This is a genomic window from Arthrobacter yangruifuii (genome assembly GCF_009192775.1).
Lineage (GTDB): Bacteria > Actinomycetota > Actinomycetes > Actinomycetales > Micrococcaceae > Arthrobacter_B > Arthrobacter_B yangruifuii.
The window spans coordinates 673,804-730,482 of sequence record NZ_VTFX01000001.1; the positions used below are offsets into that span (position 1 = coordinate 673,804).

53 protein-coding genes and 1 tRNA gene (2 of these 54 cut by a window edge) are annotated in these 56,679 nt (G+C 67.6%); 30 read left to right on the forward strand and 24 right to left on the reverse strand.

The features are described from left to right. Both GD627_RS03305 and GD627_RS03310 read left to right on the forward strand, forming a co-directional pair. Positions 1–670, forward strand: the 3' portion of a protein-coding gene (locus tag GD627_RS03305; RefSeq protein ID WP_152271749.1) for an ABC transporter ATP-binding protein. The gene continues 911 nt to the left of window position 1, outside the view; the window shows 670 of its 1,581 coding nt (coding positions 912–1,581); the start codon falls outside the window, past its left edge; its stop codon occupies positions 668–670. Beyond that, the gene (locus tag GD627_RS03310; RefSeq protein WP_152271332.1) at positions 667–1,470 is read left to right on the forward strand and encodes an energy-coupling factor transporter transmembrane component T family protein; all 804 of its coding nucleotides are present in this window, start codon (positions 667–669) and stop codon (positions 1,468–1,470) included. Before GD627_RS03305 ends, GD627_RS03310 begins: the two co-directional genes overlap by 4 nt. Positions 1,471–1,520: 50 nt before the next feature. Here the strand turns inward: GD627_RS03310 and GD627_RS03315 are convergent, their stop codons facing one another. Beyond that, positions 1,521–2,408, reverse strand: a complete 888-nt coding sequence (locus tag GD627_RS03315; RefSeq protein WP_152271333.1) for an aminodeoxychorismate lyase — start codon at positions 2,406–2,408, stop codon at positions 1,521–1,523. Positions 2,409–2,477: 69 nt separating this feature from the next. Here GD627_RS03315 and cls point away from each other — a divergent pair, with 69 nt between their 5' ends. Continuing rightward, positions 2,478–3,968, forward strand: a complete 1,491-nt coding sequence (gene cls / locus GD627_RS03320) for a cardiolipin synthase (protein WP_152271334.1) — start codon at positions 2,478–2,480, stop codon at positions 3,966–3,968. Between the two features lie 33 nt (positions 3,969–4,001). On the opposite strand, the gene GD627_RS03325 is transcribed toward cls, so the two are convergent. Both GD627_RS03325 and GD627_RS03330 read right to left on the reverse strand, forming a co-directional pair. Continuing rightward, on the reverse strand, positions 4,002–4,589 hold the full coding sequence (locus GD627_RS03325; protein WP_152271335.1) for a nucleoside/nucleotide kinase family protein: 588 nt from the start codon (positions 4,587–4,589) through the stop codon (positions 4,002–4,004). A gap of 62 nt (positions 4,590–4,651) precedes the next feature. Then, positions 4,652–5,455 (reverse strand): methyltransferase domain-containing protein, encoded by an 804-nt coding sequence (locus GD627_RS03330; protein ID WP_152271336.1) that lies wholly within the window; start codon positions 5,453–5,455, stop codon positions 4,652–4,654. A 243-nt stretch (positions 5,456–5,698) separates the two neighbouring features. Between GD627_RS03330 and dnaK the strand changes: the two genes are divergently transcribed. From dnaK to GD627_RS03355, 5 genes are all read left to right on the forward strand, one after another. Further along, the gene (dnaK, locus tag GD627_RS03335; RefSeq protein ID WP_152271337.1) at positions 5,699–7,582 is read left to right on the forward strand and encodes a molecular chaperone DnaK; all 1,884 of its coding nucleotides are present in this window, start codon (positions 5,699–5,701) and stop codon (positions 7,580–7,582) included. 2 nt (positions 7,583–7,584) lie between these two features. Then, a complete protein-coding gene (locus GD627_RS03340) occupies positions 7,585–8,229 on the forward strand; it encodes a nucleotide exchange factor GrpE (protein ID WP_246165288.1) in 645 nt (214 codons plus the stop codon). A 136-nt stretch (positions 8,230–8,365) separates the two neighbouring features. Continuing rightward, the gene (locus GD627_RS03345; protein ID WP_146360652.1) at positions 8,366–9,367 is read left to right on the forward strand and encodes a DnaJ C-terminal domain-containing protein; all 1,002 of its coding nucleotides are present in this window, start codon (positions 8,366–8,368) and stop codon (positions 9,365–9,367) included. An 87-nt stretch (positions 9,368–9,454) separates the two neighbouring features. Next, positions 9,455–9,967 carry a heat shock protein transcriptional repressor HspR gene (locus GD627_RS16735; RefSeq protein WP_194265948.1) on the forward strand — a complete coding sequence of 171 codons (513 nt, stop codon included), beginning with the start codon at positions 9,455–9,457 and terminating at the stop codon, positions 9,965–9,967. Between the two features lie 38 nt (positions 9,968–10,005). Beyond that, positions 10,006–10,782, forward strand: a complete 777-nt coding sequence (locus tag GD627_RS03355) for an MOSC domain-containing protein (protein ID WP_152271339.1) — start codon at positions 10,006–10,008, stop codon at positions 10,780–10,782. Positions 10,783–10,854: 72 nt separating this feature from the next. On the opposite strand, the gene GD627_RS03360 is transcribed toward GD627_RS03355, so the two are convergent. From GD627_RS03360 to trmB, 3 genes are all read right to left on the reverse strand, one after another. Continuing rightward, positions 10,855–11,448, reverse strand: a complete 594-nt coding sequence (locus tag GD627_RS03360; protein ID WP_152271340.1) for a class I SAM-dependent methyltransferase — start codon at positions 11,446–11,448, stop codon at positions 10,855–10,857. Positions 11,449–11,459: 11 nt separating this feature from the next. Further along, entirely contained in the window at positions 11,460–12,446 is a 987-nt protein-coding gene (locus GD627_RS03365; RefSeq protein WP_152271341.1) for an NYN domain-containing protein, read from the reverse strand. Positions 12,447–12,748: 302 nt separating this feature from the next. Further along, the gene (gene trmB / locus GD627_RS03375) at positions 12,749–13,627 is read right to left on the reverse strand and encodes a tRNA (guanosine(46)-N7)-methyltransferase TrmB (protein WP_425481877.1); all 879 of its coding nucleotides are present in this window, start codon (positions 13,625–13,627) and stop codon (positions 12,749–12,751) included. Positions 13,628–13,924: 297 nt separating this feature from the next. On the opposite strand from trmB, the gene GD627_RS03380 reads away from it, so the two are divergent. After that, a complete protein-coding gene (locus tag GD627_RS03380) occupies positions 13,925–15,550 on the forward strand; it encodes a DEAD/DEAH box helicase (RefSeq protein ID WP_152271342.1) in 1,626 nt (541 codons plus the stop codon). A gap of 79 nt (positions 15,551–15,629) precedes the next feature. On the opposite strand, the gene GD627_RS03385 is transcribed toward GD627_RS03380, so the two are convergent. Then, on the reverse strand, positions 15,630–16,091 hold the full coding sequence (locus GD627_RS03385) for a pyridoxamine 5'-phosphate oxidase family protein (protein ID WP_152271343.1): 462 nt from the start codon (positions 16,089–16,091) through the stop codon (positions 15,630–15,632). Positions 16,092–16,180: 89 nt separating this feature from the next. Between GD627_RS03385 and GD627_RS03390 the strand changes: the two genes are divergently transcribed. Beyond that, positions 16,181–16,645, forward strand: coding sequence for a YccF domain-containing protein (locus GD627_RS03390; RefSeq protein ID WP_152271344.1), 465 nt, complete (start codon positions 16,181–16,183; stop codon positions 16,643–16,645). Positions 16,646–16,661: 16 nt separating this feature from the next. Here the strand turns inward: GD627_RS03390 and GD627_RS03395 are convergent, their stop codons facing one another. After that, positions 16,662–18,611: a penicillin-binding transpeptidase domain-containing protein gene (locus GD627_RS03395; protein WP_152271345.1), complete on the reverse strand. Its 1,950-nt coding sequence runs from the start codon at positions 18,609–18,611 to the stop codon at positions 16,662–16,664. 253 nt (positions 18,612–18,864) lie between these two features. Here GD627_RS03395 and GD627_RS03400 point away from each other — a divergent pair, with 253 nt between their 5' ends. After that, complete coding sequence (locus tag GD627_RS03400) at positions 18,865–19,461, forward strand: SRPBCC domain-containing protein (protein WP_152271346.1); 597 nt, start codon at positions 18,865–18,867, stop codon at positions 19,459–19,461. A 109-nt stretch (positions 19,462–19,570) separates the two neighbouring features. Further along, complete coding sequence (gene clpB / locus GD627_RS03405) at positions 19,571–22,195, forward strand: ATP-dependent chaperone ClpB (RefSeq protein ID WP_152271347.1); 2,625 nt, start codon at positions 19,571–19,573, stop codon at positions 22,193–22,195. 57 nt (positions 22,196–22,252) lie between these two features. Here clpB and GD627_RS03410 read toward each other — a convergent pair whose 3' ends face one another. Continuing rightward, positions 22,253–23,617: a septum formation family protein gene (locus GD627_RS03410; protein ID WP_152271348.1), complete on the reverse strand. Its 1,365-nt coding sequence runs from the start codon at positions 23,615–23,617 to the stop codon at positions 22,253–22,255. Positions 23,618–23,894: 277 nt separating this feature from the next. Here GD627_RS03410 and GD627_RS03415 point away from each other — a divergent pair, with 277 nt between their 5' ends. Beyond that, positions 23,895–24,128 (forward strand): DUF3073 domain-containing protein, encoded by a 234-nt coding sequence (locus GD627_RS03415; RefSeq protein WP_146361664.1) that lies wholly within the window; start codon positions 23,895–23,897, stop codon positions 24,126–24,128. A gap of 160 nt (positions 24,129–24,288) precedes the next feature. Here the strand turns inward: GD627_RS03415 and purM are convergent, their stop codons facing one another. From purM to GD627_RS03440, 5 genes are all read right to left on the reverse strand, one after another. Next, entirely contained in the window at positions 24,289–25,404 is a 1,116-nt protein-coding gene (gene purM, locus GD627_RS03420) for a phosphoribosylformylglycinamidine cyclo-ligase (protein ID WP_152271349.1), read from the reverse strand. Then, on the reverse strand, positions 25,401–26,960 hold the full coding sequence (purF, locus tag GD627_RS03425) for an amidophosphoribosyltransferase (RefSeq protein WP_152271350.1): 1,560 nt from the start codon (positions 26,958–26,960) through the stop codon (positions 25,401–25,403). Before purF ends, purM begins: the two co-directional genes overlap by 4 nt. Positions 26,961–27,010: 50 nt before the next feature. Next, a complete protein-coding gene (locus GD627_RS03430) occupies positions 27,011–27,331 on the reverse strand; it encodes a hypothetical protein (RefSeq protein ID WP_152271351.1) in 321 nt (106 codons plus the stop codon). A gap of 73 nt (positions 27,332–27,404) precedes the next feature. Next, positions 27,405–27,770, reverse strand: a complete 366-nt coding sequence (locus tag GD627_RS03435) for a sterol carrier family protein (RefSeq protein WP_152271352.1) — start codon at positions 27,768–27,770, stop codon at positions 27,405–27,407. 4 nt (positions 27,771–27,774) lie between these two features. After that, on the reverse strand, positions 27,775–28,779 hold the full coding sequence (locus tag GD627_RS03440) for an asparaginase (RefSeq protein ID WP_146360683.1): 1,005 nt from the start codon (positions 28,777–28,779) through the stop codon (positions 27,775–27,777). Between the two features lie 296 nt (positions 28,780–29,075). Between GD627_RS03440 and purD the strand changes: the two genes are divergently transcribed. Both purD and GD627_RS03450 read left to right on the forward strand, forming a co-directional pair. Further along, complete coding sequence (gene purD, locus GD627_RS03445) at positions 29,076–30,401, forward strand: phosphoribosylamine--glycine ligase (protein ID WP_152271353.1); 1,326 nt, start codon at positions 29,076–29,078, stop codon at positions 30,399–30,401. After that, on the forward strand, positions 30,398–31,309 hold the full coding sequence (locus tag GD627_RS03450; RefSeq protein WP_152271354.1) for a phosphoribosylaminoimidazolesuccinocarboxamide synthase: 912 nt from the start codon (positions 30,398–30,400) through the stop codon (positions 31,307–31,309). The genes purD and GD627_RS03450 overlap by 4 nt, the downstream gene beginning before the upstream one ends. Before the next feature lie 65 nt (positions 31,310–31,374). Here GD627_RS03450 and GD627_RS03455 read toward each other — a convergent pair. From GD627_RS03455 to GD627_RS03465, 3 genes are all read right to left on the reverse strand, one after another. Next, positions 31,375–31,451: transfer RNA gene (locus GD627_RS03455), tRNA-Pro, on the reverse strand. Positions 31,452–31,595: 144 nt separating this feature from the next. Further along, positions 31,596–32,540, reverse strand: coding sequence for a metallophosphoesterase (locus tag GD627_RS03460; RefSeq protein WP_152271355.1), 945 nt, complete (start codon positions 32,538–32,540; stop codon positions 31,596–31,598). Then, complete coding sequence (locus tag GD627_RS03465) at positions 32,540–34,867, reverse strand: transglycosylase domain-containing protein (protein ID WP_152271356.1); 2,328 nt, start codon at positions 34,865–34,867, stop codon at positions 32,540–32,542. The genes GD627_RS03460 and GD627_RS03465 overlap by 1 nt, the downstream gene beginning before the upstream one ends. Here GD627_RS03465 and sp36 point away from each other — a divergent pair. The 3 genes from sp36 to GD627_RS03480 are packed head-to-tail and all read left to right on the forward strand — an operon-like array spanning position 34,858 to position 36,444. Next, entirely contained in the window at positions 34,858–35,061 is a 204-nt protein-coding gene (gene sp36, locus GD627_RS03470; protein WP_425481878.1) for a Sp36 family protein, read from the forward strand. The genes GD627_RS03465 and sp36 overlap by 10 nt on opposite strands. After that, the gene (locus tag GD627_RS03475) at positions 35,058–35,540 is read left to right on the forward strand and encodes a RidA family protein (RefSeq protein WP_146360696.1); all 483 of its coding nucleotides are present in this window, start codon (positions 35,058–35,060) and stop codon (positions 35,538–35,540) included. Before sp36 ends, GD627_RS03475 begins: the two co-directional genes overlap by 4 nt. Then, positions 35,533–36,444 (forward strand): NUDIX hydrolase, encoded by a 912-nt coding sequence (locus GD627_RS03480; protein WP_152271752.1) that lies wholly within the window; start codon positions 35,533–35,535, stop codon positions 36,442–36,444. Before GD627_RS03475 ends, GD627_RS03480 begins: the two co-directional genes overlap by 8 nt. A 104-nt stretch (positions 36,445–36,548) precedes the next feature. On the opposite strand, the gene GD627_RS03485 is transcribed toward GD627_RS03480, so the two are convergent. Beyond that, complete coding sequence (locus tag GD627_RS03485; RefSeq protein ID WP_146360700.1) at positions 36,549–37,226, reverse strand: Crp/Fnr family transcriptional regulator; 678 nt, start codon at positions 37,224–37,226, stop codon at positions 36,549–36,551. Between the two features lie 220 nt (positions 37,227–37,446). On the opposite strand from GD627_RS03485, the gene GD627_RS03490 reads away from it, so the two are divergent. Continuing rightward, the gene (locus GD627_RS03490) at positions 37,447–38,628 is read left to right on the forward strand and encodes a MarP family serine protease (protein WP_146360702.1); all 1,182 of its coding nucleotides are present in this window, start codon (positions 37,447–37,449) and stop codon (positions 38,626–38,628) included. Between the two features lie 81 nt (positions 38,629–38,709). Here GD627_RS03490 and aroQ read toward each other — a convergent pair whose 3' ends face one another. The 3 genes from aroQ to GD627_RS03505 form a co-directional block, all read right to left on the reverse strand. Beyond that, positions 38,710–39,171 (reverse strand): type II 3-dehydroquinate dehydratase, encoded by a 462-nt coding sequence (gene aroQ / locus GD627_RS03495; protein WP_152271357.1) that lies wholly within the window; start codon positions 39,169–39,171, stop codon positions 38,710–38,712. 20 nt (positions 39,172–39,191) lie between these two features. After that, positions 39,192–40,529, reverse strand: coding sequence for an MFS transporter (locus GD627_RS03500; RefSeq protein WP_246165290.1), 1,338 nt, complete (start codon positions 40,527–40,529; stop codon positions 39,192–39,194). Between the two features lie 85 nt (positions 40,530–40,614). Further along, the gene (locus GD627_RS03505) at positions 40,615–41,175 is read right to left on the reverse strand and encodes a TetR/AcrR family transcriptional regulator (RefSeq protein WP_152271358.1); all 561 of its coding nucleotides are present in this window, start codon (positions 41,173–41,175) and stop codon (positions 40,615–40,617) included. 109 nt (positions 41,176–41,284) lie between these two features. Here GD627_RS03505 and GD627_RS03510 point away from each other — a divergent pair, with 109 nt between their 5' ends. Next, a complete protein-coding gene (locus GD627_RS03510) occupies positions 41,285–41,707 on the forward strand; it encodes an organic hydroperoxide resistance protein (protein ID WP_146360708.1) in 423 nt (140 codons plus the stop codon). Between the two features lie 77 nt (positions 41,708–41,784). Here GD627_RS03510 and acs read toward each other — a convergent pair whose 3' ends face one another. Next, the gene (acs, locus tag GD627_RS03515; RefSeq protein WP_194265949.1) at positions 41,785–43,773 is read right to left on the reverse strand and encodes an acetate--CoA ligase; all 1,989 of its coding nucleotides are present in this window, start codon (positions 43,771–43,773) and stop codon (positions 41,785–41,787) included. 303 nt (positions 43,774–44,076) lie between these two features. Here acs and GD627_RS03520 point away from each other — a divergent pair, with 303 nt between their 5' ends. The 3 genes from GD627_RS03520 to GD627_RS03530 all read left to right on the forward strand — a co-directional run bounded on the left by GD627_RS03520 (position 44,077) and on the right by GD627_RS03530 (position 46,963). Next, a complete protein-coding gene (locus GD627_RS03520) occupies positions 44,077–45,393 on the forward strand; it encodes a hypothetical protein (RefSeq protein ID WP_152271359.1) in 1,317 nt (438 codons plus the stop codon). Between the two features lie 161 nt (positions 45,394–45,554). Beyond that, positions 45,555–46,283: an endonuclease III gene (nth, locus tag GD627_RS03525; RefSeq protein WP_246165348.1), complete on the forward strand. Its 729-nt coding sequence runs from the start codon at positions 45,555–45,557 to the stop codon at positions 46,281–46,283. Beyond that, complete coding sequence (locus tag GD627_RS03530; RefSeq protein ID WP_152271361.1) at positions 46,280–46,963, forward strand: NUDIX hydrolase; 684 nt, start codon at positions 46,280–46,282, stop codon at positions 46,961–46,963. The genes nth and GD627_RS03530 overlap by 4 nt, the downstream gene beginning before the upstream one ends. Before the next feature lie 6 nt (positions 46,964–46,969). Here the strand turns inward: GD627_RS03530 and GD627_RS03535 are convergent, their stop codons facing one another. Further along, complete coding sequence (locus GD627_RS03535) at positions 46,970–48,679, reverse strand: bifunctional 3'-5' exonuclease/DNA polymerase (protein ID WP_152271362.1); 1,710 nt, start codon at positions 48,677–48,679, stop codon at positions 46,970–46,972. Positions 48,680–48,815: 136 nt separating this feature from the next. Here GD627_RS03535 and GD627_RS03540 point away from each other — a divergent pair, with 136 nt between their 5' ends. Continuing rightward, on the forward strand, positions 48,816–49,076 hold the full coding sequence (locus GD627_RS03540; RefSeq protein WP_146360718.1) for a hypothetical protein: 261 nt from the start codon (positions 48,816–48,818) through the stop codon (positions 49,074–49,076). Here the strand turns inward: GD627_RS03540 and GD627_RS16740 are convergent. After that, the gene (locus GD627_RS16740) at positions 49,039–51,570 is read right to left on the reverse strand and encodes an alpha/beta fold hydrolase (RefSeq protein ID WP_152271363.1); all 2,532 of its coding nucleotides are present in this window, start codon (positions 51,568–51,570) and stop codon (positions 49,039–49,041) included. The genes GD627_RS03540 and GD627_RS16740 overlap by 38 nt on opposite strands. 194 nt (positions 51,571–51,764) lie before the next feature. Between GD627_RS16740 and ssd the strand changes: the two genes are divergently transcribed. The 6 genes from ssd to GD627_RS03575 form a co-directional block, all read left to right on the forward strand. Continuing rightward, positions 51,765–52,940, forward strand: a complete 1,176-nt coding sequence (gene ssd / locus GD627_RS03550) for a septum site-determining protein Ssd (RefSeq protein WP_152271364.1) — start codon at positions 51,765–51,767, stop codon at positions 52,938–52,940. After that, entirely contained in the window at positions 52,937–54,154 is a 1,218-nt protein-coding gene (locus tag GD627_RS03555; RefSeq protein ID WP_152271365.1) for a TadA family conjugal transfer-associated ATPase, read from the forward strand. Before ssd ends, GD627_RS03555 begins: the two co-directional genes overlap by 4 nt. 48 nt (positions 54,155–54,202) lie before the next feature. Next, a complete protein-coding gene (locus tag GD627_RS03560) occupies positions 54,203–55,003 on the forward strand; it encodes a hypothetical protein (protein WP_152271366.1) in 801 nt (266 codons plus the stop codon). After that, entirely contained in the window at positions 55,000–55,617 is a 618-nt protein-coding gene (locus GD627_RS03565) for a type II secretion system F family protein (protein ID WP_152271367.1), read from the forward strand. The genes GD627_RS03560 and GD627_RS03565 overlap by 4 nt, the downstream gene beginning before the upstream one ends. Before the next feature lie 731 nt (positions 55,618–56,348). After that, the gene (locus tag GD627_RS16745; RefSeq protein ID WP_246165292.1) at positions 56,349–56,495 is read left to right on the forward strand and encodes a DUF4244 domain-containing protein; all 147 of its coding nucleotides are present in this window, start codon (positions 56,349–56,351) and stop codon (positions 56,493–56,495) included. Continuing rightward, positions 56,492–56,679 carry the beginning of a TadE family type IV pilus minor pilin gene (locus tag GD627_RS03575; RefSeq protein ID WP_152271368.1) on the forward strand. Its footprint extends 232 nt past the window's final position, so 188 of the gene's 420 nt are visible here — the first part of the coding sequence; its start codon is at positions 56,492–56,494; the stop codon falls past the right edge of the window. Before GD627_RS16745 ends, GD627_RS03575 begins: the two co-directional genes overlap by 4 nt.

The window sequence follows — 56,679 nt, forward strand, 5'->3', positions numbered from 1 at the left end:
CGGCGCGGACCTGACCCTGGACGCCGGAACCGCCGTCGGCATCACGGGACCCAACGGTGCCGGCAAATCCACCCTGGCCCTGACCCTGGGCGGACTGCTCCGGCCGCGGAACGGCACCCTGGCCGCGGCCCCTGCGCTGGCCGGAACCGCCCGCCCGGAACCCGGCCGCTGGACCTCGGCGCAGCTCGTGGGGCGCATCGGTACCGTCTTCCAGGAACCCGAACACCAATTCCTGACCAATACCGTACGGGACGAACTCGCGTTCGGCCCCCGGCGGCTGGGGCGGCACACCGAGGGGCAGGTGCTGGCCCGGGTGCAGCTCCTGGCTGAGCGGCTCCGGCTGGACGGCCTGCTCGAGGCCAACCCCTTCACCCTCTCCGGCGGGGAGAAACGGCGGCTGTCCGTGGCCACCATGCTCGCCACGGAACCGGCCATCCTGCTGCTGGATGAACCGACCTTCGGGCAGGACGCCCGGACCTGGGCGGAACTTGTGGCACTGCTGCGGGAGCAGCTGGACGAGGGACGCTGCATGGTGTCCGTAACGCACGATGCGGAGTTTATTGAAGCGCTCGGCTCCCGGAACCTCAGGGCGGCGGATGGAGTGCTGGCTGCCGGTGTTCCCTCCGGGGTCCTGGATACGGGTACAGATGAAGCCCGGAGGCAGCAGTGAGCGCCGCCGATGCCGGGGCGCCGGCCCGTCCCGCCGGAACCTTCCTCGCCCGTGCCAACCCGCTGTCCAAACTCACATCGGCGGTGCTCCTGACCCTGGCGGTGCTGATCACCGTGGACTGGGTGAGCGCCGTCGTCGTCCTCACCGCCGAACTGGCCCTGCTGCCGCTGCTGCACATCAAGGTGTCCACACTGGTGCGCCGGATCTGGCCGCTGCTGGCCGCGGCGCTGATTGGCGCGTGGGGCACCGCGCTGCTGGCCGAGAAGACGGGGACGGTGCTGTGGGAAGCCGGTCCGCTGCTGTTTACCTCCGGGTCCGTGGCCGCCGGCATCGCCATCGGGCTGCGCGGCCTGGCGATCGCGCTGCCCGGAATCTACCTGTTGACCAGCACCGACCCCACGGACCTGGCGGATGCCCTGGCGCAGAAGCTGCGGCTGCCGCACCGGTTTGTCCTGGGGGCGCTGGCGGGCATGCGGCTGGTGGGCCTGCTGGTGGAGGAATGGCGCACCATCGGGTTGGCGCGGCATGCCCGCGGTGCAGGTCCCGACGCCGGGGGAGCGGCCCGCCTGAAGGGTTTCGCCGGGCAGTCCCTGGCGCTGCTGGTGCAGGCCATCCGCCGGGCCACCCGCCTCGCAACGGCTATGGAAGCACGCGGCTTCGGGGCGGCGGACCGGACCTGGGCCCGAACCTCGACGTTCAGCAGCGTTGACGGCTTCGTGTTCGCCGCGGGGGTGGCCGTGTCCGCGGCGGCCGTCACGGCAGCCGTGGCGGCCGGAACGTTCAACTTCATCCTGGCCTAGGAATCCTGGCCTAGGGTCCCTGCCCGGCGGGTCCGGCCGGGCCGGGACGGTCAGAGGGCCGTGTCCGCCAGCCCGGCCAGTTCGGCGTTCAGGTCAGCCGAGAATGCCAGCTCCCGGCCGTCGATGGAGCGCACCGGCACCAGCAGCCGGATACTGGAGGCCAGCCAGACGCCGTCGGCAGCGAACAGGTCCTCGGGCACCAGCGGCCCGTATCCCAGCTCCCAGCCGGCGGCCTCGGCGGCCCGGAACAGGGCATCCTGCGTGGTTCCGGCGAGGATGCCGCTTTTGCGTTCCGGGGTGACCAGGGTGCGGACGCCGCCGCGTTCGCGGGCGAGCACCACGGTCGACGTGGGTCCCTCCAGCACCTTGCCGTCCGATGAGGTGAAAATCGCGTCGTCTGCCCCGTTCTGCCGCGCATAACGCAGGGCCGCCATGTTCACGGCGTAGGACAGCGTCTTGGCGCCCAGCAGCAGCCAGGGCGCGCGGGCGGCAGCCAGGCTGTCATAACCGCGGTCCAGGAGCAGGACCTTGATGCCCTTGGTGCGCTGATCTGCGGCATCGGCGGCCGCGGTCACCTGCACCCACGCGGTGGGTGCTGCGGCCCCCTCGACGCCGCGGGTCACCACGAGTTTTACTGCGGCCCGGCCGCCGGGGACGGCGCCGTGGTCCCCGGCGTCCGCGTGCAGGCGGAGCGCGGTGGCGATGGCGCGTTCCCAGGAGGCACGCGGGGGAATGTCCAGTTCAAGCTGCTGCGCCGAGGACGCCAGCCGGTCCAGATGGGCATGGGGCTTGCGCGGCACCGAGTCCACGGCCAGCAGGGATTCGAAGATGCCGTCTCCGCGGGTCACGCCCAGGTCATTGATCATCAGCTGGGGCACACCGGCGTCGGCCGGCCGCCCGTCGGGAAAGGCGGTATCCAGGAAAACCAGAACAGTCATGGCTTCAGACTAGCCTCGACGGGCACGGCATCGGCGGCGGGACAGATAGGCTGTCTGAAGGGCGGCGCGATGAGGAGTGCGGGTGTGTGGTGGTCTCTGACCGGTTTTGACTTTACCGGGTGGGTAGCGGCGGTGCTGACCGTCGTGGACTACGCGATCCGGATCATCGCCCTGGGCGTGGTGCCCGGCAACCGCCGTCCCACGACGGCCATGGCCTGGCTGTTGTGTATTTTCTTCCTGCCGATTCCGGGGATCATCCTCTTTTCACTCTTCGGCAACCACCGGTTGTCCGAGCACCGGGTGAGCCGGCAGGCGGAAATCAGCCGTCTTGTCCGCGAAAACACCAATGAGCTGGAAGCCGAAGACACCAACTACGGCGGTCCGGAGTGGGTGCTTAACGCGGCGGAACTCAACCGGCGGCTTGGGTCCTTCCCCACACTGGACGGCAACAAGGTGGAGCTGCAGCGGGACTACGCCGAGTCCATTGCCGAAATGACCGAGGCGGTGAGAACCGCCAAGCGTTATGTGCACGTGGAGTTCTACATCATCGGATATGACGCCGTCACCCGGGATTTCTTCCGCGCCCTGACCAACGCCGCCGAGCGCGGCGTCACCGTCCGGCTGCTGTTTGACCACATCGGCACCATCCGGATTCCCGGTTACCGCAAGCTCCTGCGGGAACTGCGCGGCAGCCATATCCAGTGGCGGCGGATGCTGCCCGTTGAGCCGTTCCGCGGGCACTGGCGCCGTCCGGACCTGCGCAATCACCGCAAAATCCTGGTAGTGGACGGCGCAGTGGCTTTCACCGGCTCCCAGAACCTCGTGGAACCGGCCTACAACAAGCGCCGCAACCACCGCTCCGGCCGCAAATGGGTCGAGCTGATGGCCCGGGTGGAGGGCCCGGTGGTGGATGAACTCAGCGTGGTATTTGCCACCGACTGGAACGCCGAGACGGACGAGAACCTGGAACGGGAACTGAGCCTGTATGACTGGTCCTATGATCCCGGCAACGTCACCTGCCAAGTGGTGCCCAGCGGACCCGGATTCAGCACCGAAAACAACCTGCGGCTCTTCGCCTCCCTCATCTACTCCGCCAGTGACCGCATCTCCATCACCAGCCCGTACTTCGTTCCCGATGACACGCTGCTGTACGCGGTGACGACGGCGGCGCAGCGCGGCGTGGCAGTGGAACTGTTCGTCTCGGAAAAGGGAGACCAGTTCCTCGTGGACCATGCGCAGCGCTCCTACTATGAGGCGCTGCTGCGAGCCGGGGTCCGGATCTACCAATACCCCAAACCGCTGGTGCTGCATGCCAAACACTTCACCATCGACAACGAGGTGGCGGTGCTGGGTTCGAGCAACATGGATATGCGTTCCTTCTCGCTGAACCTGGAGGTGTCGGTGATGATGTTCGACGGCACCATCGTGGAGCAGATGCGCCGCGTCGAGGACACCTACCGTTCCCTGTCGAAGGAACTGATCCTGGACAACTGGGTGGGCCGGCCGGTCTGGCAGCGGTACATCGACAATGTGGCCCGGCTGACGGCCACGCTGCAGTAGGCTCTGTACCCGGTTCCGGACGCCCCGCCGCCGCTATTGCCGCTGCTGCGTTTCCCGCCGCAGCCGGGCCAGGACCGCGTCCAGCGCCGCCTGGGCGTCGCCCCCCGGGCCCACGAGCCGGACGGTGAGGTCCGCCGCGGCAGCGGCGTCGTCGTCGGCCGCCCACCGGCGTTCCTGCGCCGCCCACCGCTCCCAGTGCGGCGCGTAGGTGCCGCCGTCGCGGTCCAGTGCGCAGCGGCGCCGGACGTTTTCCTCGCCCGCCACCCATACCGTGGCGTCCAGCAGCGGCCGCGCGGCCCGGTGGGTGGCACCGACGCCTTCGAAGACCACGACGTCGGCGGGGTCGGTGGTGTGCAGGGAACCGCTGCGGCCGGCGGTCCAGTCCCAGGCCCGCCACCGCGCCGGGCGTCCTGCGGCCAGGGGGCGCAGGACCCGCTCGCGGTAGCAGGTCATTCCGGATTCCAGCCCGTCCCAGCCGGGATAGACGTCCTCCAAGTGGAACAGCCGCACAGTGCCATAGCGGGACATTGCCGCGGCAATTCCTGAAGCCAGGGTGGTTTTCCCTGCACCGGAGAAGCCGTCCACTGCAATCAGCAGGGGCGCCCCGGGCTCAGCAGCCATCGCCGCGGTTGCCTGGGCGCAGGGTGCTGGAGCGGAACATTCTTCCACCCTAGCGAAGATTCTCAGACCCTCAGGAGCAGCTCCGCACAGGGGATCAGGAACCAGCCGTCCGGGGCTGCGGACCACTCCTGCCATCCCGCGGCAAGCCGCTCCAGCTCCTGCCGGTCCGCCAGCCCGCGGTCCAGCGACTGTTCGGCGAAGGCGGAATGCAGGATGCGCTCGGACCAGGACCCGGCGAACGCTCTCCGCTCTTCCGGTGTGGCGTAGAGCCAGTTGGAGGAGGAGGGCACGACGTCGGTGAATCCGGCCTCGAGCGCCCAGCCGAGCAGGTGCCTGCCGGCATCCGGCTCGGCGGAGTTGCCGCGGGCAATCTCCTGGTAGATCCGCATCCATTGAGCCAGCTCCGGGGTGGGCGGATGCCAGATCATGCCGGAGAAATCCGCGTCACGCACCGCCACCAGTCCGCCCGGCCTGGCAACGCGGCGCATTTCCCGCAGCGCCGCCACCGGATCCATCAGGTGCTGGAGCACCTGGTGGGCGTGCACCACGTCGAAGGTTTCGTCCGGAAAGTCGAGGTCATAGACGTTGCCGGCAACAAAGGAGGCATTGTCCAGTCCCCGCGCGGCAGCCCCGGACCGGGCGGAGACAAGGACATCTTCGGAGGAGTCCAGGCCCGTCACGGAACCCGGGGCAACGAGCGCCGCGAAACCCGCGGTAATGCTGCCGGGGCCGCAGCCGACGTCGAGCACGCTGGTTCCCGGCGTCAATTCCGGCAGCAGGTATGCGGCACAGTCCTGCGCGGTGCGCACGGCATGGGCGTCCACCACGCTGCGGTGATGGCCGTGGGAATAGGTTTCGGAAGCCATGGCAGGACCCTACCTTCCGCCGGCGCGGGGGAGAACGGGAGACGGATGCGGCGTGTTGGCAAGTGGTTCGGCCAAAGTTGAGCCATGGACGCTCAAGTTTGTTGACAAAGAAATGACGGCGGGTAAAGTTGAGTGCAGAACGCTCAATTGCTCCGCGTGGTCATCCGCAAAGGGCCGGCCCAGGGCCGGCTCCGGCGGGGAATCCACGGGATGCGGGTTTTTCCAAGGAAAGAGGAAGCAAATATGTCACGTGCAGTAGGTATTGACCTCGGTACCACCAACTCGGTCGTCTCGGTCCTGGAAGGCGGCGAGCCCACGGTTATCGCCAACGCTGAAGGCGGCCGCACCACTCCTTCGGTCGTGGCTTTCGCCAAGTCCGGCGAAGTCCTGGTTGGCGAAATCGCCAAGCGCCAGGCCGTCAACAACATTGACCGGACCATCTCCTCCGTCAAGCGCCACATGGGCACCGACTGGAATGTCGACATTGACGGCAAGAAGTACACCGCGCAGGAGATTTCCGCCCGCATCCTGATGAAGCTGAAGAACGACGCCGAGGCCTACCTCGGTGAGAAGGTCACGGACGCCGTGGTCACCGTTCCGGCCTACTTCAACGACGCCGAGCGCCAGGCCACGAAGGAAGCCGGCGAAATCGCCGGCCTGAACGTGCTGCGCATCGTCAACGAGCCCACCGCGGCCGCCCTCGCCTACGGTCTGGACAAGGGCAAGGAAGACGAGCTCATCCTGGTCTTCGACCTCGGCGGCGGCACGTTCGACGTTTCCCTGCTCGAAGTCGGCAAGGATGAAGACGAGTTCTCCACCATCCAGGTCCGCGCCACGGCCGGTGACAACCGCCTCGGCGGCGACGACTGGGATCAGCGCATCGTTGATTACCTGCTGAGCCAGGCCAAGGCCAAGGGTGCGGATCTGTCCAAGGACAAGATCGCCCTGCAGCGCCTGAAGGAAGCAGCGGAGCAGGCCAAGAAGGAACTCTCCTCGGCCACCTCCACGAACATCTCCCTGCAGTACCTCTCGGTCACCCCCGAAGGCCCGGTCCACCTGGATGAGCACCTCTCCCGTGCCAAGTTCCAGGACCTGACCAAGGACCTGCTGGACCGCACCAAGAAGCCGTTCAACGACGTCATCGCCGAAGCCGGCATCAAGGTTTCGGACATCGACCACATCATCCTCGTTGGCGGTTCCACCCGTATGCCCGCCGTTTCCGAACTGGTGAAGGAACTGGCCGGCGGCCAGGAACCGAACAAGGGCGTGAACCCGGACGAGGTTGTCGCCGTGGGCGCAGCTCTGCAGGCCGGTGTGCTGAAGGGCGAGCGCAAGGACGTCCTGCTCATCGACGTCACCCCGCTGTCCCTCGGCATCGAAACCAAGGGCGGTGTGATGACCAAGCTGATCGAGCGCAACACGGCCATCCCCACCAAGCGCAGCGAGACCTTCACCACCGCGGATGACAACCAGCCGTCCGTGGCCATCCAGGTCTTCCAGGGCGAGCGCGAGTTCACCCGTGACAACAAGCCGCTGGGCACGTTCGAGCTGACCGGTATTGCTCCGGCTCCGCGCGGCGTCCCGCAGATCGAGGTCACCTTCGACATCGACGCCAACGGCATTGTGCACGTGTCCGCCAAGGACAAGGGCACCGGCGCCGAGCAGTCCATGACCATCACCGGCGGTTCCTCCCTTAACAAGGAAGACATCGACCGGATGGTGCGCGAAGCCGAAGAGCACGCTGCCGAGGACAAGAAGCGCCGCGAGGCCGCGGACATCCGCAACTCGGCCGAGCAGCTCGCCTACTCCGTGGACAAGCTTCTCGCGGACAACGACGACAAGCTGCCCGAAGACGTCAAGACCGAGGTCAAGGGCGACGTCGACGCGCTGAAGAAGGCGCTCGAAGGCACGGACAACGACGACGAGGTCAAGACGGCGTTTGAGAAGCTGCAGGCTTCCCAGACCAAGCTCGGCGAAGCGATCTACGCGCAGGCCTCAGCGGCCGGTGCCGAAGGCGCCCCGGGTGCAGCCGGCGGTGCGTCGGCTGACGGAACTGCAGCAGGCAGCGCCGCCGGTGACGAAGACATCGTTGACGCCGAAGTTGTCGACGACGAAGAAAAGAAGTAATCGTGGCGGCGGAAAACGAGCACGGGAACACTCCCGAAGGTGAAGAGCCCGTCACCGGCCAGGGCACGCCCGGCCAGGGGGACGCAGCGGATTCCGCCAACGGCGCCGCGGCAGGGGAGGAAGCTTCGGCTTCCGCCCCGGCCGCCGGAGCCGACGGAGATGCGCTTTCCCAGGCGGAGCAGATCCTGAACAACGCCGACGTACCGGCCGCCCCTGCCGCCTCCGCTTCGCAGGAGGCAGCGGAACTGCGCAACGACCTGCTGCGCCTGCAGGCCGAATACGTGAACTACCGCAAGCGGGTGGAGCGCGACCGCGACGTTGCACGGGAAATGGCAGTCATCGGTGTGCTGAACACGCTGATGCCTGTCCTGGACGACATCGACGCCGCGCGCCAGCACGGCGACCTTGCGGAGGGACCCTTCGCAGCGATCGCCACCAAGCTGGAGAACTCGCTGAAGACGTACGGGCTCAGCCGCATCGATGAGACCGGCGTGGAGTTCGATCCGAACATCCACGAGGCACTCATCCAGCAGCAGAGTGCGGACGTGACGTTTGATACCGTCACGCAGATCCTGAGGGCCGGCTACAAGTCCGGTGACCGGGTCCTGCGTGCCGCGCAGGTGATTGTTTCGGTTCCGGAACAGTAGCTGTACCGTGTCCGGGGCCGCTCAGGCGGCCCCGGACATTTTTCCATCGGCAGGTCCCGCAGCAGGGGCAGCAGGCCCGGCAGCCGTGAAGTCACGGCCAATGCAGCGGGATCGGCAAGTGAGGAAGGAACACCAATTGGCTAGTCAGGATTGGGTCGATAAGGACTTCTACAAGATTCTGGGTGTTCCCAAGGATGCGTCCGAAGCCGACATCAAGAAGGCGTACCGCAAACTGGCGCGGAAGTACCATCCCGACCAGAACCAGGGCGACGCCAACTCCGAGCGGATGTTCAAGGACCTTTCCGAGGCGTATTCGGTGCTCTCCGATCCCGAGGAGCGCCAGCAGTATGACGCCATCCGTGCCATGGGAAGCGGTGCCCGGTTCTCGGCCGGCGGCGCCCCGGGCGGCGGCGGGGGAACCGGCGGAGCGGGCTTCGAGGACATCTTCGGGGACCTGTTCGGCCAGACCGCCCGCGGCGGCAGCCGGCGGACCACCTTCAACGCCGGAGGCAGCAACATTCCGCCCGAATTCGCGGACCTCTTCGGGGGCGGCAGCGGATTCGGAGGCGGCGGTTTCGGCGCACCCCCGCCCACCAAGGGCGCGGACCGTACCGCCAGCACCACCATTTCCTTTGCCGGGTCCATCAACGGAACCGTCATCGGCCTGCGTGAACCCAACGGCGAAGTGGTGGAGGTGCGCGTACCGGCAGGCGTCAAGGACGGCCAGAAGATCCGTGTGCGCGGAAAGGGACAGCCCGGTGCGGCCGGAGCAGGGGACCTGATGGTCACCGTCCATGTCACACCGCATGACTTCTTCGCCCGCGAGGGCAACAACATCCGGATCCACGTTCCGGTGTCCTTCCCGGAGGCCGCCCTGGGTGCCACGATCGAGGTGCCGACACTGACCTCGGACACCGTCCGGCTCAAGGTGCCCGCCGGAACGCCGTCCGGCCGCACCCTGCGGGTCAAGGGCCGGGGCGTGCACACCTCCAAGGGCAACGGGGACCTGCTGGTGACCGTCGACGTCGCCGTTCCCTCGCGTCTGGACAAGGAGGCCCGGGAAGCGGTGGAAGCGTTTGCCGAGGCCACCAAGGGCGAGGACCCCCGGGCAGGATTGGCGGCCAAGGCGCGGTTGTAACCGCCGCGCGTTCCGCCGCCGGAGAGCGGGCGTCCCGCGTTAGCATTTCACCCGCGTTACCATGTCAACAGCAGTGAAGGAGGAACAGTGGGCATAGACGTCAATGCGCCTATTTTCGTGATCTCCGTTGCCGCTGAGCTCGCGGAAATGCATCCGCAGACCCTGAGGCAATATGACCGGCTCGGTATTGTCCGTCCCAGCCGGGCTCCGGGCCGCTCCCGCCGCTACTCCCAGCGGGATATTGAACTGCTGCGCGAGGTCCAGAAGCTCTCCCAGGAGGGCGTCTCCCTTGAAGGCATCAAGCGGATCATGGAGCTGCAGAACCAGGTGACCGGCCTGCGTCAGCGGGTTGTGGAGCTCTCCACTGAACTGGACGAGGCGCGGCGGCGTTCCTCCGACCGCAGCCGTGTCTTCGCGGCCGGGCTGGCCGGCGACGTTGTCACCCTCAGCCGCGGGCAGCGCCCGCCGGCCGCGGCCACCGCCGTGCAGCAGCTGGGCCTGGTCTCGCTGATGGAACGCCGGAGCCGGCTGCGTGCACTTCCGGCGGGCAAGCCTTCCGAGCGGAACTACGCCGACGGCGGATACATACAATCCCTTTGAGCCCGGTCCGCGCGCAGCTCCTGTGACACAATGCCGGGATGGCGCAGAAAGTAACTCCGCTCGGGGAAGTCCGGGCCCTGTACCGTTACCCGGTCAAGTCAACCGCCGGGCAGGCGCTGCCCGCCTCCGCCGTCACCGGCAGGGGACTGCAGCATGACCGCGGGTGGGCCGTCTACACGGACGACGGCGGCATCGCCAGCGGCAAACGGACGCGCCGCTTCCGGCCCGTGCCCGGCCTGATGCAATGGTCCTCCAGAATGGAGGATGACGTCATGGCGGCCGGCAGCTCAGACCCCGGATCCGGCGCCGGCAGCGCCCCGCTGCTGACGAGCCCGGAGGGCTTCAGCTACCGCGCGGATGATCCGGAGGCTGACCGGGCATTGAGTGCCGCCTTCGGCCGGGAGCTGCGCCTGCGCCCCGAAGCCGCCGTCCTGCACCATGACGAGACACCCCTGCACCTGATAACAACCTCTTCTCTGGCTGGCCTTCGGCAACTATCCGGTGGTGCGGTGGATGAGCGGCGCTTCCGCGCCAACATCGTGATCGATACCGGCTCCCTGCCCGCCTTCTGCGAGGACGACTGGGCGGGCGGGGAGCTGTTCCTCGGGGAGAAGGTTGTCCTCAGGCTGGGGGCGGGAATGCCCCGCTGCGTGATGATCGACCAGGCGCAGGCCGGCGTCGAGGCGCAACCCCAGGCCCTGAAGCTTCTGGGCGGGCACCATTCCACCGAATTCGGCCTGCAGGCCCACGTTCTGCGGACAGGAACGCTTCGGGTCGGCGACGCGGTGGCCTTCCGCCGCGGAGGAACGCACTAGCAGGAGCTGCGGAAGGGGCACCCGGGTGGGCGACGTCGGTGCGGGTCAGGCCGGGCGGGTCAGCGCGGGCGGTCAGCGCAGGCGCCGTGCCCGAAGCACCACATCCTCGGTGTGGTGCGCACCGGCACCGTTGGCGACATTCCGCGGGCGGGTTTCATTCACCTCGATCCGCCAATCCTCATCCAGAACGGCCGCGATATCTGCGGGAAGCACGTAGTCATCCGCATCGTGTCCCTGCCAGCCGCCGGCGGGCTCCGCATGATGCACCACCAGGAGCAGGCCCCCGGGGGAAACCGCCCGCATCAGGGCATGTTCCGCGGCATGATCCCCGGTACGGAGCAAAACCGGATATTGTGCCGACACCAGGTCAAAGGAGGCATCAGTGAGCTGCGCCTCGACCAGGCCGCTGTGCACCCACGCCACCTTCAGCCGCTGCACGTCCGCCTGCCGGGCAGCCCGTTCCAAGGCCACCCCCGAGACGTCAAGTGCGGTCACGTCCCAGCCACGGGCCGCCAGCCACAGCGCATCCGCGCCTTCGCCGCAGCCGACGTCGAGGACGCGCCCCGGAACCAGATCCCTCGCTTCGGAAACCAAGGCTCCGTTCGGCTGCCCGCTCCAAAGGGACTCCCGGGCGGCGTAACGCTCGTCCCACTCCTGCTCATCCACGGCGGCCGCGCCTAGCTCCGGACGTCGGCGTCCGGGCGGAGCCGGATCAGGCGCTGCGGACCTTCATCGTTCAGCTCCACCAGCTCGCTGCGGGAGGACAGGAAATCCGTGAAGGACCGGAATCCGAGCGGTTTTTCGTTGAAGGAAGGATCCATCCGGCGCATCTGGTTCTTCACCGTGCCCGTATTGAGCCACTCATCGTCGCCCTTGGCATGGCCGATCTTCAATGCCCGCACGAGGAGTTCGGTGGCCAGGGTCCGCGGATCGATGTCTTCGGCAACGTCCGGTTCCTCGAACCGGGCATCCTCGGTGTGCGAGAACATCGGCACGACCGTCAGCTTGCGGGCCTTGCTGGGGGTCTGATCCATTGACGCTGCGGGCGCCTTGGCGGATCCCGGTACCGCATCCGACGCGACGGCAGCGACGATGCCGGGCAGGGAGTCATAGTCCTCGAACTCATCACAGGCCGCGGCGAGGGACGTGCTCGTGGATCCGGCCACGCCGATGCCCACCACGAAGCGGCCGAGCCGCTTGGCTTTCTGTGCGAGGGCGATGTAGTCGCTGTCTCCCGCGACAATGATGATGTGCGTGAGGTCGGGGAGCCGGAAGAGGTCTTCCACCACGTCCACGGCAAGACGGATATCGGCGCCGTTCTTGGTGCCCCGGGTGGTAGTGGTGAACAGCTGGGTCAGGTCCACGGCACGGGACATCAGCTGGCGCTGGTAGCTGGCATTGACGGGTACAGACCAGTCGGCGTACGCCCGGTTCACCACCAGGGTGCCGAAGGACGCAGCGAAGTCGATGATGGCGTTGAAATCCACGGTTGCCGCAGTGAGTTTCGCGGCTACCTCGGGGTCTGCATCCCGGCTCGACTTATCGAAATTACGGATCCCGTCACGCTGGAACGCGTTCCGGCCGTGCAGCTGCTGGTAGCGGGAAATGACAATGTTATCGAAGTCGATATAGAGGCCGACGCGGGGGTCGCTCGGTTCGGACATGGTGGAAAATCCTTCGGGGCCGGCGGAAGGCACCCTGCCATCCGTACTTACAGTTTCCTTCCGCCGGTGCTGCAAGGGCAAACCGGGAGCGAATGGAGGGTTGTCCTGACCTGCCGGGACGTTGACGCCGGCGGTCCGATTATCCCGCCGGCGCGAACCGCTGCTGGCCGATCACGGCCAGCAGGCCAAGCTTCCGGGCAGCTTCGGAACGCGGAGCCGCGGTGAGGACCAGCAGGGCCTGACTCTGGTCTTCGCTGTACAGCGTCTGGCAGTCGACCTCAATGGCGCCCGGTTCTGCCGGCCTAGGCGCGCCGGTAGGCCAGATCGAAAATCAGCCGTCCGGCCTCATGGGCCTTGTTCTCGAAGCTGGTCAGGGTGCGTCCCTCGAAGCGCGGAGCCCAGCCGCCGCGGGCGTCGAGAACATCCTCCGGTTCCTTGTTTTCCAGGCCTTCGCGGTGCACGCGGGTCAGCGGGCTGGCCTCGCCGGCGCGTTCGCCGTCATGCAGGTTCCGGAACTGCGCGGATGCGTCCAGGACCTCGCGCATCTGCACGGCATAGTCGGACCAGTCGGTGGCCAGCCGCCAGGTACCGCCAGGCACCAGCACCCGGGCCACCAGATCAGCGAAGGACTCCTTGACCAGCCGTCGCTTGTGGTGGCGCGTCTTATGCCAGGGGTCCGGGAAGAACACCCAGACTTCCTCCACGGAGCCGGCCGGCAGCATGGTGCTCAGCACTTCCGGCGCGTTGGCCTGGACCACCCGGATATTCGTCAGGCCCTTCTGGCCGATCCGCTGCAGGGTCTGCGCCAGGCCGGGCAGGTACACCTCCACGGCCAGGAAATCCTTGTCCGGATTCTGCTCTGCGGCGTGCGCAACGGCCTCACCGAGGCCCGACCCGATTTCGACAATAAGGGGAGCGCTGCGCCCGAACTCGGCAGCGGCGTCGAACACGTAGCCCGGATGCACGGACGTGTCGGCTTCGTCGCGGGGCACATCCACCACAAAGCGGTCCGAGAGCTCGTCCCAGGCCTGCTGGCGGCGGCCCTGCAGACGTGAGCCGCGGCGGACAAAGGACACCGGGGAGCGGAAATGCTGCTCGTCGACGGTCTCGGTGCCGGTGGTCATGTCTGGATCCGCGGGCCCGGTGGCTGCGGCGTCGGGCAGGGCTGGTTCAGTAGTCATTACCATCAATATTATCGGTTCGAGGGTGCCAGGCTTTCCCGCCGGAGCTGCCCCCGATTAGGAAAGTTTCCGTATTACGGTAAACTGGAGGCAGATGTTGGTCCTGCCACTGTTCAACTACGGTCAAACTCATCCTTTGGCCGACGGCGAAGACAGTGTGTGTAAGCAGTCCAGCCTGCGTCGATGAACGCTTTCTTTTGTCCCGCTTCAGTGCGGTAGACACTGTCTGACTTTTCTTCGGCGAACCCCCGGCCCAAACGGCGTTGGGGGCCTCTTACCGAAAGTTGCCTGTCTTTAATGACCACTTTTGCTGCCCTTGGTGTGCCCAAGGCACTTGTTTCCTCCCTCGCCGCCGGCGGAATTGACGAAGCGTTCCCCATCCAGGTGGAGACCCTTCCGGATACGCTCAAGGGCCGCGACGTCCTGGGCCGCGGCCGCACCGGTTCCGGCAAGACGCTGGCCTTCTCCCTTCCCCTCGTTGCCCGCCTGGCCGAGAACGAGGCAGCCTACCGCCGCCGTCCGAACCGCCCGCTGGGCCTGGTCCTGGCGCCGACCCGCGAACTGGCCACGCAGATCAACAACGTGATTGAGCCGCTGGCCAAGGAACTGGGCCTGACCACCACCGTGATTTACGGCGGCGTCTCCCAGCAGCGCCAGGAAAAGGCACTCAAGGCCGGCGTCGACATTGTCATCGCCTGCCCCGGCCGCCTCGAAGACCTGATGAAGCAGAAGGTCATCAGCCTCGAGTCCGTCGAGATCACCGTGCTGGACGAGGCCGACCACATGGCGGACCTCGGCTTCCTGCCGGTTGTCCAGCGACTGCTGGACCGCACCCCGGAAAAGGGCCAGCGGATGCTGTTCTCCGCCACCCTGGACAACGGCGTGGACAAGCTGGTCCGCCGTTACCTGTCCAACCCGCTGACGCACTCGGTGGATGAGCCGCAGGCAGCGGTGTCCACCATGGAGCACCACGTGCTGCTGGTCCAGGACCAGACGGCCAAGAAGCTGCTGGTCAAGGAACTGGCCGGTGGCCAGGGCCGCCGCATCATGTTCATGCGCACCAAGCACCATGCACGCAAGATGGCCCAGTTCCTCACGGACAACGGCATCCCCACCGTGGATCTGCACGGCAACCTGTCCCAGAACGCCCGCGACCGGAACCTGGCGGAGTTCGCTTCCGGCGATGTCCGCGTCCTGGTCGCCACCGACGTCGCCGCCCGCGGCGTCCACGTGGACGACGTCGAACTCGTGGTCCACATTGATCCGCCCACGGAGCACAAGGCCTACCTGCACCGTTCAGGCCGTACGGCCCGTGCCGGATCCAGCGGAACCGTGGTGACGCTGACCCTTCCGGAGCAGAAGAGCGAAGTGTCGAAGCTGATGAAGGCTGCCGGCGTCGACGTTTCCATCGAGAAGGTCAGCCACAACTCCCCGTCGATCGCCAAGCTCGTCGGCGAGCGTGCCGCCGTCGTGGAACCCCACGTCCGCGCCGCGCAGCTTGCCGCAAAGTCGCCGCAGCAGGGTGGCGGCCGCTCCACCGGCGCCAATGCCCAGCGCAAGCGTGCAGCCCGCTCCACCGGTGCTCCCCGCGCCGGCGGACGCGGCGGCACAGGCGGACGCGGCCGCGTTTCGGCGGAACGTCCGGACCGCAGCGAACGCAATGACCGTGCAGCCGCCGGTGAGGACCAGCGTACGCAGCGTCCGGCCCGTTCGGCCGACGGCCGCCGCAACAGTGCCTCGGCTGCCACCGCAGCCGGGCGCAACCGCCGTCCGGCCACCGGACAGCGCGCAGAGGGTGCCGGCGCCGGCCAGCGTGCCGGCGGAGCCTCCCGCGGTGCCGGTGCAGCCTCAGGCCGTCCGGCGCGCTCCGCCGGGGCCCGCCGTGCCACCGCTCCGGCGTCGAACGAACGCCGTTCCCGCTAACGCCTGACCGGCTTCAGCAAGCAAAGAGGCACCGCATCCACGCCGGATGCGGTGCCTCTTTGCTTGCCGGGACGGGCGTTTATTCGGTGTACAGACCCATTCCCCGCAGGACATTCCGCCGTGCCGCGTTGGAGATCAGGAACCGCCTGCCGGCCGTCACCTCCGGCTCGATGCGGACAAACGCGTTCTTGGCGCCGGTCTGCCAGGGAAACAGCGCCAGATCCTCGGAATCCATGATCTCGTCGTAGTCCTCCAGCAGGGCGGCGCCGCCCTTGAGCACCACGCTCCACGCGGAGGAAAGAGTGTCATCGTAACCATCGATTTCGAAGGCGACCGGGTTCCCCGAGAGGGCGCCGGCCAGCTTGGTGCCCGCAGCCGTACGGAACACCACTGTGCCGTGGTCCACGGCAAAGTTGACGGGAAAAATCTCGGGCTGCCCCTCAACCACCACGGCGAGCCGGGCGAACCGCGCCTGCCGTATGTAATCCCAGCACTGGCTCGAGGTCAGGTGGTCTGCGGTGTTCTCTTCGCTGATAGGCATAGCGCCAGTCTAGGGGCAGGAGCGGACGGGCGGGTCTTCCGGGCCGCGAAGCCGTGGCGTATCGCTGCCCGGAGGGGAACAATGGGGCCATGAAAGCGATCCTGAACGTTATCTGGCTCCTGTTCGGCGGCATCTGGCTGGCCCTGGGATACGCGCTGGCCGGAGTGGTGTGCTGCCTGCTCATTGTCACCATTCCCTTCGGCATTGCCTCCTTCCGCATTGCCAACTACGCCCTCTGGCCGTTCGGACGGACGGTGGTGGACAGGGGAGGATTTACCGGGCCGCTCTCCCTGCTGGGCAACATTATCTGGCTGCTGGTGGCCGGCATCTGGATCGCCGTCGGGCATGTCGTCACTGCCATCCCGATGTTCGCGAGCATCGTCGGCATCCCGCTGGGCATTGCCAATCTGAAGATGGTGCCGATTTCGCTGATGCCGCTGGGCAAGGTCATTGTCCCGACGGACACCTGGCAGATCACCCCGTACGCCGGCAATGCGTACCGGCAGCCCGGTTACCAGGGCCGGGTGGCTCCGCAGCAGCAGCGGCCGTACTGACCGGAGCCCGTTCCCGCTAGCCCCGGGCGCCCTCGAGGAAGGCCTTCATCAGCGGACCGCCCGAGGTGGAACCCCGCTCGCCCTGTTCCACGAACACGGCCACGGCCAGATCACCCTGGATGGCCAGGACCCAGGCGTGGGTTTCCGGCGGAGTCTGGCTGCCGAACTCCGCGGTCCCCGTCTTGGCGAGCACGGGTTCCCCTGGAACGTCCTGCAGCATCTGCACTCCGCCCTCGGTGACGACGGCGCGCATCATCTCCCGCAGTGCTGCCGCCTCCTCCATGGTGAGGTTGCCGGGGGAAGGTGTCTTCGTTTCCGACGCTGAGGGGGTGGGCGAGGCTGCGGCTCCGGCCGCCGTTCCCGGCGCGGGCAGCCGGATCAGTGTGGGCGAGATACGTTCGCCCTTGCTGATCGAGGCGCCGGCGACGGCCATGGCCAGAGGGGACACCAAGACCTCGCCCTGTCCGATCAGCGAGGCGGCGTGGGCGGTGCCTTCCGCCCCGGCGGGGACGGACCCGAGGAATGCGTCCGTGCCGATGGAAGCATCGACGCCGATGCCCAGGTCGCCAGCGGCTTCCGCCAGGCGTTGCTGCGGCACGGTGTCCCGGGCATTGAGGAAAGCAGTGTTGCAGGAATTCGCGAAGGCGGTGCGCAGCGGGATGCTGCCCGTGGCTTCGACCGGGTACCCGGGCACGTTGCTGAACTTACGGCCGTCGACGTTGAGCTCGGAGGGGCACTCGACCGTACTGCCCGGCGTGCTGCCCGTGCGGAGCATGGCCAGTGCGGTGGCTGTCTTGAACGTGGACCCCGGCGGGTACTGCCCGAGGAGGGCGGTCTGCTGACCCTCGCTTCCGGGACCGTTGGCCACGGTGAGGATTTCTCCGGTGGAGGGCTGGATGGCCACGATTGCGGAGGCGGAGGGCTCCTGTTCCAGAATGTCCTCCGCAAGCAGCTGTAGTTTCGGATCCAGCGTTGTCTGCAGGGCCGCGCCGGACTGCGGATCGATGCTGAAGACGGTGTCGCTGGTTCCGGCTGCATCCTCGATGGTGACTGTGACGCCGGGGCTTCCCTGCAGCTGCGAGTCATACTGCTTCTGGAGTCCGGACAGTCCCGTCTGGTCGCCCGCTGACAGCCGCCCCTCGGATTCCTCGATGAGTTCCGCCGTCGCCTCTCCCACTGTGCCGAGGAGGGCGCGGGCAAATCCGCGGGTGGGGGCGAGGATCCGCTGGGTGGGGAGGACCAGCCCTCCCGGGATGGCTTCGACCGCAGCGGCGGTTGCCGGCCCCTCCGCCTCCTCGCGTTGGACTATCGCCTCGACAAAGGCCTCGGGGCCGGCAGCCTGGACCTGGGCGGTGTAGGCAGCGGGATCCAGCCCGGTCAGACCGGCCATGGCCGCCGCCGACGAGGCCAGCTGTTCTTCGGGCAGATCCGGCTTGTTGATGCCGATGCGCAGCACCGGCCGGGCGCTCATCAACGGCACCCCGTTACGGTCGAGGACATCCGCGCGGCTGCCGGAGGCCGTGGTGCGCACCAGCCGGTCGCCGTCGGCCAGGGGGCTGAAGACGACGGACGGCGCCCATTCGACGAGCCACTGGTTGTCCTCGCCGCGGCGCAGCTGGGCCGTGCTCTCGTAGGTCCAGTCCGGCTGCGAATCACTGTTCACGTCCCAGGCGTAGGCCAGGCGTGCGGTGGCAGCGCCGTCATCCTCGGAGTCCTCATCAATGCCCGCCACCGTGACGGCGGGGCGGAGAGGTCCCATTTCCGCGGTCAGCTCCGCCAGCTCGGTGTTCACCTGGTCGGGGGAGCCCGCCGTGAACGCCGAGGCTGAAACATCCAGCTGGCTCAAACCCTTGGCGAGGGAAGAAGCAGCACCATCCGGAGCCGGTTTGTCCGGTGAACAGGACACGAGGGCCAGGGCCAGGGCCGCAGCGGCCAGGATGGAAACAGACGTACGGTTTTTCCCCATTCGCACAGGGTACCTCCTGGCGCCGCCCTGGGCGGGTCCGAACCGCCCGTCAAGGGGTGCGGAGGCGTAGGCGGGTGACCGGCTTCGCGACCCTGTGCAGGGCCTTCTTTCCCTGCTACGGTTTGGAAAACGGCCAGGAATGGCGCTCGACTACAACTCGCTTCCCCCGGCATCCTGCCGACGGCCGGATCGGTCACCATGACCGCTGGAGGACCGGATCGGTTGCCGGTTGTTCTACGGCAGGAGTGGGCAAATGTCCGATCTGGACATGATTCTCGGGAAAACGGCGCGGTCTTACGGGCGCCGGCAGATCCAGGCAGGCCATGCACTGATGATCGTCATGGTCCGGGATATTCCCTTTCCCATTGGAGAGGTATGGTCCGCCGTCGCGGACCCGGAACGACTGGGCCAATGGGTGGCGCTGCCGGAGGGGGACCTGCGGCGGGGAGGAAATTACAGCCTTCCCGATGGATCCCACGGCTCTATTCTGCGCTGTGACGGACCCCGGCTCCTGACGGTGTCCTGGGCCAGGGAGGGCTCCTCCGCGGGCGAGGTGGAGTTTCACCTGACCGGGGAGGACGGATCCACCCGGTTTGAGCTGCGCTACGCGTCGGTCCGCAAGGGGTTTGCCGTCACCGCTGCGCCGGGCGCCGGTCTCTGGACCGGCGGCGCCGGGTGGGAGTATTTCCTCGATGTCATGGAGGAATATCTGGCCGGCCGCGTCCCCGACCAGCCGTCCGGGATCCTGTTTGAAATCGAAGACGAGGGGGAGCTGGCGCAGCTCTTCGAAGCCCGCAACGAACGCTGGCGCAGGACTGCCGATGATTTTGACCAGGAGCATACGGCGTAGGAGCGCTCCGCGTGCGCCCAACGGCTTTACTTCGAAAGTTGAGCTGACTAGACTCAACTTTGCTTAGCAACGCTGAAGCATTCTTAGCTAAGGTCTTTGAGGAGTCACCGTGGACACTAAATTCACGAACAAAAGCCAGGAAGCGCTTTCGGCTGCGGCCATGAACGCGAACACGGCAGGTAATCCGCAGATCGAACCCGCGCACCTGTTGAAGGCGCTGATGGACCAGCGTCAGGGAGTGGCCGTCGCCGTTCTCAAGGCGGCCGGCGTCAATGTGGATACTGTCAGCGCAGCTGCCAGCACTGCCATCCACCAGCTGCCCTCTTCCTCGGGTTCCTCCGTGGCCCAGCCGCAGTTCTCGCGTCCGTTGCTTCAGGTGATCAATGCTGCGCAGCAGGAGGCGGAGAAGCTGGGGGATGCCTTTGTATCCACGGAGCACCTCCTGCTCGGGCTGTCCCTGGATAACGGCCCGGCCGGAAAGGCCCTGCGGGACAACAACGCCGGCCATGACGCCCTTAGCGCTGTGCTTCCATCTGTACGAGGAGACCGAAAAGTGACCAATGCTGATCCGGAGAACACCTTCCAGGCCCTGGAGAAATTCAGTACGGACCTGACGGAAATGGCCCGCTCGGGCAAGCTGGACCCGGTGATCGGCCGGGACGCGGAGATCCGCCGCGTCATCCAGGTGCTCAGCCGCCGCACCAAGAACAACCCCGTGCTTATCGGCGAACCGGGCGTGGGCAAGACCGCCGTCGTCGAAGGACTTGCCCAGCGCATCGTGGCGGGGGACGTGCCGGAAAGCCTCAACGGGAAGACCCTGCTGTCCCTGGACCTGGGGTCCATGGTTGCGGGGGCCAAGTACCGCGGCGAGTTCGAGGAACGCTTCAAGGCAGTGCTGGAGGAAATCTCCGCCGCCGAAGGGCAGATTGTCACCTTCATCGATGAGCTGCACACCGTGGTGGGCGCCGGCGCGGCCGAGGGATCCATGGATGCCGGCAACATGCTCAAACCGATGTTGGCACGCGGGGAACTGCGGCTGATTGGTGCCACCACCTTGGACGAATACCGCGAAAACATCGAAAAGGACGCCGCGCTGGAGCGGCGGTTCCAGCAGGTGTACGTGGGCGAGCCCAGCGTCCCGGACACCATCGGCATCCTGCGCGGCCTGAAGGAACGCTACGAGGCCCACCACAAGGTGGCTATCGCCGACTCGGCGCTGGTTGCCGCCGCGACGCTGTCCAACCGCTATATCACCGGGCGCCAGCTTCCGGACAAGGCCATCGACCTGGTGGATGAGGCCGCTTCCAGGCTGCGGATGGAGATTGACTCCGCACCCGAAGAGATCGACGAACTCCGGCGGGCTGTGGACCGGCTCACCATGGAGGAACTGGCGCTGGCCAACGAAACCGACGAGGCATCCGTCGAGCGGCTCGCTGTGCTGCGCGAGGACATGGCCAACCGCAAGGAACAGCTGGCAGCCCTCAACGCCCGGTGGGAAGCCGAAAAGGCCGGCCTGAACCGGGTCGGCGATCTGAAAGCCAAGGTTGACGAGCTGCGCAGCCTGGCGGAAAAGGCCCAGCGGGACGGTGACCTGACCGAGGCGTCACGGATCCTCTACGGTGAGATCCCTGCCCTGCAAAAGGAACTCGACGCCGCCCAGCAGGCCGAAGCCAGCAAGTCCGGCGAGGAAGCCCAGGAGCTGATGGTCTCCGAGGAAGTCACGGCGGACGACATTGCCGAAGTGGTCTCCGCCTGGACCGGGATTCCCGCCGGCCGCATGCTGCAGGGCGAATCGCAGAAGCTCCTGGACATGGAAGCAGCCATCGGCTCCCGGCTCATCGGGCAGTCCAAGGCCGTGGCCGCTGTTTCCGATGCGGTGCGCCGTTCCCGTGCCGGAGTCAGTGATCCGGACCGGCCCACCGGTTCCTTCCTTTTCCTCGGCCCCACCGGCGTCGGTAAGACCGAGCTGGCCAAAGCCCTGGCGGACTTCCTCTTTGATGACGAGCGCGCCATGGTCCGCATCGACATGAGCGAGTACTCCGAGAAGCATGCCGTGTCCCGGCTCGTGGGTGCCCCTCCCGGATATGTGGGTTATGAGGAGGGAGGCCAGCTGACCGAAGCAGTGCGCCGCCGCCCGTACTCCGTCATCCTGCTGGATGAGGTGGAGAAGGCGCACCCGGACGTCTTCGACATCCTGCTCCAGGTGCTCGACGACGGCCGGCTGACCGACGGCCAGGGCCGGACGGTGGACTTCCGCAACGTCATCCTGATCCTGACGTCCAACCTCGGTTCCCAGTTCCTGGTGGACCCGGGCCTGAACGAGGAACAGAAGCGCGACTCGGTGATGTCCATGGTCAATGCCAACTTCAAGCCGGAGTTCCTCAACCGGCTCGATGACGTGATTCTGTTTGATCCGCTGAGCCTGGAGGACCTGACCCGGATCGTGGACATCCAGGTGCGGGCCCTCGCCAACCGGCTGCACGAACGCCGGCTGGTGCTGGACGTGACCGATGCGGCGCGGGAATGGCTGGGACTGACCGGCTACGATCCGGCGTACGGCGCCAGGCCGCTGCGGCGCCTGGTGCAGCGGGAAATCGGCGACCAGCTGGCCCGCGGCATTTTGGCCGGAAAAATCAGCGACGGTGACACCGTGCTGGTGGACCGGTCCGCGGACGGGCTGGACGGTGACGGACTGGTGGCAGAGCCCGGCCTGACGGTGGCAGCGGTCAGCTGACTCCGGATCCGGAGGGGTGTCCGGCGCGGCAGGGGGAACCTGCCGCGCCGGGACAGCCTACGGGGAGACCAGGGACTCGGTGAGCTCCTGGTCATTGGGGGAGAACACGAAGCAGTCCACGCGGCGGTCACCCGCGGCCCAGGTCTGTTCCGTGGGGATGGACTTGGTGAGCAGCAGGTCCGGGAACTCTGCGGCGGCGTCGGTGTAATCCACTCCGGCGCAGACCTCGTTAACCCGCTTCTCAAGGGCATCCGTGCCCGGGAATCCGGCGTCTTCGGGCAGGCTTTCCGTGGCGACCAGCTGCGCGCTGTGCGGGGTGTCGCAGGTGACGACCGTAGCCTCGGAGTTCACGTCCTCCCAGTCCTGCAGGCACGCCCCGGAGGCCAGTTCCACCGGGCTGACGTCCTCCGAGATGACACCCTCCGCCTTGTCGTTGAAGACAAAAACGAACAGCAGGATGGCGATGAGCGCGGCCAGCACCACCCCGCCCAGCACCAGCAGGAGCCGGGTCTTGCGGTTGCTTTTGCCCCGGCCCGCAGCGGTGGCAGGTTTCACGGGGGCCCCGGACGCGGCGTCCGTGCGGTTCCCTGCGGCGCCGGAGCTGCTGCCCGTGCCCGTGACGGTGCCCTTGACGGGGCCGGAGCCCGCGCCCCTGCCGGAGCCGGTGGCGGAGGCTGTCCCGGGCTGTGGAGCGCCTGATGATCCCGAGGCCTGCCCGGTTTCCCCCAGCCGGCGGGAGCGGCGCGTATCGCCGGGGCGGACGGCAGCAGCGGTGGCGCCGGACTCCCCTGAAGCTGTGCCGGTATCAGCCTCAGCCGCAGCGTCCCGGGGGGATTCGGTCACAGGGGCAGCTGCATTGATGCCGTCCAGGGGATGCGCCGGTGCGTCCCGAACCGGCGGTTCGGACCCCGCCTCGGGTGCGGATTCGGCGCTGACGGGCGCTCCGGGCTCTCCTGGCGCCGCCGGCTCCCCGGCCGCTGGTGTCTCCCCGGGGGCTGCTTCGGCCTTTTCGGGGGCGGGCAGGGTCCGTCCGGCGTCCGGCTCCACTGCCTCTTTGGGCACGTGGATTTCGGCACCCGACGGGGCGGGCTCGAGTCCGGAAAGACGCCCGGCTTCGGCAGCGTCGGCCTCCGCCGCAGCGGTTTCCGAGGCGACCTGCTCCAGGGCCGCTGCCTCCACGGCGTCTGCACTCAGCGCCGGCTCGGCCAGGGAGGGCTCGACCAGCGTCAGGTCCTGGGGAGCAACTACTACCGGCTCCGGGGGAAGGCCGGAAGCTTCGGCGTCGCCGGTTTCGGCACCTGCATCCACGGGGGAGCCCGCAGGGGACTCGGAATGGGCGTTCAGATCGGAGGAGGCACCGGGTGTGCCGTCCTGTTCCGGCGGCGGGGTATCCGCTCCCGGTGTGTTTTTCTGATCGCTCATGGTGAACGCGTGTCCTCCCTGTAGGCGGTGCCGTAAGGCACTCCGCGACTGTCTCTACCCCTGACTTTAGCCAATATTGCGGGTCGGGAGTGAGTGGTGCCATGCCTCGGGCGGTGCAGATCTGGAACTGCAATGCCCTCTGCTGCGCCGGAGGGGGCACAAGGCAGCGGGAAAACATGTAACCTGTACTTACGACAAATTGACCAAATATTCCGGGGGCCTCGTTCACCTGCCCGAACGACTAACCACCGGATCGACGCAAAAAGGGGGTCACGCCATGGGGCGCGGCCGTCAAAAGGCAAAAGCAACCAAGCAGGCCCGGGAAATGAAGTACTTCACCCCGGCCACGGACTACTCGGCGCTCCAGCGTGAGCTTTCAGGACCGACGAGTCGTCCATCCAGTCGATATCCCGAGGAGCCGGCTGAGCCGGACTACTCGGCGTACGAAGATAAGTACGCGGATCAATTTGGCGACGATGACGATGATGAGGGGAACCGCCGCGTAGGGTAGCGGCTCGTTTCCTCAAAGACGTTGGCCAATTGCCATCCTTTCAGCGGATCACCCCCAGGGTGGATCCGCTGAACGGCGTTAAGGCAGGAAACCCCAGCCCCTGACGGTAAAGGCCCGGCCCGGGGTTCCGGGCCGGGCCTTTACCGTATACGGGGCAGGACTACGCGTAATTTCCAACCAGCCGGACGGCGCCGCCGTCGACGCCCTTCGCGCCCTGCACGAAATCGGCATCGCTTCCGGACGGCGTCTCGGCCTCGCCGACGGTTCCCATCACCCAGGCAGGAACGCCGCGGGCAGCGAGCCGCTCGAGGGCGGCGTCGGCGCTCCCGGCGTCGACAATTGCGACCATTCCGACACCGAGGTTCAGGGTGCGTTCCAGGTCCGGCTGCGGCACGTTGCCCAGCTCCGCAACCAGCTTGAACACGGGAGGGAGCTCCCAGGTAGAGCGGTCCACCGTGGCCTGCAGCCCCTTGGGCAGCACCCGCGCCAGGTTTGCCGCCAGCCCGCCGCCCGTCACATGGCTGAAGCCGTGCACCCCGGCCGGTTCATACCGGGCCAGGTCCAGGCAGTCCGCGGCGTAGACGCGGGTGGGTTCGAGCAGTTCCTCGCCCAGGGTGCGTCCCAGCTCGGAAACCTGGCGTTCGAGCTGCCAGCCGGCATGGTTGATCACCCGGCGCACCAGGGAGTAGCCGTTGGAGTGGATACCGGAGGAGGCCATGCCGATCACCACGTCGCCGCGGCGGACACGCTCCGGGCCGAGGAGGCGGTCCGCCTCCACCACGCCGGTGGCGGCGCCGGCGACGTCGTACTCATGCTCGCCAAGCAGGCCGGGATGCTCCGCGGTTTCCCCGCCCACCAGTGCCGTGCCGGCCACCTCGCAGGCCGCCGCGATGCCGCGCACGATCGCGGCGATGCGTTCCGGCACCACCTTGCCGCAGGCAATGTAGTCGGTCATGAACAGCGGTTCCGCACCCACCACCACAATGTCATCGACCACCATGCCCACCAGGTCAAACCCGATGGTGTCATGGATGTCCATGGCCTGGGCAATGGCCACCTTGGTCCCCACTCCGTCCGTGGACGTTGCCAGCAGCGGCTTCCGGTAGCTGAGCAGCCGGGAGGCATCGTAGAGTCCCGCGAAACCGCCCACCCCGCCCAGAACCGATGAATTGTGGGTGGCCTTCACGGCCGCCTTCATGAGTTCGACGGCCCTGTCTCCGGCTTCGACGTCCACCCCTGCGGAGGCATAGGTGATGGAAGTGTCGGGCGCGTTCATACGGCCTCTTTCTTTTCGGAATCGGTAAGCAGGTTCTCGTATTCGCTGTCCGGGCCCGGATCGCATCCGGTGGCCCCGGGATCCTCCGCGGGATTGGCCGGCTCCAGCAGGTTCTTGCCCAGGCGGTCCGCGGAGGGCAGCTCGATGGGATAGGCACCGGTGAAGCACGCGGTGCACAGCCGTTCCCGGGGCTGCCCGGTGGCATCGATCATCCCGTCTTCGGAAATGTAGGCCAAGCTGTCCGCGCCGATCGATGCCCGGATTTCCTCCACCGCGGCGCCGTTGGCGATGAGCTCCGCGCGGGAGGCGAAATCGATGCCGTAGAAGCAGGGCCACTTCACCGGGGGAGAGGAGATCTTGACGTGGACCTCCACGGCGCCGGCCTCGTGCAGCATCCGCACGATGGCCCGCTGGGTGTTGCCGCGCACGATCGAGTCGTCCACCACCACCACCCGCTTGCCCCGGATCACCGTGTCCAGGGCGTTGAGCTTGAGCTTGATGCCCAGCTGCCGCAGGGTCTGGCTGGGCTGGATAAAGGTACGGCCCACATAGGAGTTCTTAACAAAGCCGTGGGCAAAGGGAATGCCCGATTCCTCGGCGTACCCCACCGCGGCAGGCGTGCCGGATTCCGGCACCGGGATCACAATGTCGGCTTCCACCGCGTTTTCCCGTGCCAGCTGGCGGCCCATCTCGACGCGGGACTCGTACACGGAACGCCCGGCGATCGTGGCATCCGGACGGGCGAGGTACACGTACTCGAAGACACAGCCTGCCGGCGTCGGCTCCCCGAAGGTCCGGCTGCGGACGCCGTTTTCATCAATGGCAATGAACTCTCCGGGCTTGATCTCCCGGATGAAGCTGGCACCCACCGTGGCCAGGGCCGAGCCCTCGGAGGCCACCACCCAGCCGCGTTCCAGGCGGCCAAGCACCAGGGGGCGGACACCGTAGGTGTCCCGGGCCGCGTAGAGGGTGCCCTCGTCCATAAAGACAAAGGAGAACGCACCACGGAGCTTGGGGAGCAGCTCCATGGCCGTGTCCTCCAGGGAGCGTCCGTCGGTGCCGTTGAGCAGTGCGGTGACCAGCGCGGTGTCGGAAGTGTTGCCCTGGGCGATTTCGCCGGCGCGGGGGCGGCCCTCGCGTTCGAGGATCAGCTCATAGAGCTCGGCGGAGTTGGTCAGGTTGCCGTTGTGGGCCAGGGCGACCGTGCCGCTGGCGGTGGCCCCGAGGGTGGGCTGGGCGTTGGCCCAGTGCGAGGCTCCGGTGGTGGAATACCGGCAGTGCCCGACGGCGATGTGCCCCACCAGGGTATTCAGCGTGGTCTCATCGAACACCTGGGACACCAGTCCCATGTCCTTGTACACGCTGATACGCCCGCCGTCGCTGGTGGCGATGCCCGCAGACTCCTGCCCCCGATGCTGCAGGGCATACAACCCGTAATAGGTAAGCTTCGCTACCTCTTCGCCGGGGGCCCAGACGCCAAAGACTCCACAGGCATCCTGTGGACCTTTTTCGCCGGGCAATAGATCATGGGAAAGCTGTCCGTCTCCGCGTGCCATGAGAGCATTCTCTCACGTGCGGCGGGTCAGGCAGCCTGTGTGCGCAACCGTTACGCGAGCGGTTTTTCCCGGCTCTCCGGTTCCGCGGAATCAACGCTTTCCACCATGGTCCGGCGGGCTTTGCGGACGCTGATCCAATCCAGGACCAGGGCCGCCAGGGCGCCGAGCAGCAGGCCCGGCAGCGCGAACATCATGGTGAAGAAGCCGAGGGTTGCCTCGCGGGTGAAGCTGGCGTTTTCGTCGCCGCCGTAGGCAACGAAGAGGGCAGCAATGAACCCGGCGACCACGCCCAGTGCCAGGAAGGGGACGAAGCGGGGGGCGCGGCGGACCGTAATCTCGCGGCGTTCGGGGCTGTGCTGCTCGGAAACCATGCTTCGATTCTACCGGTCGGGCAGTCTCCGCTGCGCGGCCCCGGACCGGAGGCTCCGGATCCGGGCCCCGGCCTCAGGAAGCGGAACGGAAGAGCGGAAGCACCTCCGACAGGTCGGCGCGCAGTCCGGAGGCTGCCACCTTCCCGGCGGCGACGGCGTCGGCCCAGGACTGCCGGCCCGTCACCAGGGCCAGCCAGGTGGCGCCGTCGGTTTCGATGACATTCGGGGGAGTGCCGCGGGTGTGCCGCGGGCCGGCCACGCACTGCGTGACCCCGAACGGCGGAACCCGGACCTCCACGCTGTTGCCGGGCGCACGTTCAGCGAGTTCTTCCAGGGAGTAGCGCACCGCCATGGCCGTAGTGCCGCGGTCGGCTGCGCCGGCCGCGGCTGCCTGCAGGGCTGTCCGGCCGTCCTCGCCGGAGATCCGCCGCCGTGCCACGGCCCTAGCCCAGCAGCGCCGTGACGGGCGCGCCCAGCCGCAGGCTTCCCACCGGCTGCCCGCCGCCGAGGACGGGCTGCATGATCTTGTCCAGCACCTTTTCCACGGCCAGCGGGTCCACGGCACCGCTGGCTGCCAGCAGGGTCAGTCCCACCAGCGAAGCGGCGCGTGTGTTTCCGTCGAGCATCTTCAGCGCCACCGATACGCCCGTGTCGGTGCCCAGCACCAGGACACCCTCGGCGCCGTTTTTGGCGATGATCCCGAGGTCTTCCATCACGATGGTGTTCTCACGCCCGTGGCCGTGGACGGCCCAGGGGTAATCCAGCATGGCAGTAGCCACCGTGGCTGCCCGGGCATTGCCGTGTTTGCCGGACGGGGCCTTGGCCAGCCGTCCGATGCCCCGGGCCAGTCCGGTCAGGGAGAGCGCGGCCAGCGGGGCGCCGCAGCCGTCCACTGCCCAGTGCTGCACGGTTTCACCGGTGAACTCTTCGATGACCTCGGCGATGCGGCGCTGCAGCGGATGCTCGGGATCGAGGTAGGTCGCGTGGTCCCAGTTGTTCTCGGTGCAGGCCCAGAGGAAGGCGGCGTGCTTGCCGGAACAGTTGAACGCAATCCGCTGCGGTCCCTTGCCCTCGCGGATCAGCTCGTTGCGTGCCTCGGTGTCCTGCGGCCAGTCCTCGGGGCACTGCAGGTGGCCCTCGGTGACGCCGGCGGCGGCGAGCATGCCGCGGACGACGTCGGTGTGCTCGCGGGAACCCACGTGGCTGGCAGCCGCCAGGGCCACCTGCGGCCCGCGGAGCGGCACCCCGGACTGCATGGCCGCAATGGCCTGGAACGGCTTGAGTGTGGAGCGCGGGAAAATGGGTGTGGTGATGTCGCCGAGTTCCGTAACCACGGTGCCGTCGGCGGCCATCACGACGGCGGAGCCGATGTGGCGGGATTCAATGAAACCGTTGCGCTCGAGCACGGCCAGTTCAACGGCGTCGGACGCGGTGAAAGTTGCGTTCATGTTCTTCAGTCTAAGGGGGCGCGGGGGGCGAACCGGCGATGACGGCCCCGGCACCGCCGTCGATCTCGCTGCCCCCCGCTGCTCCGCGGCGTGCGCTGCGTGCTGCAGCGTGCGCAGTTCCACTATCGGGGTCCGCTTCGGCTACCTGCAATGGGGTGTGCGGATACCCGTAACGGATGGGGTGCAATTCGGTAACAGCGGAACGGAACACCCGCACCGGTCCCGGCACGGGCCCCCGGCGTCATGTTGGGCAGATGCTTTCAGCCGGTCCGCCCCAGCAAGTACCCTGAACTACTGTGAAGGTTCTAGTAGTTGGCCCCGGCGGCCGCGAGCATGCCCTTGTCCAAGCGCTTCTGGCCGACCCTTACGTCCGCGAGGTGCACGCAGCCCCCGGGAACGCGGGCATCGCCCGGATGGTCCCGGTCCACCCCGTGGAGGCCACCGACCCGGCCGCGGTCACTAACCTGGCCCGCTCCCTCGGCTCCGATCTGGTGGTTATCGGTCCCGAGGCGCCCCTGGCGGCCGGGGTGGCCGACGCACTGCGGGAAGCCGGGTTTGCCGTCTTCGGTCCGTCGCAGGCTGCCGCCCGGCTCGAAGCCTCCAAGGCTTTTGCCAAGCAGGTCATGGCTGCCGCCAACGTTCCCACGGCCATGGCACGCATGGCGGCCACCGTCGAGGAAGCCTCCGACGCCCTGGATACCTTCGGCGCCCCGTACGTCGTCAAGGACGACGGCCTGGCCGCGGGGAAGGGCGTGGTGGTGACTTCCGACCGGGCTGAGGCCCTGGAACACGCCCGGTCCTGCTTCGCGGCGGGCGGCAGCGTGGTGATTGAGGAATTCCTGGACGGGCCGGAAATCTCGCTTTTCGTGCTTTCCGACGGTCGGCACGTGCTGCCGTTGGCCCCGGCCCAGGACTTCAAACGGATTTTCAACGACGACGCCGGCCCCAACACCGGCGGCATGGGTGCCTACTCACCCGTGGACTGGGCGCCCGCAGGCCTGGTCGAGGACGTGGTGAACCGGGTCGCTCAGCCCACGATTGATGAAATGGCTTCCCGCGGGACGCCCTTCGTGGGCGTGCTCTACTGCGGGCTTGCCCTGACCACGCGCGGGGTGCGGGTCATCGAATTCAACGCCCGCTTCGGTGATCCGGAGACCCAGGCGGTGCTGGCCCGGCTGAAGACCCCGCTCGGCGGCCTCCTGATGGCCGCGGCCAAGGGAGAGCTGGATGCCATGGAACAGCTCAAGTGGGACCCGCGCTCCGCCGTCGCGGTGGTGGTTGCCGCCGCCGGCTATCCGGGCAAGCCCCGGACCGGGGACCGGGTGCGGGGACTGAAGAAGGCAGGACGGCTGGAGGGCGTGTCCGTGCTGCACGCCGGCACGCGGCTCAAGAAGGACAAGGTGCGCAGCGCCGGCGGGCGGGTGCTCTCTGTGGTGGCGCTTGGCTCGGACCTGGACGAGGCACGGGACCGTGCCTACGCCGGCGTCGACCTCATCCGGTTGGAAGGCTCACAGCACCGAACGGATATTGCGCTGAAGGCAGCCCGCGGCGAGGTGCGGGTTCCGGAAGGCAGCAACACCGTCCCGGACACCGATACGGTCCGCGAAGGGAAGCCGGTATGAGCGCGGTGGGCGGCGCAGACCGCGCTCCGGAACTGCCGGGCTGGCAGCATCTGTATTCCGGCAAGGTCCGGGACCTGTACGTGCCGGCGGGGGAGGGGAACGACGGCGACCGCGTGCTCGTGGTGGCCAGCGATCGGATCAGCGCATATGACCATGTGCTGGCCAGCACCATCCCGGACAAGGGCCGGATCCTCACCCAGCTCAGCCTCTGGTGGTTCAGCCAACTGCCGGAGATTCCGAACCACGTGATTTCCGCGGCCGACGGCGTTCCCGAGGCCGTGGCCGGCCGGGCGATGATCTGCCGGAAGCTGGACATGTTTCCCGTAGAGTGCATTGCCCGCGGCTACCTCACCGGGTCCGGGCTGGCGGAGTACGAGGTTTCCCGGACGGTCTGTGGACTGCCGCTGCCGGCCGGGCTGGTGGACGGGTCACGGATTGAACCGGCCGTGTTTACCCCCTCGGCCAAGGCGGAGCAGGGCGAACATGACGAGAACATCACCTACGAAGCGGTCGAGAGGACGGTGGGGGCGGAAACTGCCGGGCAGCTGCGCTCGCTGACACTGCAGATCTACACCCGGGCCGAGGCCATCGCCCGGGACCGCGGCATCATCCTGGCCGATACCAAGGTGGAGTTCGGCGCAGATCCGGCCACCGGCGCAGTCACGCTGGGGGACGAGGTGCTGACACCGGATTCCTCCCGGTTCTGGGACGCGGCCCTGTACGCGCCGGGGAAGGCCCAGCCGTCCTTCGACAAGCAGTATGTGCGTGACTGGCTCACATCGCCTGCTTCGGGCTGGGACAGGCACTCCGACGCTGCACCGCCCGCACTGCCGGCCGACGTCGTCGAACGGACCCGGGAACGGTATGTGGAGGCCTATGAGCGGATCACCGGGGAGAAGTTCGCCTAACCCGCCGCAGGGGAGTGCTTAACGCAAAAAGGACCCGGTCAGATTTCTCTGACCGGGTCCTTTGCTGGTCGGGGTGACAGGATTTGAACCTGCGACCTCGTCGTCCCGAACGACGCGCGCTACCAAGCTGCGCCACACCCCGTAACCACTGCCCCGCCGAAGTGTTTGACGACCTCGCGAAGCAACTTTACAAGGATACTAGACAAATGCCGATTCCGCGAAACGGACTCCCTGGACCGTGTCGCCGCTGCTTCCCGAAGGCCGGTTCAGCAGGGGGTTTCCGTCCTCAGGTGCGTGCCGTCAGCGTCAGCAGGACCGCCTCGGGACGGCAGGCGAAACGCACCGGAGCGAAGCGCGAGGTGCCGATGCCGGCAGACACGTTCAGCGGCACCCGCCGCCCGCCGTGTGCCCAGGAGGACAGCCCGCGCGCCTGCCGCGTCGGCAGGTCGCAGTTGCTGACCAGCGCCCCGTAGCCGGGGATGCAGACCTGCCCGCCGTGGGTGTGTCCGGCGAGGATAATTTCGGCGCCGCCCCCCGTGAACTGGTTGAGCACCCGCTGATAGGGGGCATGGGCCACACCGATCTTCACCTCAGGGAAGGCGCCGCCCCCGGGGGTGGCCGCCGGCGTCTCGGCGAAGCCCTGATATTGGTCCCGCCGCAGATGCGGATCATCCACGCCGGAGAAGTTTAGGCGCAGACCCGAAAGCTGCATCACACTGTTGGTGTTCGTCAGGTCCTGCCAGCCGGCATCCGTGAAGGCACCGAAAAGCTCACCCGACGGCAGCTTTTCCGGTTCATGCCGGTGCTTGGACGGGCCGGTGAAATACGTGAACGGATTCTTCAGCACCGGCGCGTAGTAATCATTGGAGCCGGGAACAAAGACGCCGGGAAAACGCATCACTGGCTTCAGGGCCTCCAGCACCGCAGGCACGGCCAGCGGATGGCTGAGGTTGTCACCGGTATTCACTACGAGGTCCGGTTCCAGCTCCGCGAGTTCCTGCAGCCAGCGGACCTTGCGGTCCTGGCCGGGCACGAAGTGGATGTCCGAGAGGTGCAGGACCCGCAGGGGGGCGCTTCCGGCGGGAAGCACGGGAACCGTCTCCTCCCGGACGCCGAACAGGTTCCGTTCGATCAGGCAGCCGTAGGCCAGCGCGGCGGCACCGGTTCCGGCAATGCCGCCGGCCAGCCAGGCAGCCTTTCGCGCTGCGGAGGCCAAGGGGGAATCAGTCATTAGTTGTCCCCGTCCCCGCCGCCGTCTTCGCCTTCTTTGTCGCCGCCGTTGCCGTTGCCGTCACCGCCGTTGCCGTCACCGTCGCCGTTGTTGTCGCCGGCGGGGGGTTTCTGTTCCGCGGCCGGTGAAGCCGGCGGGGACGGCGGGGGAACGGGGGTGTTGGCGCGCGGCGGCGGTGTGCTGGCGCGCGGGGGAGTGGTGCCGCCGACCATGCTGGCCGGCGGGTTGGCGAAGGCCTTGGCCTCGTACTGGCCGGCAATGCGCTGGATGTAGTTCTTCCAGGACGGGCCGGCAATCAGCGAGCCGTCGATCTCGGGGTAAATCCGTCCGCCGATCAGCTTGTCCGACATGGTGCTGGCGTTGGCCTTCCAATTGCCGATCCAGGAGGCCGTGACCATTCCGGTGCTGTAACCCATGAACCAGGTCTGCGACCGCGTGTCATTGGTGCCGGTCTTACCGGCGGTGGGAACCCCGACCTGCAGGTTGATGCCGGAGCCGTTGGTCATGACCCGCTGGGTGGCCATATTGACGCCCTGGGCAACTTCCTTACGCATAACCTGCTCACAGGACTGCGGCGGAACCCGGTACTCGGTGCCGTCTGCGCCGGTGACGGACTCCAGGGCGATGGGTTCGCATTTGAGTCCCTCGGCCGCGAAGGTGGCGAAGCCGGTGGCCATGGACATCGGGGAAGCGTCGCCGCCGCCGCCGAAGGTGGACGGCGGATTGATCTCAAGCATCTCCGTTTCGCCGCTGGAGCCCTTGCCGTTGTGCACACCGGCGGCGAAGGCCATCTCCTGGAACTTGCACAGGTCCAGCTCCCTGGTCTCGGCGAGGGTGATCGTGTTGAGCGAGTTGGCCAGCCCGTCCAGGACGGTGGTGGTCTTGTAGTTTGTGTCGCCGTAGTTGATCGGGGTCCACTCGGTGGTGCTCACATAGGCGCCGCCGAAGCAACTGGCGTTCCAGCGGGTGCCCACGGGATAGGTCCGTTTGGAACCGTTCAGGGTGGTGTTCAGGGTCTTCCCCGAGTCCAGCCAGGCGGCAACGGTGAACGGCTTGTAGGTGGAACCGGGCTGGAAGCCGCCCAGGCCGTTCAGGGGCTTGTTCGGATCGCCGTTCTGATACGAATCCACGTTGAAGTTCTGAACCGAGTTGCCGTCAGCCAGCTCCGGTGTGTACCGGGTGTTCTGGGCCATGGTGAGGATCTTGCCGGTGCCGGGCTCCAGGCTGATCATGGAGTGCCCGATTTCGGCATCGGTGGTGTCCGGGTTGGCGGTCTCGTTGACCGCCGTCTGGGCCGCCGCCTGGAACGCGGGGTCCAGAGTGGTCTTGATGGTCAGGCCCCCGCGCCGAAGCAGCTTGTTCCGGTCTTCCTCGGTGGCGCCGAAACTGTCGTCATTGAGCACCAGGCGCGTGACGTAATCACAGAAATAGGGTGCCTGTGCGGCACCGACGCAGTTGCTGGACACCGGCGTGAGCTGCAGGTCCAGCCCGGTGGCCACCGCGGCGTCGTGCTCTTCCTGCGTGATGCGTCCGGTGTCGAGCATCCGCTGAAGCACCAGGTTCCGGCGCTCCAGCGAGCGGTCCGGGTTCAGTTCGGGACTGAAATACGTAGTGCCGTTGACCACGCCCGCGAGCAGCGCCGACTGGGCGATGTTTAGGTCCTTGGCATCGACGTTGTAGAAATAGCGTGCGGCGGCCTGCACGCCGTAGGTGGTGCCGCTGAAGGGGACGATATTGAAGTAGCCCTCAAGGATTTCGTCCTTGCTCAGCTCCTTCTCAACGGCAATGGCGAGCTTCATTTCCCGCAGCTTGTCACCGTAATCCTTGTCACCGCTGAAAACGACTTCTTTATCGTTCTGGCGGTTGGTGTCAATGATGACGTTGTTCACGTACTGCTGTGTGATGGTGGACGCGCCGCGCTGGTTGTCGCTGGTCGCATTGGACACCAGGGCACTGACAATGCCCTGCAGGTCCACGCCGCCGTGCTCGTAGTAACGGTCATCCTCGATGGCGAGGATGGCGTCCACCATATGGGGTGACACCTGGTCCAGGGCCACCGGCTGGCGGTTCTCTTCGTAGACCGTTGCGATCAGGGAACCGTCATTGGCCAGGATCTTGGAGGGCGTAGCCAACGATCCGCGTTCCAGTTCCGAGGGCAGTTCGTCGAAGAACTCGATGGAGCCGGAGGCAGCGGTGCCGGCCGCTGCAGCCACCGGAACCAGGAGGCCGGCTGCCAGGACTCCGCAAAGAGCACTGATACCGAAGAACGCGACGAGCTTGCCGAGGGTGGTCGCCGTGTCAAAGAACGGTGAGTTGCGTGCTGCCATGCGAGACAGTCTACAAGCACGTTAGGCTTTCCCTTATGACCAAATGGGAATACTTCATAACGCCACTTCCACTGCACACACCCGGGCAAGTCCTTAATATGCACGGGGAAGAAGGGTGGGAACTGGTGCAGATCGCGACGGCGCCGAACGGAACCGGTTCCGTGGCCTACATGAAACGTGAAAAAAGCTCATGACCGGTGCTGCCGGTGCGGTATCCGCCGTTGAAATCCGGCTGCGGGAACTGGGCCTGAGCCTTCCCGCAGTTGCCTCTCCGGTAGCTGTGTATGTCCCGGCCGTTATCACCGGGAACCTCGTCCACACCTCCGGCCAGCTGCCGTTCGTGGACGGGGCCCTGCCGGGTACGGGCAAGGTGGGTGCCGAAGTAGGCGCCGAGGATGCGGCGTCGTACGCGGCTATCTGCGCCATTAACGCACTCGCTGCGGTGAAGGCGCAGATAGGTGACCTTGACCGCATCAGCCGGATCGTTAAGGTGGTGGGCTATGTTGCCTCCGACCCTTCCTTTACCGGCCAGCCCGGCGTTGTTAACGGTGCGTCGGAACTCCTGGGCAAGATTTTCGGCAAGGCGGGAAGCCACGCGCGTTCCGCCGTCGGCGTCGCCGTCCTGCCGTTGGATGCACCCGTGGAAATAGAAATGATCGTTGAATTTGCCTAACTCGACTGTCCGGCTGTTCCCGGTAGCTCCCTCCCAGCGGGTCGCAGCCCAGAGCTGGTTTGAACGTCCCGACCGGACGCCCCGCAAACCGCGGCTGGCGTCCTCCGTGGTCCTGCTGCGGGACTCTCCGCGCGGCACGGAAACCTACCTTTCCTACCGGCGGGGCGAATCCCCCCTGGGCAAGGTGGCTTTCCCGGGCGGCAGCATCGAGGAGAACGACGACGCCGCGGTCACCTGGTTCGGCCCGGCCCCGTCGGTATGGGCGAAGTCCCTTGGCACCGGTGACGCCCGGCTGGCGCGCCGGCACGTCGTCGCTGCGATCCGTGAGCTGTTCGAAGAGTCGGGCATCCTGCTGGCGGGGCCGGATGAGTCAACGCTGCTCGAAGGCAACCGGGGGCCGGACTGGATGGCTGCGCGGACGGCAATTGCCACCCAGGAAGCCTCCTTCCTGGAGATACTGAGGCGGCGCGGCCTCGGTCTGCGGACAGATCTGCTGCGGCCGTTGTTCAACTGGCACAGTGCAGATTTTGCGCTGCGGCGCTTCGATACCCAGTACTTCGCTGCAGTGCAGCCGGTGGGCCAGGAACCCAGCCTGCTGACCGGCAAGGGCGTGTGGGCTTCCTGGAAACCCGCTGCGGACGTCATTGCCGCACGGGAGGGGACGGCGCTGGGCGACGAGATCGGCCAGCCGGACACCGTGGGGCTGACCCTGGGAGAGATTGCGGTTCCCGCCGTCGAATTGACGCTGGAGAAACTGGCCACGGCCCGCGGCTGCATCGCGTATCTGTCCAGCCGCAGACCCGCGGTTGTTTATCGGCCCGAATTGGTGGAAGTCGACGGCGAACCCCGTGTTGCGGTGCGCGCCGGCAGCGCCGCGGAAGGGTCTTCGCAGCACGGACGATAGTGCACGCCGATTATGGCCCGCTGCACGTTTGTGCACGGCGGTGAGCAACTAAAGGCGGCGCCGGTCCTGCAGGACCGGCGCCGCCTTTAGAGGTTCTTCGGGTGTTAGCGCGAACGCTGGCGCAGCCGCTGGACGTCAAGAATGACAACCGCGCGGGCTTCCAGGCGCAACCAGCCGCGCTGGACGAACTCAGCCAGGGCCTTGTTCACGGTCTCGCGGGAGGCGCCGACCAACTGGGCCAGTTCCTCCTGCGTCAGCTCGTGTGCAACAAGGATCCCGTCCGTTGCCGGACGGCCGAAGCGGTCGGCCAGATCAAGCAGCGCCTTGGCTACGCGGCCGGGAACGTCGGAGAACACGAGGTCCGCCAGGGACTCGTTGGTGCGGCGAAGCCGGCGGGCAAGGGCCTGCAGCAGCTGGACGGAAACCTCGGGGCGGGTTTCAATCAGGGCGCGCAGGTTCTCGTGGCGCAGCCCGGCAAGCCGGGTCTCCGAGACGGCGGTGGCGGTGGCGTTGCGGGGAGACGGATCAAAAAGGGCCATCTCGCCGAACAGTTCCCCGGGGCCGAGGATCGCCAGCAGGTTTTCCCGGCCGTCCGGGGCGGAGCGGCCCAGCTTGATCTTGCCGGACACAATGAAATAGAGCTGGTCGCCCTGATCACCCTCGCGGAAAACAGAGGCGCCACGTGAGAGGTCGACCTCAGTGAGCTCTTCGGTCAGGGCGGCGAAAACGTCGTCCCCCAGAGAGGCGAACAACGGCGCGCGGCGCAGTACCTCGATATCCATGAAATCTCCTGTAAATAGTGGTCTCTCCTTAATATCTTGCCGCACGTCACTCCCTAGTGACACCTAAAGCACATTTGTTCACCGGTCGATCCGAAAAAGAGGGCAGAACCACAGCCGGGAAGGACCTCCCGGTGACGGCTTCCACAGGTTGTCCGGATAAACTCGCACTGCAGCGGTCTCCCGCCGCCGCGCCACCCGGTTTACACGCTTGGAGCTCTTTGTGCTCGGATTTACACTTCTGGACATCATCCTGCTCCTTGTCCTGCTCTTCTACCTTTTCGCCGGCCTGCGCAACGGCCTGGTGGTCACGCTCGGCGGGATTGTCGGCTTCGTTGCCGGCGCCGTTGCCGCCTTTTTCGCCATTCCGCTGGTTGCCGGCTGGGTGCCGGACAACGGGTGGCGCCTGACCGTGGTGATTGCGACGGCTGTCATCCTGGTGCTGGTGGGCCACGCCGCCGGTGCCGCCCTGGGCGGAATGATCCGGCGATGGTTGAACTTCCCGCCGCTGCGTTTCCTGGACCGCCTCCTCGGCGGAGCCGCCAACCTGGTGGTGGCTGCCCTGGTCATGGCCATGCTGGCCTTCAGCGTCACCACGCTCGGCGTACCGTTCCTGTCCCAGCAGATCGCCGCCTCCAAGGTGCTCGGCACCATTGATGAAGCCACTCCCGTGCAGGTGAAGACCTGGAGCGCGCAGATCCGTTCCTTTACGGTGTCCGAAGGCCTGCCGACCATCCTGGACAGTGCCGCACCGCAGACGGCTGTCCCGCCCAGCGCCGAGGTGGATTCCGCGGCGCTTCGGACCGCCTCGGCGTCGGTACTCAAAATCACCGGTACGGCCTATCAGTGCGGGCAGAACCAGACCGGCTCGGGCGTGGTCGTGGCGGACGACCGCGTGGTCACCAATGCGCACGTGGTGGCCGGTGTGAATGAGCCCGTGGTGGAGGTGCCGGACGGCAGTGTGCTGCCCGGCCGGGTGGTCTACTTTGATCCGTCACGGGACCTCGCCGTCCTCGCCGTCGAGGGCCTCTCCGCCGATCCCGTTCCGCTGGGGGAGCCGCTGGCTGACGGCACCACCGCGGCCTTCGCCGGTTATCCGGCCGGCGGCCCGTTCCGGCTGCAGGCCGCCAACATCGAGGGTCTGTCCAGTGTGGCTGTCCGGGATATCTACGGCACCTCACCTGAGGTGCTGGAGGTCTACACCCTCGCCGCGAACGTGCAGCAGGGCAACTCCGGCGGACCGCTGCTGGACGTTGACGGCCGTCTGGCCGGAATCATCTTCGCCAAGACCACCAGCGACCAGCCCATCGGCTACGCACTGTCCCTGGCCGAGGTGGCCCCGGTGGTGGACGGCGCGCCGGGCTACAGCACCCCCGTTTCCGCCGGCAGGTGCACCAGTAAATAGGGGTTCCGGTAAATAGGTCCCCGCAAGCGGGATGCCGGTGGGCAGGACGCCCGCCCCGAGCCTGCTGCCGTTCAGGCCGGACTAGTCCGCGGCGGGGGCGGCGGATTCGATCAGGTACTCCACGGCCAACCGGTAGCCGCTGATGCCGGCCCCGCAGATCACCGCCTGCGCCACCGCGGAGACGAAGGAATGGTGGCGGAATTCCTCGCGCCGGTGGATGTTGCTCAGGTGCACCTCGACCACGGGAAGTTCCACGCCGGACAATGCATCCGGGATGGCCACCGAGGTGTGGCTGTAGGCTGCGGGGTTGATAACGATGCCGTCCGCCGTGCCGCGCGCCGCGTGGATGGCATCGATCAGGTCGCCCTCATGGTTGGACTGGACGCAGTCCACCGTCCAGCCGTGGGCCGAGGCCGCGGCAATTGCCGCAGCCTCAACGTCCGCGAGGGTGGAGCTTCCGTAGATCGCCGGTTCCCGGGTCCCCAGCAGGTTGAGGTTGGGTCCGTTGAGAACCAGGAGGTTGCGGGTGCTGGCAGTAGTCATGGCGTTAACTATGCCGGAGCTCAGGCCTGAACCTTCAGTGCCGCATCCGTGTTTTGCCCGGACATCCTGCGGGCGGCCAGCGCACCGGCAATGGTGATCAGGGACATCAAGGCCAGTACGACGCCGGGATGCCACCACGCACCGCCGGTGGCGTTGGAGAATCCCTGCGTAATGGAGGGGGTGAAGCCGGACAGGATCCCGGCGATGCTGTAGGCCAGGGACATCGCAGTGAACCCGGTGCGGGCCGGGAACAGATCAGCCATCAGTCCGCCCAGCGCCGCCCATGCCGCCGTCGGCGCGATGCCGCCGATCAGAATGGTCAGGATGTACACGGGCGTGGTGGCGTTGCTGATGATGAAATACAGCGGGAAGGAAATCAGCAGGGTGGCGACGGCGCCGGCCAGCACCATCCGCGCGGAACCGATCCGGGTGGCCAGGAGCCCGAAAGCGGGGATGGTGGCCAGCTGCAGCACCGAACCGACCAGCGCGGCATTCAATACCGTGGACTCGGACAGTCCCAGCTGCGAGACACCGTAGGCCTGGGTGTACGTGGTCATCAGGAAGTAGGAACCGATACCCAGCAGCGCTGCCGCTGCCGCCACCAGGACGGCCCGCCACTGATGGCGCAGCACCTCCGCCAGCGGGATCCGGGTCACCTGGTGCGCCTTCGCCACGTCCTTGAAGACGGGAGTTTCATCGATGGCCAGGCGCAGGTACAGGGCAATGCCCATGAAGGGGAAGGCAAGCAGGAACGGAATGCGCCAGACGCCGGCGGCCATCGCCTCGTCGGAAACGGACGCCAGGAGCAGGAAAATGCCGGTCACCATGATGGTGCCGACCGGGGAACCGATCTGCGGGATGGCGGCGTACAGGGCGCGCCTGCGGGCAGGGGCGTGTTCGGTGGCGATCAGGATGGAGCCGCCCCATTCGCCGCCGACGGCAAGGCCCTGGAGCAGGCGCAGCAGCACCAGCAGCAGCGGGGCCCAGATTCCGATCGTGTTGTAGTCCGGCAGCAGGCCCACGGCTCCGGTGGCCGTACCCATCAGGACAATGGTGCCGATGAGAGAGGTTTTGCGTCCCGCCCGGTCCCCGATGTGGCCGAAGAGGATGGCGCCCAGCGGGCGGGCAACGAAGCCCATGCCGAGGGTGAGGAAGGACAGCAGGATGCCTGTCGCCGCGTCCACGTCGGGAAAGAAGATCCGGTTCAGGACCAATGCGGCGGCGGTGCCGAAAACGTAGAAGTCGTAGGACTCCAGGGCGGTGCCGATGAAGGACGCGCCGGCGACCTTGCGGGCCATCCTGGCTGACTGCGGAGAAGGCGGTGTGGCGGCTGTGGCGGCTGTGGGTGAAGTAGACACGAGATGGAATTGTCCTATCCTCCGTGCGTTTCACCAAACGTGCCGCGTCCGCGCGTCATCCGGACGGTTGCGGGAGCTGTCCCGGCTAGGCCAGGCGGGGAAGAACCAGTGCCTTTCCGGCAGCCGTGAGTGCCGGCCCGACGGCGGTGCCGTCGCCTACGTAGCCGTGCACCATGGCTCCGTCCCGCAGCATCAGCAGCTGGTCGGCGAGGGCTCCGGCGTCCCGGGCTCCGAGCTGCTCGAGCCGTTCGGCGACGAGGGAATGCAGCCAGGCGCGGTGTTCGGACACCACGGCCCGGACGGGATGGCCGGGCTCGGTGTATTCCGCCGCCGCGTTGATGAAGGGGCAGCCGCGGAACCCGGCAGTGCACGCCTGCTCGCCCATGGCGTCGGCAAACTGCAGCAGTCCGGTGCAGGGATCCGGATCCAGGTCCTCTGCCCGGGCCCGCATAGCGGCGGACTGCTCCTGCAGGTAGGCCACCACCAGGTCATCCTTGGAACGGAAGTGGCGGTAGAAAGTCACTTTCGTGGTGCCGGCAGCGGCGATGATCCGGTCCGCACTCACGGCCCGGATGCCCTCCAGGTAAAACAGGCTCGAGGCCTGCGCCAGAATCCGTTCCCGGACGCCGGATGATTTCGCTGCCATCTCGGTTCCTTTTCTTCCCCGTCGGGTTCTTCCCCGCCCGGGGCACTTGCAGTAGACGTACTAGTTAGTCTACCTTGAAGGCTACGTTTCCCCACTAAGAGGAGTTCCCATGAGTGCCTTGTACACCGCAGCTGCCACCGCCACCGGAGATGGACGCAACGGCGAAGCCCGTACCAGTGACGGAAAACTCGAAGTGAACCTCTCCACCCCGGTGGAAATGGGCGGTTCCGGGGAGGGCACCAATCCCGAACAGCTCTTCGCCACCGGTTACGCGGCCTGCTTCCTCTCCGCACTGAAGATGATTGCCCGTGCCGAAAAGGCGCCCATCTCCGACGCGGCCGTGACCGCCGACGTCAGCATCTTCAAGAACGGCGACGCCGGCTTCAAGCTGGGCGTCGAGCTGCACGTGGAGATGTCAGGGGTGGACGAAGCCACAGCGGACAAGCTCACCCAGGCCGCCCACCAGGTCTGCCCGTACTCCAACGCCACCCGCGGCAACATAGACGTGAACCTGGACGTCGTCGTCGGCTAGCTCCGGCAGGCTTCGAACAAAGCAGCAGGCACCCTCCCCGGGAACCGGGAAGGGTGCCTGCTGCTTTGCTGATCCGGCTAGTTCTTCAGGGACTCCGCGATCTGCTGCATCACGGTGTTGTCCGCGAGCGTGCTTGAATCGCCGGCCTCGCGTCCCTCGGCCACGTCCTTGAGCAGACGGCGCATGATCTTTCCGCTGCGGGTCTTGGGCAGTTCCGGAACCACCAGGATGTGCCTCGGCTTGGCGATCGGGCCGATTTCCTTGCCGACGTGGTTGCGCAGGGTGGTGACAATGTCGTCGTCGTCCTTCGCGCTGCCGCGCAGGATCACGAACGCGACCACGGCCTCGCCGGTCGTCTCGTCCGCAGCGCCGACGACGGCGGCTTCGGCCACCGACGGATGGCTCACCAGGGCTGACTCGATTTCCGTGGTGGACAGCCGGTGGCCGGATACGTTCATCACGTCATCCACCCGGCCAAGCAGCCAGATGTCGCCGTCCTCGTCCTTCTTCGCGCCGTCCCCGGCGAAGTACATGGTGTCGAACCGGTTCCAGTAGGTCTCCTTGAAGCGTTCCGGATCTCCCCAGATGCCGCGCAGCATGGCGGGCCAGGGTTCCTTGATGACCAGGAAGCCGCCGGATCCATTGGGGACCGGTTCGCCCATCTCATCCACCACGTCCACGGAAATACCCGGAACCGCCACCTGGGCGGAGCCCGGCTTGGTGGCCGTGACGCCCGGCATCGGGGCAATCATGTGACCGCCGGTTTCCGTCTGCCACCAGGTGTCGACAATGGGGGCCGGGTGGTCCTTCTTGCCGCCGTTTCCGCCGATCACCTGGCGGTACCACATCCAGGCTTCCGGGTTGATGGGTTCGCCCACGGAACCCAGCACGCGGATGGAGTCGAGGTTGAACTTCTGCGGAATGTCCCGGCCCCACTTCATGCAGGTACGGATGGCGGTCGGGGCGGTGTAGAGGATGGATACCTTGTATTTCTCCACCAGTTCCCACCACCGGCCCTGGTGCGGAGTGTCGGGGGTGCCTTCATAGATCAGCTGGGTGGCTCCGTTGACCAGGGGCGCGTAGGTCACGTAGCTGTGGCCCGTGACCCAGCCGATGTCCGCGGTGCACCAGTAGACATCCGTTTCGGGGTGCAGGTCGAAGGTGTTGCGGTGCGTGAACGCCGTCTGGGTGAGGAACCCGCCGGTGGTGTGGAGGATGCCCTTGGGTTTTCCCGTGGTGCCGGAGGTGTAGAGGATGAACAGCGGGTGTTCAGAGTCATGGGCCACGGCCGTATGCTCGGCGCTCGCCGTGTCCACGACGTCGTGCCACCAGTTGTCCAGGCCCTCGTTCCATTCCACCGGCTCCCCGTTGCGGCGGACCACCAGGACGTTGTCCACGGTGTGGCCCGGCTTCGCGAGGGCTTCATCCACGGCGGGTTTAAGTGCGCTGGGCTTGCCTCGGCGGTAGGAGCCGTCCGCCGTGACCACGAGTTTGGCCTCGGCATCGTCGATCCGGCTGCGCAGGGCGTCGGCGGAGAACCCGCCGAAGACCACCGAGTGCACGGCGCCGATCCGGGCGCAGGCAAGCATGGTGATGACGGCTTCGGGAATCATCGGGAGGTACACCGCAACGCGGTCGCCCTTGGCCACTCCCAGGGATTCGAAGGCGTTGGCGGCTTTCTTGACCTCCTCGGTCAGCTGAGCATAGGTATAGCTACGCGTGTCCCCGGGCTCGCCCTCGAAATAGATGGCCACGCGGTCTCCGCGGCCCTCTTCGACATGCCGGTCCAGGGCGTTGTACGCGGCGTTCAGGGTGCCCCCGACAAACCACTTGGCGAAGGGTGCATCGCTCCAGTCCAGCGCCTGGGTGAAGTCCCGGTCCCAGGTCAGGATGTCCCGGGCCTGGCGTGCCCAGAACTCGGGGCCGTCGGCTGCCGCTTCTTCGTACAGTGAGGACGTGGCCACTGCTGATGCTGCGAATTCGGCACTCGGCGGGAAGCTTCGGCTTTCATGCAGCAGGTTCTCGAAGGCGTCTCCGTGCTTCTTTGCAGGGGACTGATCAGACATGGTTGAACCCTTTCGCTTCGCTTTCCAGTCCATCACTTGGTGATGGTGCATGGCTGGCCACCAGCCTATCGCTGGAACGAGGACTCTGTGGCGGCGGTCACAGAGAGCGTGGCAAAGCGGCGTGATTATGCGGTGAGCGGTAGGTCACGGCTCCGGGGCGCGCCGCCGCTCGGCTAGTGTGCCCCGCCGTCGTTGATTAGGCTGTCAGGAGGAAGCAACCGCCTACGTACCGTAGATGCGGCCCTGCCGGTCCTTCCGCGCACCAGCTGCGTGTGGGAACGGCGGTCGCGAATGGAGATCAGTATGAACAACCCCCCTGTTGAAAACGAGGCCCGCAGCATGGCCGGATCTCCGGAGACGGCTGGACATCCCTCCGTGCCGGAGACGGCTGCGCACCCCTCCGCTCCGGATAACGGAGTGCAGGTATCCCCGGCGGCCGGGGAACAGCAGACCCTGGTTGGCCCCTTCGGGCTGCGTGACACCGTGGTGCTGGGTTCCGTGCTCGTGATGCTGGTGGGCAGCATTCTGCCGTTCTTCACTGTGACCCGGCTCGGGTTTGAAGAGAACCTCAATCTTTGGAACGCATTCCCGCTGTTCTTCGTGGGAATCGGCATCCTTCTGCCGCTGCTGGTTGCCGGGCTGTTTGCCGGCCGCCGCCTCGCCCCGGGAATGAAGCCCCGTGTCGGCTCGCTTTCCCTGGACCAGTTCGCGTCCGTGACCGCGGTCCTGGCTGTCATCTTCTTCTTCCTGCAGACCGTCACCAACTTCAGTGTGGGTGCGATGGTTGCCCTCATTGGTTCCCTGGGCCTGTTCGTGTCCACCACACTGGCTCCCCACCTGCCGTTCTTTGCCCGTGAATTCAAGAACCGCCCCGAGGCTGCCGCCGCACTGACGGCCCGCGACGCCCTGCCGCTGCGCCCGCGGCCGTCCCGCCCGAAGCCGGAACCGAAGCCGGAGGCGGGGAACGCCGCGGAAAACGCCGGCGGCGCCCGCCGTTTCACCAACCCGCTTCGCCGCGGTGACGAGGCCCGCACCACCGTGCACGAGGCCCCCGTCCAGCAGGGTACCGAAGCGTCCGCGCCGGGCGGCACCGCCGTCGTCGGGACCCCTGCAACCGACGCCTCCGCGTCGGCTCCGGCCACTTCCGCCCCGTCGACGCCGGCTCCGGCCACCTCCGTGTCCGCCGCGGTCCCGGCACCCCAGGCCGCTTCCGCCCAGCCGGCGCCGGCCCCGGCAGCTTCGGTCCAGCCCGCCGCTGCGCCTGCCGTAGACGGTCTGCAGACTGAAGAACCGCTGGCCGCCACCACGGTCAACCCGGTTGTCCGCGACGCCGACACCCGCGCAGTTTCCGTGACCGGCGCCTCCGAGGCCGAGTCCGGTACCCCGATTACCGCCACCCGCGACGAAACCGTGGTGGAAGCCTTCTGGTTTGCCGTGGGCACCCCCCGCCAGATTTTCGACGAGCGCACCGGCCTGCCGCTGTTCATGTTCCACCCGGGTGACTGGGAGCTGGGGCTGGAGGACCGCGGCGACGAGTTCCTCGTCCAGGACAAGCGCACGGGACGCATCGGCGTCCTGCGCGACCTCAGCAACATCGAACGCGTCGACGCCGACCAGTAGGTCCCGCCGGCGGGTAGGTCCCGTACGACCAGCACCACAGCACAGCAGCGGCCATCAGCAGCACCCAACCGTCAATAGAAGGACTTCCAGCAGTGGCAAAGGCAACCGGCAGCGATCCGTCCCTCCTCGCCTTGAAGCGGCGGGCACGGCGGATCAACCGGATGCTTGGGGACGCGTATCCCTATGCCGTTGCGGAGCTGGACTTCACGAACGCGTTTGAGCTGCTGGTGGCCACTGTGCTTTCGGCGCAGACCACCGACATCCGGGTCAACGCCGTGACGCCCGCACTCTTTGCCCGGTATCCCGATGCCCGGTCGATGGCCGAGGCCGACGAGGAGACGCTGCAGGACATCGTCCGTCCCACCGGATTCTTCCGGGCCAAAGCGGCCAGCATCAAGGCCCTCTCCACCCGGTTGGTGGACGAGTTCGACGGCGAGGTGCCGAACCGGCTCGAGGACCTGGTCACCCTCCCGGGCGTCGGGCGGAAGACCGCCAACGTGGTCTTGGGCAACGCGTTCGGCATTCCCGGCATCACGGTGGACACCCACTTCGGCCGGCTGGCCCGCCGGTTCGGCTGGACCACGGAGAAGGACCCGGTGAAGGTGGAGGCGGACGTCGCGGCCCTGTTTGAACCGAAGGACTGGACCCCGCTGTCCAACCGGGTGGTCTTCCACGGCCGCCGGGTCTGCCATGCCCGGACGCCGGCGTGCGGAGCCTGTCCCGTCGCCCAGCTCTGCCCCTCCTACGGCGAGGGAGAGACGGACCCCGCGAAAGCCCGCAAGCTGCTCAAGTACGAACTCGCCCCCGGACGCGAGGAACTGCACGCCCGGATGATGGCTGCCGAAACCCGGGCACAGCTGCGGGCTGCCGGGTTCGGGCTCGAAGCATGAGCGCACGGGCGGACCTCGACGCGCTCGCCGCAGCCGTCACCGCCGGAACCACCGGCTTCAACGCAAACATTGACATGCTTCGCCGCAGCGTGGACCCGGCCACTGCCCGGCCGGCGGCGGTCCTGATCCTCTTCGGCGTCCTGGATGACCGGCCTGCGGACTTCTCCGCGGACGCCGTGCCGGATGACCTGGACGTGCTGCTGATCGAACGGGCAGCGACCCTCAATGACCATCCGGGCCAGGTCGCGTTCCCCGGCGGCTCCGTGGACGCCGCCGATGCCACCGTGGTGGATGCTGCGCTGCGCGAGGCCCGGGAAGAGACCGGGCTGGATCCGGCCGGTGTCCGCGTGCTCGGAGCCCTGCCGCCGGTCGGCCTGCCGGTGAGCAACTTCCTGGTCACCCCGGTGCTGGGCTGGTGGGACAAGCCCACGCCGGTGGACGTGGTGGACTACGGGGAATCCGCCTCGGTGTTCCGGGTGCCCGTCGCGGACCTGCTTAACCCCCAGAACCGGCGCACCGCGGTCTTTCCCCGCCGGAAGGGGGCACACCGCACTCCGGCCTTCCTGGTCAACGGCGTGCTCGTCTGGGGCTTCACGGGGATCCTGCTTGCGGGCATCCTCGATGAGCTGGGCTGGACCCAGCCGTGGGACGAGAGCCGGGAGATTGTCCCCGACCTCTGATCCGGCCTACTTGGCGTCCGCGTAGGAGTCCACAGCGGTGACCAATACCGGGAACTCCAGCGGAATCGGCCCAAAGAGCAGGCGCGTGGCCGTGGCCGCCGCCTCGGAAACCAGTGTGCCGACCTCCTCGACTCGTCCGGCCGGAACATGGAGCATGACCTCGTCATGCAGGAAAAACACCAGTTCCCCGGCAGGGGAGGATGTTGAAGCCGCGCGCAGCCGCCGCCGTATCTCCGCCAGCCAGCACAGTGCCCATTCCGCGGCCGTCGCCTGGACCACGAAGTTACGGGTGAACCTGCCCTGGGACCGGGCGAGGGCATCCGCGCGGCGCTGTTCCTCGGCACTGGTGCTCTGCTGGGCACGACGAAAGCGCTCCGACACCGGCGGACTGCTGCGGCCCAGATGGCTGCTGACGGACAGGCCGGCTTCACCCGCCCGGGCACCGCGCTCCACCACGCCGATGGCCTGCGGATAGGCGCGGGTCAGCACCGGCATCAGCCGGCCGGATTCCCCGCTCGTGGCGCCATACATGGCGCCCAGCATCGCCATCTTCGCCTTGGCGCGGTCTCCGTCGAAACTGCGGTCGGCGATGCCCTGGTACAGGTCCTTCCCGCGGGCCGCGGCGGCCAGCGCGTTGTCCTGGCCGAGGGCGGCGAGGACCCGGGGCTCCAGCTGCGCGGCGTCGGCGACCACCAGCCGGTAGCCGGGATCCGGGCGGACCGCATCGCGGACGGTCTTGGGAATCTGCAGGGCCCCGCCGCCGCGCGACGCCCAGCGGCCGGAGACCACGCCTCCCACCACATATTCGGGACGGAAACGGCCGCCGTCCACCCAGGCGTCCAGCCACGCCCAGCCGTTGGCAGTCAGGAGCCGGGACTGCTTCTTGTATTCCAGCAGCGGCTCGATCACCGGGTGTTGGTGCTGCTGCAGCTCCCACGAGCGGGTGCTGGTGACCTCGATGCCGGCGCGGTGCAGCGCCCGCAGCAGTTCCTGCGGGGAATCCGGATTGAAGCCGGGATTGCCGAGCAGCAGCCGCATCCGGGAGACGAGCTCTTCCAGCTTGTCCGGGCGCCGGCCTTCCGGCGGCCGCGGGCCGAGGGCGTTGTGCAGCAGTTCCTCGTGGATGTCCCGGCGCCAAGGGATGCCGGCTCTTTCCATTTCCACGGCGATCATCCCGCCGGTGGATTCGGCCACGGCCAGCAGGTTCAGTTTCGCCGGGGACTGCGAGCCGGCGATGGCGGCCAGCTGGTCCGCCAGCTCGGCGGCGAGCTCCTCGGCGGACGGCGGCCGCGGCCCGGCGGCCTGTCCGTCGGGGGCGGCGAGCGTGTCGAAGATCGAGGTTTGGTCCGGAGAATGCCGGACGGGAAGCAACTGGCGGGGTGCCGGGTCTTCCCCCGGGTCCTCCGTGCGCAGCTTGTCGATGTAGGGCGTCGGGGGTACGGATTCGGCGAAGCGGAGGATGCCCCGGACCAGGGCGAGGTCGTGGCAGCGCTCCACGGTGAGCCCTGCGGCCAGCATGCGGGAATAGACGCCGCGCGCGGATTCCCAGACCCAGCGGACGGGCTGCGATTCGTAGTGCCGGACGGCGGCGGCGAGCCGGTCCCGGGGAACGACGACGGCGGGTGCCGACGGTGTGCCGGTACCGTCGGTTTCCAGCAGGGTCCAGGTATCGTCCTCTTCCCGGGCTGCGGGGCGGGGAGCGAGGACGATGTACATGCTTCTATTCTCACCCGGAGCGGTGACATCTCCGGCGCGGGCCGCCGTCGTTCCGTCCGGTTGGGCCGCCGCCGTGCCGCCGAACCGCACGGGATAAGGAAGACTGGAGGTTTCCCATGACTAAAGGCGGACCCCCTTGATCACTCTTACGCAGGACACCGACGGCTTCATTCGCATGGACCGGCACCTCCCCGGCTCCCTTCCCGTCACCGTCGCGTTTGCGGACGGCACCAGCGAAGTGCTCACCGGCGCCGTGCTGAATAAGGCCTATGACGACGCGGTGGCAGTGTTCCGGGCGAAGAACCACCTCGATGCCAAGGGCTTCTCCCGTGTGAGGAAGATGCCGGCCAACGCAAAGATCAGTGACGTACCGGTGTCGCCGGGGATGGGTCGGTAGGACGTGGCCGGGCCGGCGCGGCGGTGTGCGCAGCGGCCAGATGCCCGGTGATGAGCCGCACCAGTTCCGGCACGGCAGCGGCGTGGAAGTAATGCCCCATTCCGGGAATCGTCACCAGGCGGGAGCCCGGAATGGCTGCAGCCGTTGCCGTTCCTCCGCTCGGATGCACAATGGGATCCCGGTCGCCGTGGATGACCAGGGTGGGGACGCGGATCCCGGCGAGGTCCCGTGTGCGGTCCTGCGAAGCGTTGATTGCCCCCAATTGCCGGGCACGGGCCCTGCCGCCGTCCGGATAGGCGCCGCGGTCCCAGGCTAATCCTGCCAACTCGGCCTCGACCGCCGGATCTGCGGGATTCGCCCGGCCGGACAGATGCCGCATCATGCCCACCCGCGCCCGGATGAATGCCTCGCGGGTCCGCGGCGGACGGGCCGCAAACCGGACCTTAGTGGACAGGGCGGCAGCCCCGACCTCCCGCGCCCCCGTAGTGGAGATCAGCGAGGTGAGGGTAAGGACCCGGTCCGGACGGCGGGCCGCGACGGACTGGGCAATCATGCCGCCGAGGGACATCCCGGCCACGTGGGCACGGTCCACCTGCAGATGGTCCAGCAGCCCGACGACGTCGTCCGCCATGTCCTCGATCCGGTAGGCGCCGGTCATGGGGCGGGCGAACGCCTGATGGAGCAGCGAGGGGACGGGAGTCTCCATCCGGCCCGAACGTCCGGCGTCGCGGTTATCGAGGCGGATCACCCGGTATCCGGCGTCCGTCAGCCCGGCCACCATCGCGGCCGGCCAGGCGGTCAGGTCCAGGCCGAGACCGGAGACCAGGACAACCGGTTCACCGTCCACGGGCCCGTCCAGGCGGTAACACAGCCGGAGCCCGGAGGGGAGGGTGAGGAAACGGTCTGCGCCGGGACCGGCGTCGTCGTCCGTCGGTGCGGCCTGCTGCCGCCCGTCCTCCGGGCCGGAGAACCGGAGGTGGCTGTCCACCAGTGCGCCCTTCTGCAGGTCCCTGCGGTCCGCCAAAAAGTTCATGGTCATCAGCCACGGTGCCCGGGTTCCCTGGCGGGGCAGCGAATCCAGGCTGCGCTGCACGTACCCGGCACCGAAGTCCAGCAGCGGGCGGGTCTCCATTCCTTCGGGCGCCACCGGCACCGCGGCGGTGTAGCCGCGCCGGTCCATGGAGGTGAGCAGCCGGGAAAACCACCGGGTGAGCAGCCCCACCTTCAACGTCCAGGACGCATTGGTGTACCCGATGGCGAAGGCCATATTGGGGATGCCGCTGAGCATGACACCGCGGTAGGCCACATGTTCGGCCAGCGTGACCGGAACGCCGTCGAGCCGCAGTTCCATTCCGCCCAGGATCTGGATGGTGAAGCCCGTGGCGGTCACGACGACGTCGGCGGCCACCTCTTTCCCGGATTCCAGGCGCAGGCCGTGCTCTGTGAATCCGGCGGTCCGGGCGGTGACCATGGTGGCTTTGCCGCTGCGCAGGGCGCTGAAGAAATCCCCGTCCGGCACCGCGCAGAGCCGCTGGTCCCAGGGACCGTAGGGGGGATTCAGATGGGTGTCCAGATCGAAGCCCTCAGGCACGGCCCGGGACTGGATTCCCCGGATGGCCTTCCGGGCGAGGTTCGGCCAGCGCTGGCAGAAGGCCCAGATGGCCCGCTGCCGCCGTGCGCTGATCTCTGCCATGATCCGTCCGGTGCGTTCGGGCCCGACGACGCCGCGCAGGCGGCGGGCGACGGGGTCCTCTGCCGGTATCGGCAGGATGTACGTGGGAGTGCGCTGGACCATGGTGACCTCTGCCCCCTGCTGCACCAATGCCGGCACCAGTGTGACGGCCGTGGCGCCGCTGCCGATGACGGCGATCCGTTTTCCGGCCGGAGCAAGATCCCGGGGCCAGTGCTGCGGATGCACTATCCGGCCAGGGAACTGTTCCCGGCCGGGGAGGTGAGGGGCGTATCCCTCGTCGTAGCGGTAATACCCGGCGGCATTGAAGATCCAGCCGGCGCTCAGGCGGAGGAATTCTCCGGTGCCCGCCGGTTCCGGGGAGGTCCCGTCAGGACCGGGTTCCGGCGTCTCCATCACCTCCACCGTGAGGTTCCAGCGTGCATCGGCGCTGGACCAATCTGCCGACACCACGCGCCGGTGATAACGGATCAGGGTGTCGACGCCGTATTCGGCCGCCGTTTCCTTGAGGTAGTGGAGGATGCTCGGCCCGTCGGCGATGGCTTTCCCGCCGCGCCAGGGGCGGAAGTCATAGCCGAAGGTATACAGGTCCGAGTCGGACCGGATGCCCGGGTAGCGGAACAGGTCCCAGGTGCCGCCGGCCCGGCTTCGCGCTTCCAGCAGGGCCACCGATCGGCCCGGGTGGTCCTGCCGCAGGCGGCAGGCCGCACCGATGCCGCTGAGCCCCGCACCGATGATCAGCACGTCCAGATGTTCCACGGTGTCTTGGGTGCCTTGGGCGTCCTGGGTGTCTTTGGATATCACGGTGTCCTCAATTGGTCTGGATTCCCGTTTCCTGGCGCACGCCGTTGAGCCGGGTTACCGCAGACACTACCGCCCGGGGCGGACGGCTGTCCCTTCCTCCACACCCCGCTGCCGCCACCGCTGCCTCCCCCTGTTTTCCCGGCCTGCCCAACGGCGTATGGAGGATCCGGGCCAGCGGAGGCGAGGGTTGTCCCATGGACAAGGAACGCGGTGCCCGGGCAGGAGGTTCCGGGCGAAGGGGAGGATCGCCGGAGCCGGACGGCGGGCGGGGCAGGCGGCTGCGTGGGACAGCTGCGGAGGCAGGTGCCGGGGTGGTACTGGTGGCCGGCGACCAGGGGCTTCAGGATGAGGTGGCGCGTCTTGCTGCGGCTGCCGGGATAGAAATTGCCGTGGCGGCGGGAATTCCCGACGCTCTGGCACAGGTGCCGGAGGTGCTGCTGCTGGGCAGCGGGGAGCTTCGGTCCCTGGGCAACCATCACGGGGCGGTTCCCGGTGTCGCCGGTATTCCGCCCGCGGGGAGGACCGAGGTCATCGTGGTGGGAACGGCCGCGGATACCGGAATCTGGGATCTGGCCGCCGGCAGTGCAGCAGCCCGGGTGGCGGTCCTGCCCGCCGCGTCGGAGTGGCTGGCCGGATATCTGGGGCGGCGGCGGGACATCACCGGCGGCACGGTCCTAGGCGTCCTGGGCGGCTGCGGCGGGGCCGGCGCCACCGCTGTCTCCTGCTGGCTGAGCGCGGGCGCTGCGGAGCGGGGGTCCTCGGTGCTGCTGGTCGAAGGTGATCCGTGGGGTGCCGGCCTCGAATGGGTGCTCGGAGCTGCGGAACTGGACGGCATCCGCTGGCCGGATCTGGCGGGGCTGAGCGGCAGCCTGAATCCGGTCCAGCTGGCGGCCGGTCTGCCCGCGCTGGCCGGGTTTTCGCTGTTGGGCCGCGGCGGCGGGGAGCCTCCCGCGGACGCCTCCGTGATCGGGACAGTGATGGACGCTGCCCGGAGCGGGTATGGGCTGACCGTCGTGGATCTGGGCCGTTCGCTGGGGACCGAGTCCATGCTCCCGTTCTGCGACCAGGTGCTGCTGGTGGTTCCCGGCCGGACCGGCGGCATCCTGGCGGCACGCACCGTCCTGCCGTACGCGGGGCCGGCACCGGTCCGGGCCGTGGTGCGTGGTCCTCTCGGCGAGGGACTCGATGAGCTGCGGACCGCCGAGGCAATCGGTCTCCCGTTGGCTGGATACGTCCCCTTTTATAAGGGCACGGAGCGTGCCATGGACGCCGGACAGGTGCTCGCCTGTCTGGGGAGGGCGGGAATCCGGGGTGGTATGCGCCGGATTCTTGCGGACATCCTCCCCGCCTCCGCAGGGGCCGTGTCATGACGGTTCCGGGCGGCGGTGCCCCGGGTTCGCGCGGCCGGCATGCGCCCGCCCTTGGCCCCGACCCTTTGCTGGCCCGGGTGCGTGACCGGATGCTGGCCTACCCCGAGCCGGTGACCGCAGCACGTCTGGCGGCCGCCGTGCAGGCCAGCGGCTCCCTGCTCGGATCCGAAGGAACCCTGCGCGCCGTGGACCGGGTCCGCGCGGAAATCCAGGGTCTGGGCGTGCTGCAGCCGCTGGCATTACTGCCGGGAGTCAGCGACATTCTGGTGAACGGGCCGGACCAGGTCTGGGTGGATGCCGGGCGCGGACTGGAACGGACCGCGGTGCGCTTTGCCGCCGAGTCCGACGTGCAGGCACTCGCCGTCCGGCTGGTGGCCGCCGCCGGACGGAGGCTGGACGATTCCAGTCCCTGCGTTGACGTGCAGCTGCAGGGCTACCGCGTGCATGCCGTCCTGGCTCCGGTGTCCACGGGTTCCACGCTCCTGTCCATTCGGATTCACCGGAACCGGACCTTCAGCCTCGCGGAGCTGGCGGGCAGCGGAATGATGGACCCGCAGTGTGAAGCGGTGCTGCGGAGGATCCTCCGCCGCCGCCTGAACTTTCTGGTCAGCGGGGCAACCGGCACCGGGAAGACGACACTGCTGTCGGCCCTGCTGTCCCTGAGTGGAAAGCAGGAACGTCTGGTGCTGGTGGAAGACGCAGCCGAGCTGAACCCGGTGCACCCGCACGTGGTCGGGCTGCAGAGCAGGCATGGAAACGTGGAGGGTTCAGGGATCCTGGACCAGGCGGAACTGGTCCGGCAGGCATTGCGTATGCGGCCGGACAGGCTGGTGGTGGGGGAGTGCCGCGGGGCAGAGGTGCGGGAGCTGCTGGCCGCGCTGAATACCGGGCACGACGGTGCCGGCGGGACCATCCATGCCAACTCCGCCGCAGGAGTGCCGGCACGGCTGACGGCATTGGGTGCGCTCGCCGGTATGACGCCGGACGCCGTGGAACTGCAGGCCGCTGCCGCTTTGGACGTGGTGATCCACCTGCACCGGGCCGCCGCTGGGCGAACTGTTTCCGAAATCGCCGTGCTGGGGAGGAGCGGCGGCAGGCTGGCGGCCATCCCCGCCCTCGTAAGGACCGGTACCGGGTACCGGCACGGTGAGGGATGGACGGAACTGGAACGCCGGCTGGAGGAGCGCGGTTCTGCAAGGGACGGGGCAGCATGAGGTCCGTCCTGTGCTCCGGCTGAGGGTAGCTGGGGCGGCGGTGCGGGCATGGACGGCCTAAGGGCAGCAGCGCTGCTCGCGGTGGCGGCGATGCTTTTACTGATGCCGGTCCGCCGGTTCGAGCCCGGCCGCAGGACGGCCCGGCGGTTTCGGCCGGTCCGGTGGTTTCGGGGCCGGCACCGTGACCCGCTGCACGGGGACGCTCCCGCCTTGCTGGTCCGCGAACTGGCCGGTCTTCTCGCGGCGGGCCGCAGCGGGCACAGGATCTGGGCGGATGCTGCCGAGCTCTACGATGCCCGGGCGGTGCCGGGCGCGCCCGTGCATCCTTTCACCCCGGTGCTGCAGGCAGCCGCGGCCGCAGCCGCACTGGGATTCAGCCCGCTACCGGTCCTGTCCGCAGCGGGCCGGAGCGGACCTCCCCTGCCCGGACCTCGCCTGCCCGGACCGGCAGCGGTGCCCGGATCCCGTGCGTCCGCAGCAGAGGAGGCCCTCCGGGACCTGTGGGCGGGGCTGGCCGTCTGCGTCCGAGTGTCCGAGCGCAGCGGAGCTCCGCTGGCTGCCGTCCTGACCCGCTATGCCGGGCAGTTGGAAGCCGCCCGGGACGCGGCGTCTGACCGTGACGCCGCCCTCGGCGGCCCCCGGGCCACTGTCCGGCTGCTGACGTGGCTTCCTGCCGGCGGGATGCTGCTTGGCTATCTGCTGGGCGGCAACCCGCTGTACGTCCTGACAGCCACGCCGCTGGGATGGGCTGCGGCGGCCCTGGGCGGCGGATTCTGGCTAACGGGACGGTTGTGGTCTGCGAAATTGGTGCGCACGGCAGAAGGCACTATTCCGCCGGGGCCCGGATGAGCGGCCTCGTGGTCTTTGCCTGCCTGGCAGCGGCAGCGGTCTTCCTGCTGGCGGCGGACCGGCAGCCGATGCCGGCGGACGGCGGCGCCGCTTCAGCGTCCGCCGGACACGCTTCGGTCAGCGATCCCGCCCTGATGCTGGATTTGACCGCGGCCATGCTGGAGGCCGGACAATCCCTGCCCTCCGCCCTGGCAATCCTGGCCGAAGGTGCGGATCCGGCAACCGCGCGGGAGCTCCTTCGTCTTGTCAGCGCACTGGATCTGGGCCTTCCCTGGGATACCGCCTGGCAGCTCGCAGCGGGCATGCCGGAAGGACAGGCTCCGTACCCGACAGTCCGGGCCACGGGGGACGCGTTTCCGGCAGCCCTTCCCGGGTCAGCGCTCGCAGACCTGGGTCCGGCCCTGCGCTTCACCGCGAGGACCGGGGCCCCCTCCGCAGCGGTGCTCTATTCCCACGCAGATTCCCTGCGGCGGCGGCGCCAGACGGAGGCGAGGCGTCGCGCCGCAGCCCTCGGCGTCCGTCTGGTGATGCCGCTGGGGCTGTGTTCGCTGCCTGCCTTTGTGGCACTGACGGTGGTGCCGCTGCTGATGTCCCTGCTGCCGGGCCGGGCCTGACCGGCAGTTGCCGGGAGGGTGCTACGGCTGTAGTACCTCTCCTTCGGCGGTGCGCTCTTGTCGGTGCAGCCTCCCGGTATTGCTTCCCGGTATCTCTTCCCTCGGCGGTGCCGGGACCCTTCCGATGTCCGTCCCCGGTCATGCAGCCTCCCATCCTGGCTGAAAGCTGTCCTCCTCCACAGACGACTGGCAACCTCCGGTTGTCCGCATCAGCGTCGGGGAGGACCTGGCCGGGGACGCGCGGCGGCAGGATCGAGTTCCGCAGAACTTTCCATCAGGAGGAAACCATGGCACTGATCCCCGCGTCCGTTGAACGTCTTTCCGCGACGGCCAAGCAGCATGTCCCGGGTGCCGCCCGGCTTGTCCCGGATGCCGAAGTTGTTCCGGGTACCGCCCGGCCCGCCGGCACTGCCAAACCGGGCGCAGGAAGCTCCGCGGACCGCATGCCATGTCCCGATCCACGGACTGACGGAAGCCACGGTGTCTTTAGCCTGTCGGGGCGGGCAGCACCTGTGGTCCGGAGGCTTACGCTGGCGAAACCGGTCTCCGGGGCTGACGGCTCCCGGTCTTCCGGCCCCGGCGGAGTCCGGATCGAAGCGCCCTCAGCCCCCGTACCCGTCGAGGCACCGGTTGACCGGCCAATCCCTGCAGCTCCGGCCGGGCACGCGGCTCGCGCGGCCTGGGCGGGCCGGACGCCGGCGGATCCGGCATGGTCGGACCGGGAAGCAGGGATGGCAACGGCTGAATATGCCATTGCCACCCTGGCAGCCGTGGCCTTTGCCGGGCTGCTGGCAGTAGTGCTGGGCAGCGACGAAGTCCGGTCGATGCTGGTATCCCTGATCCGGTCCGCCCTGACCCTCGGTAAGGGCGGACAGTGACATCAGGAATCTGCGCTCGAACGCCGGCGGCGGAGGGGAATCGGCAGGGCACACGGGACCGGGGCGCAGTCACGGCGGAGTTTGCCGTAGCGCTGCCGGCCATCGTGCTTGTGCTGGTGGGCGGACTCACCGGCATCTCGGCCGGCGTCACGCAGCTGCGTCTGGAGGAGGCTGCCCGCGCCGC

Bases quoted from the DNA above. Each gene is read 5' to 3' on its own strand.
- GD627_RS03315 (WP_152271333.1), bottom strand. From the start codon at position 2,408: ATGACTGTTCTGGTTTTCCTGGATACCGCCTTTCCCGACGGGCGGCCG.
- cls (WP_152271334.1), top strand. From the start codon at position 2,478: ATGAGGAGTGCGGGTGTGTGGTGGTCTCTGACCGGTTTTGACTTTACC.
- GD627_RS03325 (WP_152271335.1), bottom strand. From the start codon at position 4,589: ATGGCTGCTGAGCCCGGGGCGCCCCTGCTGATTGCAGTGGACGGCTTC.
- GD627_RS03330 (WP_152271336.1), bottom strand. From the start codon at position 5,455: ATGGCTTCCGAAACCTATTCCCACGGCCATCACCGCAGCGTGGTGGAC.
- dnaK (WP_152271337.1), top strand. From the start codon at position 5,699: ATGTCACGTGCAGTAGGTATTGACCTCGGTACCACCAACTCGGTCGTC.
- GD627_RS03355 (WP_152271339.1), top strand. From the start codon at position 10,006: ATGGCGCAGAAAGTAACTCCGCTCGGGGAAGTCCGGGCCCTGTACCGT.
- GD627_RS03365 (WP_152271341.1), bottom strand. From the start codon at position 12,446: ATGTCCGAACCGAGCGACCCCCGCGTCGGCCTCTATATCGACTTCGAT.
- trmB (WP_425481877.1), bottom strand. From the start codon at position 13,627: ATGACTACTGAACCAGCCCTGCCCGACGCCGCAGCCACCGGGCCCGCG.
- GD627_RS03380 (WP_152271342.1), top strand. From the start codon at position 13,925: ATGACCACTTTTGCTGCCCTTGGTGTGCCCAAGGCACTTGTTTCCTCC.
- GD627_RS03385 (WP_152271343.1), bottom strand. From the start codon at position 16,091: ATGCCTATCAGCGAAGAGAACACCGCAGACCACCTGACCTCGAGCCAG.
- GD627_RS03390 (WP_152271344.1), top strand. From the start codon at position 16,181: ATGAAAGCGATCCTGAACGTTATCTGGCTCCTGTTCGGCGGCATCTGG.
- GD627_RS03395 (WP_152271345.1), bottom strand. From the start codon at position 18,611: ATGGGGAAAAACCGTACGTCTGTTTCCATCCTGGCCGCTGCGGCCCTG.
- GD627_RS03400 (WP_152271346.1), top strand. From the start codon at position 18,865: ATGTCCGATCTGGACATGATTCTCGGGAAAACGGCGCGGTCTTACGGG.
- GD627_RS03410 (WP_152271348.1), bottom strand. From the start codon at position 23,617: ATGAGCGATCAGAAAAACACACCGGGAGCGGATACCCCGCCGCCGGAA.
- GD627_RS03415 (WP_146361664.1), top strand. From the start codon at position 23,895: ATGGGGCGCGGCCGTCAAAAGGCAAAAGCAACCAAGCAGGCCCGGGAA.
- purM (WP_152271349.1), bottom strand. From the start codon at position 25,404: ATGAACGCGCCCGACACTTCCATCACCTATGCCTCCGCAGGGGTGGAC.
- purF (WP_152271350.1), bottom strand. From the start codon at position 26,960: ATGGCACGCGGAGACGGACAGCTTTCCCATGATCTATTGCCCGGCGAA.
- GD627_RS03430 (WP_152271351.1), bottom strand. From the start codon at position 27,331: ATGGTTTCCGAGCAGCACAGCCCCGAACGCCGCGAGATTACGGTCCGC.
- GD627_RS03440 (WP_146360683.1), bottom strand. From the start codon at position 28,779: ATGAACGCAACTTTCACCGCGTCCGACGCCGTTGAACTGGCCGTGCTC.
- GD627_RS03450 (WP_152271354.1), top strand. From the start codon at position 30,398: ATGAGCGCGGTGGGCGGCGCAGACCGCGCTCCGGAACTGCCGGGCTGG.
- GD627_RS03460 (WP_152271355.1), bottom strand. From the start codon at position 32,540: ATGACTGATTCCCCCTTGGCCTCCGCAGCGCGAAAGGCTGCCTGGCTG.
- GD627_RS03465 (WP_152271356.1), bottom strand. From the start codon at position 34,867: ATGGCAGCACGCAACTCACCGTTCTTTGACACGGCGACCACCCTCGGC.
- GD627_RS03475 (WP_146360696.1), top strand. From the start codon at position 35,058: ATGACCGGTGCTGCCGGTGCGGTATCCGCCGTTGAAATCCGGCTGCGG.
- GD627_RS03485 (WP_146360700.1), bottom strand. From the start codon at position 37,226: ATGGATATCGAGGTACTGCGCCGCGCGCCGTTGTTCGCCTCTCTGGGG.
- aroQ (WP_152271357.1), bottom strand. From the start codon at position 39,171: ATGACTACTGCCAGCACCCGCAACCTCCTGGTTCTCAACGGACCCAAC.
- GD627_RS03505 (WP_152271358.1), bottom strand. From the start codon at position 41,175: ATGGCAGCGAAATCATCCGGCGTCCGGGAACGGATTCTGGCGCAGGCC.
- GD627_RS03510 (WP_146360708.1), top strand. From the start codon at position 41,285: ATGAGTGCCTTGTACACCGCAGCTGCCACCGCCACCGGAGATGGACGC.
- acs (WP_194265949.1), bottom strand. From the start codon at position 43,773: ATGTCTGATCAGTCCCCTGCAAAGAAGCACGGAGACGCCTTCGAGAAC.
- GD627_RS03520 (WP_152271359.1), top strand. From the start codon at position 44,077: ATGAACAACCCCCCTGTTGAAAACGAGGCCCGCAGCATGGCCGGATCT.
- nth (WP_246165348.1), top strand. From the start codon at position 45,555: ATGCTTGGGGACGCGTATCCCTATGCCGTTGCGGAGCTGGACTTCACG.
- GD627_RS03530 (WP_152271361.1), top strand. From the start codon at position 46,280: ATGAGCGCACGGGCGGACCTCGACGCGCTCGCCGCAGCCGTCACCGCC.
- GD627_RS03535 (WP_152271362.1), bottom strand. From the start codon at position 48,679: ATGTACATCGTCCTCGCTCCCCGCCCCGCAGCCCGGGAAGAGGACGAT.
- ssd (WP_152271364.1), top strand. From the start codon at position 51,765: ATGGACAAGGAACGCGGTGCCCGGGCAGGAGGTTCCGGGCGAAGGGGA.
- GD627_RS03555 (WP_152271365.1), top strand. From the start codon at position 52,937: ATGACGGTTCCGGGCGGCGGTGCCCCGGGTTCGCGCGGCCGGCATGCG.
- GD627_RS03560 (WP_152271366.1), top strand. From the start codon at position 54,203: ATGGACGGCCTAAGGGCAGCAGCGCTGCTCGCGGTGGCGGCGATGCTT.
- GD627_RS03565 (WP_152271367.1), top strand. From the start codon at position 55,000: ATGAGCGGCCTCGTGGTCTTTGCCTGCCTGGCAGCGGCAGCGGTCTTC.
- GD627_RS16745 (WP_246165292.1), top strand. From the start codon at position 56,349: ATGGCAACGGCTGAATATGCCATTGCCACCCTGGCAGCCGTGGCCTTT.